Source organism: Pseudarthrobacter sp. MOO14, assembly GCF_058267675.1.
This window is the reverse complement of sequence record NZ_CM177849.1, coordinates 2040738-2096347: the sequence shown is the minus strand read 5'-3', so window position 1 is coordinate 2096347 and position 55610 is coordinate 2040738. Positions and strand designations below refer to the sequence as shown.

52 protein-coding genes, 1 tRNA gene and 2 riboswitches (2 of these 55 cut by a window edge) are annotated in these 55610 nt (G+C 67.4%); of the genes, 27 read left to right on the top strand and 26 right to left on the bottom strand.

Annotation, left to right across the window (positions count from 1 at the left end):
* Window positions 1-3293 carry the 3' portion of a bifunctional proline dehydrogenase/L-glutamate gamma-semialdehyde dehydrogenase gene (locus tag AC4EEV_RS09880; RefSeq protein WP_491330793.1) on the top strand. 226 nt of this gene lie to the left of the window's left edge, so the window shows 3293 of its 3519 coding nt (coding positions 227-3519); its start codon lies off the left edge, out of view; its stop codon occupies window positions 3291-3293.
* 122 nt (window positions 3294-3415) lie between these two features.
* On the opposite strand, the gene AC4EEV_RS09875 is transcribed toward AC4EEV_RS09880, so the two are convergent.
* Entirely contained in the window at window positions 3416-3730 is a 315-nt protein-coding gene (locus AC4EEV_RS09875; protein WP_018760710.1) for a hypothetical protein, read from the bottom strand.
* Between the two features lie 165 nt (window positions 3731-3895).
* Window positions 3896-4750, bottom strand: a complete 855-nt coding sequence (locus AC4EEV_RS09870; RefSeq protein ID WP_018760711.1) for a LysR substrate-binding domain-containing protein — start codon at window positions 4748-4750, stop codon at window positions 3896-3898.
* A 141-nt stretch (window positions 4751-4891) separates the two neighbouring features.
* Between AC4EEV_RS09870 and AC4EEV_RS09865 the strand changes: the two genes are divergently transcribed.
* Window positions 4892-6271, top strand: a complete 1380-nt coding sequence (locus AC4EEV_RS09865) for an MFS transporter (RefSeq protein WP_491330792.1) — start codon at window positions 4892-4894, stop codon at window positions 6269-6271.
* Window positions 6272-6372: 101 nt separating this feature from the next.
* On the opposite strand, the gene AC4EEV_RS09860 is transcribed toward AC4EEV_RS09865, so the two are convergent.
* From AC4EEV_RS09860 to AC4EEV_RS09850, 3 genes are all read right to left on the bottom strand, one after another.
* On the bottom strand, window positions 6373-7542 hold the full coding sequence (locus tag AC4EEV_RS09860; RefSeq protein ID WP_109045500.1) for a N(5)-(carboxyethyl)ornithine synthase: 1170 nt from the start codon (window positions 7540-7542) through the stop codon (window positions 6373-6375).
* Entirely contained in the window at window positions 7539-7679 is a 141-nt protein-coding gene (locus AC4EEV_RS09855) for a hypothetical protein (RefSeq protein ID WP_018760714.1), read from the bottom strand. Before AC4EEV_RS09855 ends, AC4EEV_RS09860 begins: the two co-directional genes overlap by 4 nt.
* A 105-nt stretch (window positions 7680-7784) precedes the next feature.
* A tRNA-Gly gene (locus AC4EEV_RS09850) sits at window positions 7785-7855 on the bottom strand.
* Between the two features lie 242 nt (window positions 7856-8097).
* On the opposite strand from AC4EEV_RS09850, the gene AC4EEV_RS09845 reads away from it, so the two are divergent.
* Window positions 8098-8559, top strand: a complete 462-nt coding sequence (locus AC4EEV_RS09845) for an SRPBCC family protein (protein WP_109045501.1) — start codon at window positions 8098-8100, stop codon at window positions 8557-8559.
* 33 nt (window positions 8560-8592) lie between these two features.
* Here the strand turns inward: AC4EEV_RS09845 and AC4EEV_RS09840 are convergent, their stop codons facing one another.
* Window positions 8593-10305 (bottom strand): CAP domain-containing protein, encoded by a 1713-nt coding sequence (locus tag AC4EEV_RS09840; RefSeq protein WP_491330791.1) that lies wholly within the window; start codon window positions 10303-10305, stop codon window positions 8593-8595.
* Window positions 10306-10449: 144 nt separating this feature from the next.
* Between AC4EEV_RS09840 and dcd the strand changes: the two genes are divergently transcribed.
* Window positions 10450-11025, top strand: a complete 576-nt coding sequence (dcd, locus tag AC4EEV_RS09835; RefSeq protein WP_018760717.1) for a dCTP deaminase — start codon at window positions 10450-10452, stop codon at window positions 11023-11025.
* A gap of 34 nt (window positions 11026-11059) precedes the next feature.
* On the opposite strand, the gene AC4EEV_RS09830 is transcribed toward dcd, so the two are convergent.
* The 3 genes from AC4EEV_RS09830 to AC4EEV_RS09820 all read right to left on the bottom strand — a co-directional run bounded on the left by AC4EEV_RS09830 (window position 11060) and on the right by AC4EEV_RS09820 (window position 14196).
* Entirely contained in the window at window positions 11060-12241 is a 1182-nt protein-coding gene (locus AC4EEV_RS09830; RefSeq protein WP_018760718.1) for a cation:proton antiporter, read from the bottom strand.
* A 5-nt stretch (window positions 12242-12246) separates the two neighbouring features.
* Window positions 12247-12729, bottom strand: coding sequence for a cation:proton antiporter regulatory subunit (locus tag AC4EEV_RS09825; RefSeq protein ID WP_018760719.1), 483 nt, complete (start codon window positions 12727-12729; stop codon window positions 12247-12249).
* Window positions 12730-12792: 63 nt separating this feature from the next.
* A complete protein-coding gene (locus AC4EEV_RS09820) occupies window positions 12793-14196 on the bottom strand; it encodes an MFS transporter (RefSeq protein WP_491330790.1) in 1404 nt (467 codons plus the stop codon).
* Between the two features lie 196 nt (window positions 14197-14392).
* Between AC4EEV_RS09820 and AC4EEV_RS09815 the strand changes: the two genes are divergently transcribed.
* The 6 genes from AC4EEV_RS09815 to mnhG are packed head-to-tail and all read left to right on the top strand — an operon-like array spanning window position 14393 to window position 20758.
* Window positions 14393-17422, top strand: a complete 3030-nt coding sequence (locus AC4EEV_RS09815) for a Na+/H+ antiporter subunit A (protein ID WP_491330789.1) — start codon at window positions 14393-14395, stop codon at window positions 17420-17422.
* Window positions 17419-17940: a Na(+)/H(+) antiporter subunit C gene (locus AC4EEV_RS09810; RefSeq protein ID WP_133831922.1), complete on the top strand. Its 522-nt coding sequence runs from the start codon at window positions 17419-17421 to the stop codon at window positions 17938-17940. The genes AC4EEV_RS09815 and AC4EEV_RS09810 overlap by 4 nt, the downstream gene beginning before the upstream one ends.
* Window positions 17937-19538 (top strand): Na+/H+ antiporter subunit D, encoded by a 1602-nt coding sequence (locus AC4EEV_RS09805; protein ID WP_018760723.1) that lies wholly within the window; start codon window positions 17937-17939, stop codon window positions 19536-19538. The genes AC4EEV_RS09810 and AC4EEV_RS09805 overlap by 4 nt, the downstream gene beginning before the upstream one ends.
* A complete protein-coding gene (locus AC4EEV_RS09800) occupies window positions 19535-20080 on the top strand; it encodes a Na+/H+ antiporter subunit E (protein WP_018760724.1) in 546 nt (181 codons plus the stop codon). The genes AC4EEV_RS09805 and AC4EEV_RS09800 overlap by 4 nt, the downstream gene beginning before the upstream one ends.
* Complete coding sequence (locus AC4EEV_RS09795) at window positions 20077-20355, top strand: MrpF/PhaF family protein (protein ID WP_018760725.1); 279 nt, start codon at window positions 20077-20079, stop codon at window positions 20353-20355. Before AC4EEV_RS09800 ends, AC4EEV_RS09795 begins: the two co-directional genes overlap by 4 nt.
* On the top strand, window positions 20345-20758 hold the full coding sequence (gene mnhG, locus AC4EEV_RS09790; RefSeq protein WP_018760726.1) for a monovalent cation/H(+) antiporter subunit G: 414 nt from the start codon (window positions 20345-20347) through the stop codon (window positions 20756-20758). Before AC4EEV_RS09795 ends, mnhG begins: the two co-directional genes overlap by 11 nt.
* Here the strand turns inward: mnhG and AC4EEV_RS09785 are convergent, their stop codons facing one another.
* On the bottom strand, window positions 20759-21022 hold the full coding sequence (locus tag AC4EEV_RS09785) for a DUF4235 domain-containing protein (protein ID WP_018760727.1): 264 nt from the start codon (window positions 21020-21022) through the stop codon (window positions 20759-20761).
* Between the two features lie 219 nt (window positions 21023-21241).
* A riboswitch (TPP riboswitch) is annotated at window positions 21242-21382 on the top strand.
* Between the two features lie 67 nt (window positions 21383-21449).
* On the opposite strand from AC4EEV_RS09785, the gene AC4EEV_RS09780 reads away from it, so the two are divergent.
* The 5 genes from AC4EEV_RS09780 to AC4EEV_RS09760 all read left to right on the top strand — a co-directional run bounded on the left by AC4EEV_RS09780 (window position 21450) and on the right by AC4EEV_RS09760 (window position 27341).
* On the top strand, window positions 21450-22073 hold the full coding sequence (locus tag AC4EEV_RS09780) for an ECF transporter S component (protein WP_018760728.1): 624 nt from the start codon (window positions 21450-21452) through the stop codon (window positions 22071-22073).
* On the top strand, window positions 22073-23620 hold the full coding sequence (locus AC4EEV_RS09775; RefSeq protein WP_491330788.1) for an ABC transporter ATP-binding protein: 1548 nt from the start codon (window positions 22073-22075) through the stop codon (window positions 23618-23620). The genes AC4EEV_RS09780 and AC4EEV_RS09775 overlap by 1 nt, the downstream gene beginning before the upstream one ends.
* Window positions 23617-24417 (top strand): energy-coupling factor transporter transmembrane component T family protein, encoded by an 801-nt coding sequence (locus AC4EEV_RS09770; protein ID WP_491330787.1) that lies wholly within the window; start codon window positions 23617-23619, stop codon window positions 24415-24417. The genes AC4EEV_RS09775 and AC4EEV_RS09770 overlap by 4 nt, the downstream gene beginning before the upstream one ends.
* A gap of 106 nt (window positions 24418-24523) precedes the next feature.
* Entirely contained in the window at window positions 24524-26047 is a 1524-nt protein-coding gene (locus AC4EEV_RS09765) for a UDP-N-acetylglucosamine 1-carboxyvinyltransferase (RefSeq protein WP_018760731.1), read from the top strand.
* 67 nt (window positions 26048-26114) lie between these two features.
* The gene (locus AC4EEV_RS09760) at window positions 26115-27341 is read left to right on the top strand and encodes a glutamate--cysteine ligase 2 (RefSeq protein WP_109045745.1); all 1227 of its coding nucleotides are present in this window, start codon (window positions 26115-26117) and stop codon (window positions 27339-27341) included.
* 4 nt (window positions 27342-27345) lie between these two features.
* Here the strand turns inward: AC4EEV_RS09760 and AC4EEV_RS09755 are convergent, their stop codons facing one another.
* The 3 genes from AC4EEV_RS09755 to AC4EEV_RS09745 are packed head-to-tail and all read right to left on the bottom strand — an operon-like array spanning window position 27346 to window position 29225.
* Window positions 27346-28554 carry an O-succinylhomoserine sulfhydrylase gene (locus tag AC4EEV_RS09755; RefSeq protein WP_018760733.1) on the bottom strand — a complete coding sequence of 403 codons (1209 nt, stop codon included), beginning with the start codon at window positions 28552-28554 and terminating at the stop codon, window positions 27346-27348.
* Entirely contained in the window at window positions 28555-28965 is a 411-nt protein-coding gene (locus tag AC4EEV_RS09750) for a rhodanese-like domain-containing protein (RefSeq protein WP_018760734.1), read from the bottom strand. It lies immediately after the preceding gene.
* Complete coding sequence (locus AC4EEV_RS09745) at window positions 28962-29225, bottom strand: DUF1737 domain-containing protein (RefSeq protein ID WP_018760735.1); 264 nt, start codon at window positions 29223-29225, stop codon at window positions 28962-28964. Before AC4EEV_RS09745 ends, AC4EEV_RS09750 begins: the two co-directional genes overlap by 4 nt.
* Window positions 29226-29238: 13 nt before the next feature.
* Window positions 29239-29353: riboswitch (SAM riboswitch) on the bottom strand.
* Window positions 29354-29529: 176 nt separating this feature from the next.
* Here AC4EEV_RS09745 and opgC point away from each other — a divergent pair.
* On the top strand, window positions 29530-31998 hold the full coding sequence (gene opgC, locus AC4EEV_RS09740; protein ID WP_491330786.1) for an OpgC domain-containing protein: 2469 nt from the start codon (window positions 29530-29532) through the stop codon (window positions 31996-31998).
* A gap of 120 nt (window positions 31999-32118) precedes the next feature.
* Here the strand turns inward: opgC and AC4EEV_RS09735 are convergent, their stop codons facing one another.
* Window positions 32119-32373 (bottom strand): hypothetical protein, encoded by a 255-nt coding sequence (locus AC4EEV_RS09735; protein ID WP_018760737.1) that lies wholly within the window; start codon window positions 32371-32373, stop codon window positions 32119-32121.
* A 225-nt stretch (window positions 32374-32598) separates the two neighbouring features.
* Here AC4EEV_RS09735 and AC4EEV_RS09730 point away from each other — a divergent pair, with 225 nt between their 5' ends.
* Complete coding sequence (locus tag AC4EEV_RS09730) at window positions 32599-33303, top strand: TetR/AcrR family transcriptional regulator C-terminal domain-containing protein (protein WP_109045510.1); 705 nt, start codon at window positions 32599-32601, stop codon at window positions 33301-33303.
* 22 nt (window positions 33304-33325) lie between these two features.
* On the opposite strand, the gene AC4EEV_RS09725 is transcribed toward AC4EEV_RS09730, so the two are convergent.
* Window positions 33326-33790 (bottom strand): pyridoxamine 5'-phosphate oxidase family protein, encoded by a 465-nt coding sequence (locus AC4EEV_RS09725; protein WP_491330785.1) that lies wholly within the window; start codon window positions 33788-33790, stop codon window positions 33326-33328.
* A 60-nt stretch (window positions 33791-33850) separates the two neighbouring features.
* Window positions 33851-34780 (bottom strand): aminodeoxychorismate lyase, encoded by a 930-nt coding sequence (locus AC4EEV_RS09720; protein WP_491330784.1) that lies wholly within the window; start codon window positions 34778-34780, stop codon window positions 33851-33853.
* A 92-nt stretch (window positions 34781-34872) separates the two neighbouring features.
* Here AC4EEV_RS09720 and cls point away from each other — a divergent pair, with 92 nt between their 5' ends.
* Window positions 34873-36348 carry a cardiolipin synthase gene (gene cls / locus AC4EEV_RS09715; RefSeq protein ID WP_491330783.1) on the top strand — a complete coding sequence of 492 codons (1476 nt, stop codon included), beginning with the start codon at window positions 34873-34875 and terminating at the stop codon, window positions 36346-36348.
* Between the two features lie 26 nt (window positions 36349-36374).
* Here cls and pabB read toward each other — a convergent pair whose 3' ends face one another.
* The 5 genes from pabB to AC4EEV_RS09690 form a co-directional block, all read right to left on the bottom strand.
* Window positions 36375-38465: an aminodeoxychorismate synthase component I gene (gene pabB / locus AC4EEV_RS09710; protein ID WP_491330782.1), complete on the bottom strand. Its 2091-nt coding sequence runs from the start codon at window positions 38463-38465 to the stop codon at window positions 36375-36377.
* Between the two features lie 19 nt (window positions 38466-38484).
* Entirely contained in the window at window positions 38485-39024 is a 540-nt protein-coding gene (locus AC4EEV_RS09705) for a low molecular weight protein-tyrosine-phosphatase (RefSeq protein ID WP_081624108.1), read from the bottom strand.
* Between the two features lie 132 nt (window positions 39025-39156).
* Complete coding sequence (locus tag AC4EEV_RS09700; protein WP_491330781.1) at window positions 39157-39780, bottom strand: LysE family transporter; 624 nt, start codon at window positions 39778-39780, stop codon at window positions 39157-39159.
* A 37-nt stretch (window positions 39781-39817) separates the two neighbouring features.
* Window positions 39818-40636: a methyltransferase domain-containing protein gene (locus AC4EEV_RS09695; protein ID WP_133831914.1), complete on the bottom strand. Its 819-nt coding sequence runs from the start codon at window positions 40634-40636 to the stop codon at window positions 39818-39820.
* Between the two features lie 69 nt (window positions 40637-40705).
* Window positions 40706-41242 (bottom strand): MarR family winged helix-turn-helix transcriptional regulator, encoded by a 537-nt coding sequence (locus AC4EEV_RS09690; protein WP_491330780.1) that lies wholly within the window; start codon window positions 41240-41242, stop codon window positions 40706-40708.
* A 230-nt stretch (window positions 41243-41472) separates the two neighbouring features.
* Between AC4EEV_RS09690 and AC4EEV_RS09685 the strand changes: the two genes are divergently transcribed.
* Window positions 41473-43674, top strand: a complete 2202-nt coding sequence (locus AC4EEV_RS09685) for an MMPL family transporter (RefSeq protein ID WP_133831913.1) — start codon at window positions 41473-41475, stop codon at window positions 43672-43674.
* Window positions 43675-43677: 3 nt separating this feature from the next.
* On the opposite strand, the gene AC4EEV_RS09680 is transcribed toward AC4EEV_RS09685, so the two are convergent.
* Window positions 43678-44604: an NAD-dependent epimerase/dehydratase family protein gene (locus AC4EEV_RS09680; protein ID WP_491330779.1), complete on the bottom strand. Its 927-nt coding sequence runs from the start codon at window positions 44602-44604 to the stop codon at window positions 43678-43680.
* 129 nt (window positions 44605-44733) lie between these two features.
* On the opposite strand from AC4EEV_RS09680, the gene AC4EEV_RS09675 reads away from it, so the two are divergent.
* Together AC4EEV_RS09675 and AC4EEV_RS09670 are read left to right on the top strand one after the other, a co-directional pair.
* Window positions 44734-45501: a TetR/AcrR family transcriptional regulator gene (locus tag AC4EEV_RS09675; RefSeq protein ID WP_491330778.1), complete on the top strand. Its 768-nt coding sequence runs from the start codon at window positions 44734-44736 to the stop codon at window positions 45499-45501.
* Window positions 45502-45585: 84 nt separating this feature from the next.
* Window positions 45586-45879: a hypothetical protein gene (locus tag AC4EEV_RS09670; RefSeq protein WP_491330777.1), complete on the top strand. Its 294-nt coding sequence runs from the start codon at window positions 45586-45588 to the stop codon at window positions 45877-45879.
* Window positions 45880-45939: 60 nt separating this feature from the next.
* On the opposite strand, the gene AC4EEV_RS09665 is transcribed toward AC4EEV_RS09670, so the two are convergent.
* The gene (locus AC4EEV_RS09665; RefSeq protein ID WP_491330776.1) at window positions 45940-47244 is read right to left on the bottom strand and encodes an MFS transporter; all 1305 of its coding nucleotides are present in this window, start codon (window positions 47242-47244) and stop codon (window positions 45940-45942) included.
* 96 nt (window positions 47245-47340) lie between these two features.
* Between AC4EEV_RS09665 and AC4EEV_RS09660 the strand changes: the two genes are divergently transcribed.
* The 6 genes from AC4EEV_RS09660 (at window position 47341) to AC4EEV_RS09635 (ending at window position 52565) form a co-directional block, all read left to right on the top strand.
* Complete coding sequence (locus AC4EEV_RS09660) at window positions 47341-47664, top strand: ArsR/SmtB family transcription factor (RefSeq protein WP_491330775.1); 324 nt, start codon at window positions 47341-47343, stop codon at window positions 47662-47664.
* Window positions 47665-47841: 177 nt separating this feature from the next.
* Window positions 47842-49713: a molecular chaperone DnaK gene (dnaK, locus tag AC4EEV_RS09655; protein WP_018760754.1), complete on the top strand. Its 1872-nt coding sequence runs from the start codon at window positions 47842-47844 to the stop codon at window positions 49711-49713.
* A 2-nt stretch (window positions 49714-49715) separates the two neighbouring features.
* Window positions 49716-50408 carry a nucleotide exchange factor GrpE gene (locus AC4EEV_RS09650; protein ID WP_491330774.1) on the top strand — a complete coding sequence of 231 codons (693 nt, stop codon included), beginning with the start codon at window positions 49716-49718 and terminating at the stop codon, window positions 50406-50408.
* A gap of 176 nt (window positions 50409-50584) precedes the next feature.
* Window positions 50585-51556 carry a DnaJ C-terminal domain-containing protein gene (locus AC4EEV_RS09645; protein WP_026264353.1) on the top strand — a complete coding sequence of 324 codons (972 nt, stop codon included), beginning with the start codon at window positions 50585-50587 and terminating at the stop codon, window positions 51554-51556.
* Window positions 51557-51571: 15 nt separating this feature from the next.
* On the top strand, window positions 51572-51997 hold the full coding sequence (locus AC4EEV_RS09640) for a heat shock protein transcriptional repressor HspR (RefSeq protein WP_018760757.1): 426 nt from the start codon (window positions 51572-51574) through the stop codon (window positions 51995-51997).
* Between the two features lie 181 nt (window positions 51998-52178).
* A complete protein-coding gene (locus AC4EEV_RS09635) occupies window positions 52179-52565 on the top strand; it encodes a hypothetical protein (RefSeq protein ID WP_018760758.1) in 387 nt (128 codons plus the stop codon).
* Window positions 52566-52625: 60 nt separating this feature from the next.
* Here AC4EEV_RS09635 and AC4EEV_RS09630 read toward each other — a convergent pair whose 3' ends face one another.
* The 3 genes from AC4EEV_RS09630 to hpaH form a co-directional block, all read right to left on the bottom strand.
* Window positions 52626-54035: an aldehyde dehydrogenase family protein gene (locus AC4EEV_RS09630; protein WP_491330868.1), complete on the bottom strand. Its 1410-nt coding sequence runs from the start codon at window positions 54033-54035 to the stop codon at window positions 52626-52628.
* 327 nt (window positions 54036-54362) lie between these two features.
* A complete protein-coding gene (locus tag AC4EEV_RS09625) occupies window positions 54363-55184 on the bottom strand; it encodes an HpcH/HpaI aldolase family protein (RefSeq protein ID WP_491330773.1) in 822 nt (273 codons plus the stop codon).
* A protein-coding gene (hpaH, locus tag AC4EEV_RS09620; protein WP_109045524.1) for a 2-oxo-hept-4-ene-1,7-dioate hydratase crosses the window boundary here: on the bottom strand, window positions 55169-55610 show its 3' portion. Its footprint extends 344 nt past the window's final position; 442 of the gene's 786 nt are visible here — the last part of the coding sequence; the start codon falls outside the window, past its right edge; its stop codon occupies window positions 55169-55171. Before hpaH ends, AC4EEV_RS09625 begins: the two co-directional genes overlap by 16 nt.

The window sequence follows — 55610 nt, the reverse complement described above, 5'->3', positions numbered from 1 at the left end:
TGGTCCGCCCCGAGGACCTGAACGTCGCAGCCCGCAACCTGGCCGCACTGGCCCCCAAGGTTCCGGCCTTCCTGCCCTGGTACATGCGCCGCGCCGTGGCGCTCGGCGGCACCATGGCCCCCGTCCTGCCCCAGGTGGTCATCCCCGTGGCCCGCAAGGTCCTGCGCGAAATGGTGGGCCACCTGATCGTTGACGCCACCGATGCCAAGCTGGGACCGGCCATCGCAAAGATCAAGAAGGACGGCATCAAGCTCAACGTCAACCTGCTCGGCGAGGCGGTCCTCGGCGAGCACGAGGCCTCCCGCCGGCTGGAAGGTACGCACACCCTGCTGGCCCGCCCCGACGTCGACTACGTTTCCATCAAGGTCTCCTCCACCGTGGCCCCGCACTCGGCCTGGGCCTTCGAGGAAGCCGTGGAGCACGTCGTCGACAAGCTCACCCCGCTGTTCCGGCGCGCTGCCTCCTTCGCGGGCCCCGGCAGGAAGGCCAAGTTCATCAACCTGGACATGGAGGAGTACAAGGACCTGGATATGACCATCGCGGTCTTCACCAGGATCCTGGACAATCCGGAGTTCAAGGACCTCGAAGCCGGCATCGTGCTCCAGGCCTACCTCCCGGACGCACTGTCCGCCATGATCCGGCTGCAGGACTGGGCCGCCGCGCGCCGCGCCAACGGCGGGGCCGGCATCAAGGTCCGCGTGGTCAAGGGCGCCAACCTCCCCATGGAGCAGGTGGAATCCTCGCTGCACGACTGGCCGCTGGCCACCTGGGGCTCCAAGCAGGACTCCGACACCAGCTACAAGCGGGTCATCAACTATGCGCTGCACCCGGACCGGATCAAGAACATCCGGATCGGCGTGGCCGGCCACAACCTCTTCGATATCGCCTTCGCCTGGCTGCTGGCCAAGCAGCGCGGCATCGCGGATACCGCAGAACAGGGTATCGAATTCGAGATGCTGCTGGGCATGGCCCAGGGCCAGGCCGAAGCCGTCAAGAAGGATGTCGGCTCCCTGCTGCTCTACACCCCGGTGGTGCACCCGGCCGAGTTCGACGTCGCCATCGCCTACCTGATCCGCCGCCTCGAAGAGGGCGCCAGCCAGGAAAACTTCATGTCGGCAGTGTTCGAGCTCAGCGAGAACGAGGGACTGTTCGAGCGGGAAAAGCAGCGGTTCCTGTCCTCGCTGGACGCCCTGGACAACACCGTTCCGCTGCCCAACCGCAGGCAGGACCGGAACCAGGCCCCGGAGGCCCTGCCGCACACCGGATTCCGGAACACCCCCGATACCGACCCCGCGCTGCCGGCCAATCGCACCTGGGGCCGGGCCATCCTGGAACGCGTCCCGTCCTCCACCCTGGGCAACGCCGCTGTTGAGGCCGCCTTCATCAACGGCGAAGCCGCGCTCAACACCGCCATCGAAACCGCCGTGGAAAAGGGCAAAGCCTGGGGCAAGCTTTCCGGCAACGAGCGCGCCGAGATCCTGCACCGCGCCGGCGACATCCTCGAGGCCCGCCGCGCCGATCTCCTCGAGGTGATGGCCAGCGAGACCGGCAAGACGATCGACCAGGGCGATCCCGAGGTCAGCGAGGCCATCGACTTCGCGCACTACTACGCCGAGTCCGCACGCAAGCTGGACACGGTCGACGGCGCCACGTTCGTCCCAGCCAAGCTCACCGTCGTCACGCCGCCGTGGAACTTCCCGGTCGCCATCCCCGCAGGCTCCACGCTTGCGGCGCTCGCCGCCGGGTCCGCCGTCGTGATCAAGCCCGCCAAGCAGGCCGCCCGCAGCGGTGCCGTGATGGTCGAAGCCCTGTGGGAAGCCGGCGTCCCCAAGGACGTCCTGACCATGGTGCAGCTGGGGGAGCGGGAGCTCGGCCGGCAGCTGATCAGCCACCCGGCCGTGGACCGCGTGATCCTCACCGGCGGCTACGAGACCGCCGAACTGTTCCGCTCCTTCCGCAAGGACCTGCCGCTGCTGGCCGAAACCAGCGGCAAGAACGCCATCATCGTCACCCCCAGCGCCGACCTGGACCTGGCAGCCAAGGACGTGGCCTACTCCGCATTCGGCCACGCCGGCCAGAAGTGCTCCGCGGCCTCGCTGGTGATCCTGGTGGGCTCCGTGGCCACGTCCAAGCGGTTCCACAACCAGCTGATCGACGCCGTCACCTCACTCAAGGTGGGCTACCCTCAGGATCCCACCAGCCAGATGGGCCCCATCATCGAGCCCGCCAACGGCAAGCTCCTCAACGCGCTCACCACGCTTGGCGAGGGCGAAAGCTGGGCCGTGGAACCGAAGAAGCTGGATGGCACCGGGCGGCTGTGGAGCCCCGGCGTGCGGTACGGCGTCAAGCGCGGCTCCTACTTCCACCTGACCGAGTTCTTCGGCCCGGTCCTGGGTGTGATGACCGCTGCGACGCTGGAAGAAGCCATCGCCATCCAGAACCAGATCGAGTACGGACTCACGGCGGGCCTGCACTCGCTCAACACGGAGGAACTCGGCATCTGGCTGGACACCATCCAGGCCGGCAACCTCTATGTGAACCGCGGCATCACCGGCGCCATCGTGCAGCGCCAGCCCTTCGGCGGTTGGAAGAAGTCAGCCGTCGGAGCCGGCACCAAGGCGGGCGGCCCGAATTACCTGGCAGGCCTGGGCGACTGGGTTCCTGCCACCAGCACCGCCACTGCCCCGGTGACTCACGGGGGTGTCCGCCGGGTCCTGGACGCAGCCGCACCGGTTCTTGGCGCCGCAGCGCTGGAATCGGTCCAGCGGGCACTGGCGTCCGACGCCGAGGCCTGGGCCGGGGAGTTCGGCACCGCCAAGGACGTTTCGGGCTTGAGCGCGGAACGCAACGTCTTCCGCTACCGGAACCTCCCCGTCACGATCCGCCTGTCCGAAGGTGCTCCGCTGTCGCACCTCGTACGGACCGTGGCGGCCGGCGTGCTGGCGGGCTCCGCGCTCACCGTTTCCACCGCCGTCGAACTTCCGGCCCAGCTGCGTGCCGTGCTCACCGCACAGGATATTGAAGTGACGGTGGAGTCCGACGCCGGCTGGCTGGCTTCGGCAGGACGCCTCGCCTCCGCGGGCAAGCTGTCCGGCGGCCGCATCCGCCTGATCGGCGGCGATGCATCCGCCCTTGCCGAGGCGACCGGCGGACGGCCCGACCTTGCGGTGTACGCCCATTCGGTCACGGAGGCCGGGCAGGTGGAGCTGCTGCCGTTCCTGCACGAGCAGGCCGTCAGCATCACCGCCCACCGGTTCGGAACCCCGAACCACCTCTCCGACGCACTGATCTGAGCCATTGAGGCTCTGATCCCTGGAAACCCGCGCGCCGCAGCCAGGCGCAAGGAAAGGCCGGGCAGCCACTGAACGGTGGCTGCCCGGCCTTGTCTCTAATGCAGTGTGTCTGGCCGGTTTCTTTAGCCCAAGTACCAGCCGGGCGGCGTCCAGGTCACTGGGACGTTGTGGGCCGAGAATTCCTCGCAGTGGGTGCAGGTGTAGGCCACTTCGCCCAGTGCGGCCACGCTGCCGTCGCGACGGTACGTGGGGGGAATATAGGACTCAAGGTAGACGAATTCGTCGGTCCGGCACTTGTCGCAGGTGGGTTTGCCGACGTATCCGGTATCAACCGAAGCCCGTCCGCTGCCGAGGGTGCTCTGGCGGGTGGAAGGCCGTGCCTCGGCGTACGGGCGTGCGTGCGCGGAGTTGAGATGGGTGTTCCTGGCTGTCGTCATTGGCTGCCTGTCCCAAACGCGGCCGGCATGCGGACGCGCGTCTGTGTTAGTGAACGCGGCCTGCTGCTTGACCTTGGTAATAGAGCATAGGGGATGGCACCTCCCCTATCAATGGACACGGTCCCCCTAATCCCGCCAAATGCTGGAATTCGGGCTGCCACGGGGTTAAGTTTGGCGGTTAATGGTCCGGCCAACGATCGATTGGGTGAGGGCGTCAATTACCTCTGAGTTTGCCAGCGGATTGCGGATCAAGGTGAAGTCCACATCTCCCACCGCGGGCAGGTCGAAGCGCCGGGTGATGATCTTCAGGTCATCCGGGACCAGTGACGTGGGCATGACGGCAACGCCGATGCCCGCCCGGACGGCCGCGAGCACCCCGCTGATCTGGCGGGTGGTGCAGGTGATCCGCCAAGTCCGGCCGTGGGCTTCCAAGGCATCGATGGCAAGTTTCCGGCTGAGGCTGGGGGACGGGTAGGCGATCAACGGCACGGGCGTTCCGGGTTCCAGTGACGTTTGTTCAAGGCCCACCCACGAGAACGAATCATGCTGGACCACCGTGCCGTCCTTCGCCCCGGCCACCCACTTTACGAAAACCAGGTCCAGTTGGCCGGCGTTGAGTTTTCGGTAGAGCTGGTCACTTTGGCCCACCGTGAGTTCCAGGTTGATCTGCGGATAGATCTGCCGGAATTCGCGCAGGATCCGCGGCAGCCCGGTGATGGCGAGATCATCCGCCGTGCCGAACCGCAGCCGCCCGCGCATTGCGGACCCGGAAAAGTAGCGTGCGGCTGCATCGTGGGCCGCGAGGATATTCCGGGCAAATCCGGCCATGGCGTCGCCGTTGTCGGTGAGCCGCACGTCCCTGGTGTCCCTGGCGATCAAGCTGCGCTTGGCGGCCGTTTCAAGCTTGCGGATGTGCTGGCTGATGGTGGGCTGCGCCAGCCCCAGGCGTTCGGCGGCCTTGGTGAAGCTCAGGGTATCGGCCACCGCAAGGAAGGATCGCAGTTGGGCTGGTTCAAACATCTCGGGACTCCCGCGGCATTCACAGTCGGCGTGTATTGCGTTTTGCAATACGAGTTATAGGGACCATACCGCTCCATAATTGGCTCCACCAGCCTAGCGTTAAAGACATCCCAGACCGCCCGCAATTTTGAGGACACACCTGTGGCACCCCCACCGCCTTCGTCGGCCTCCGTCACCCAGCCAGTTATCGACGCGGCGGGCTCAGCGCCGCCGGATAACCAGACCCAGCCGCTCGCCGTCGTCCCTGAAAAGCTGCCTTGGCGGCACACCTTCATCTCGCTGAAAGTGCCCAACTTCCGGATCTTCGCCATGGGCCACTTCATCGCCGTCATCGCCATCTGGATGCAGCGCATCGCCCAGGACTGGCTGGTGCTGCAGCTCTCGGGATCCGTGACGGCCGTGGGGTTCACGGTGGCCCTGCAGTTCATGCCGTCCCTGGTGCTTGGCCCCTGGGGCGGGATGATCGCGGACAGGTTCGCCAAACGGAAGATCCTGATCCTGTGCCAGAGCGTGGCCGCCGTCCTTGCGGCGGCGCTGGCCGTCCTGGCCCTGACCGGCGTGATCATGGTGTGGCACGTCTACGTCATCGCGTTTGTCCTGGGCCTGGTGACCGTCCTTGACCAGCCCGCCCGCCAGGTGTTCGTCAACGAGCTCGTGGGCCCCAAGTACTTGCGGAACGCCATCAGCGTGAACTCCACCACCTTCCAGCTGGGCGGCCTGATCGGGCCGGCCATCGCGGGGCTGCTCCTGACGGCGGTGGGGGCCGGCTGGGCGTTCGCGGCGAACGCGCTGGCCTGCTGCTCCACGGTGACCATGCTCCTGCTCCTGCGCAAGGACCAGCTTTTCGTCAGCGCCCCGACGCCCAAAAGCAAGGGCATGCTCCGGGAGGGGCTGCGCTACGCCCTGAGCAAGCCCACCATTTACTGGCCATGGCTCATGGCCGGGTTCATCGCGGTGTTCGCCATGAGCCTGCCGGTGCTGCTTGCCGCGTTCGCGGACCACGTCTACCAGGTGGGGGCCGGCGGGTATGGCCTCCTCAACGCCCTGGTGGCACTCGGGGCACTGTTCGGCGCCGTGGCGTCCACCCGGCGTCGGCAGCTGCGCCTGCGGTCCGTGGTGTTCTGCGCCGGGATGTACGGACTGATGCTCTGCCTGGCTGCCCTTGCCCCGTCCATGGTGTGGTTCGGGGCGGTCATGGTCCTGTCCGGGTTCTGGTGCCTGATGTTCCTCACCGGGTCCAACCAACTGGTGCAGGTCAGTTCCAACATGGCCATCCGCGGCCGGGTCATGAGCCTGTACATCATGGTGCTGATCGGCGGCCAGGCGCTGGGCGGGCCCATGCTGGGCTGGATCGCCGAGCATGTGAACCCGCACGCCGCGCTGCTGGTGTCCGGTGGCGTACCCGCGCTGGCCGCGTTGTCGGTGGGGGCCGTGCTGGCCCGCAAGGGCGGCCTGCAGCTCCGGATGGACCTGAAGGGGCGCCACCCGTTGCGGATCGTCAGCCGGCACGCCGGCGCCTAAAACCCCGGCGCCCCAAAAACCCGGCGCCTAATAGGGGCCGCAGGCGCTACTGGGGCAACCGGGGTCGGCGCCGTGCCCGGTTGCCCTTCGGGGGGAGCTGCCTAGAGGGCTGCCAGCTGCAACGCCGGGTGCGGGTACTCCGCGGCGCGTTCCTGGAATTGCAGCACAGCCTCGTTTCGAATGACGCCGTCGCGGATCTCGATGGCCCGCGCTATGGTGTCGTTCGCGTCCCACGCTGCCGGTCCGCCCATGACTGTTTCGAGGAACGGTTGAAGCGCCTGGCTGATCTCCCAGCTTGAGGAGTTCCAGAGGTAGGACGGGCTGTGGTCCACCGCGTAGTAGTTGATGTGGTCGCCGACCGTGATCATCGGAGCCGCAAACGTGGTGGACTTGGCCCAGCTGAAGCCCATGCCATCATCGCAGGAAACATCAACGATAAGGCTGCCGGGGCTGAATGCTGCCAGGTCCTCGGTCCGCAGGTACGTGAGCGGGTTGTTCGGGTCCTGCAGCGTGCAGTTGACCACGATGTCGCTCTCGGCGAGGAACGGTGCCAGCGGAACCCTGCCCCGTTCGGTGATGACCTGGCTCAGGAAGGGAGCCTCGTCGTCGTGGTCGAACTGCACGATGTTCACTGAATGGATGGGGGCGCCCACCGCTGCTACGCCGCGGTTGGTCAGCACCTGGACATCGTGGATGCCGTGCGCGTTCAGCGCCGTCACCGCCCCGCGCGCCGTGGCGCCGAAGCCAATCACGACGGCGCTTAGCCGGCGCCCGTAGTCCCCGGTGGAACCCGTCAGCGCAAGGGCGTGCAGGACCGAGCAGTAGCCGGCCAGCTCATTGTTCTTGTGGAACACGTGCAGGCCGAACCCGCCGTCGCTGGCCCAGTGGTTCATCGCCTCAAACGCGATGAGGGTCAGTTTCTTGTCAATCGCCAGCTGGGTGATGGCGCGGTCCTGGACGCAGTGCGGCCACCCCCAGAGGACCTGTCCGTCCCGCATCTCCGCCAGGTCTTCCGGCTGCGGTTTGGGCAGGAGGACGACGTCGGCCGCGGCCAGCAGTTCTTCCCGGGCCGCCATGCGTCCCACCAGCGTGGAGAGGTGGCTGTCCGGGACGCCGAAGCGCTCGCCGTAGCCCTGCTCCAGGATGATGCGCTGCCGCAGTGCGGGGGCGATCCGTTCGACGTGCAGGGGGTGGATGGGTACGCGGCGCTCGTCCGGTTTTCGCGTGGAGGCCAGGACGCCCAGGCTCAGCCGGGGTTCGTGGCCGCTCACTTCTTTTTTGCGGCCTTGGTGGACGTGATGTCCAGGGAGCTGGCCGGCGCTGCGGCGGCCTTCTTGTCTGCGCGCTTTTCCTTGATGGACTTGCCGGACTTTTTTGATGCCGATTGACGCGGGGACTTGTCAGCCATGATTGCTCCTGTAGCGGAACCGAAAGGGTTCCTGACTACCGACCCTACACCCCTGCACCTAATGGGCACCGGGGTGGCTGCAACATGCGGGGAGGGAGGTTTCAGAGCGGCTGACGGGAATCGAACCCGCGTATCAAGCTTGGGAAGCTAGCGCTCTACCATTGAGCTACAGCCGCATTGCCCCCATTCGCGCGGGGCAGAACTTAGCTTAGCGCAGATCGAGGGGCTCCCCGCCAACCCGGCAAGCAGGGCGTTGCGTGTCCTCCAAACCCGCGGCGTCATCCAGTAACTCTTCAATAACGTCGGCCCTGCCGGCTAGGTCCGGCGGACGGGCGCTGGCTAACCTGATCCGGGTAGCGGCCACGTTGGGGGGAGGCGGCTACTGCGGCAGCCGACGTCAACCACAGGAAATATCTTCATGGCAAGCGCAGAAAACGAGGTCCTCATTGAGCGTGACGCCATGGCCGTCTACCAGTACCTCCTTGACGCCACCAACCTCCCCTCCTGGCGGCACGACGTCCGCAGTGTCAAGCTCGTGCAGGGTCCGGCCGACAGCAAGGGCGCCGTTTACCGCAAGATGGTGGCCGGCCGTTCCGGGCTAAGCATTCCGGCGGAGCTGGAAATCACCAATATCCGGCCCGGGGCTGAAATCGAGTTCCACATCGTTTCCGGGCCCGCCACCCGTTGGGGCGGGTACTACCTCAGCACCGAAGGCTCCGGCACCCGCGTCAGGTTCGCCGTGGAGGCCAAACGCGAAGGCCGGTTCAGCATCTTCAACCGGTTGGGGCTCCTGGACGGGATGCTGCAGCGCCGCGTCAGCTCCGACGTCGGCCAGCTCGATCGGCTGAAGGACGTCCTGGAACTCCAGCCCGCCCTCTGACCCCTGCGGGGCCGGCGGCCCCACCTCCCGGGACTACTGCGCCAGCCGCTGGCCGGTCCAGGGCCCGGCAATGTTCGACGGCGACGCGAGGCTTCCGGAGCCCAGGTCCCAGTACTGCACGGTGTCGTTTGCCCGGCGCAGTGCCACCCCCCGGGAGTTCAGCGCGGTGACGTTGCGCAGCGCGCGGATCCCGGTGACGTCCGTCCATCCCGTGGCTACGGTGGGCCGTGCCTCAGCGCGAAGCGTGGTGGTACCCCACCCGCGGTACAGCGTGGCAGTGCCGTCGGCCTTGAGCGCCAGGATGTCCTGGAAGCCGTCACCGTCGTAGTCCACCATGGCCAGCCGGGAGGCGGTGATGCCGGTGGCAATGGTGACGCGGTCGGCAATGTCGCCGGTGCCCTTGTTCGGGTAGAGGAACAGGTTTCCGGAGCCGTCGAGGGCAAGGATCTGGGGCATCCTGTTGTTGGCGCACCAGCCTCCCACCGCCAGGGCCAAGGTGTTCCAGCCGCCGGTGCCGAGCGTGATGGGCGCCTGGAATCCGCCGGTGGCGATACCCCGGTAGAGGGCCAGGTTGCCCGTGGTCCACTGGACCAGGACGTCGTAGGTGCCGTCGCGGTCCCAGTCCGTCACGAAGACTTCCTTGGCGCCGGCGAACCCTGAGCCGATCACTTTCGCTGCGGCGTAGGTACGGGGGCCGGTGGCTGCCCTGTTCAACAGTTGCCCCGCGGAGTCGACCGACACGAGGTCAGCCGGGCCGGTGATGGCGGCGGCGGAAAGGTTCAGGGTGGGCGGCATGTGCCGTACCGGGGCATCGCAGAGGCTTGGCGGGGGTGCCGGGAAGGGCCCGCCGGAGCCAGCGCCGCCCGGGGAATCGAGGGTGCCGGCGGGCAGCGTGGTGTACCCGAAGAAGTTCACCACTCCCCAGATCTGGTAGGTGGAGTTGGTGTAGGAGATGCCGGCTCCCATGACGTTGAACCTGGGATCCAGGAGCATGGCGTTGTGCCCGGGGGAGCCCTTCCACCATTCCACGAGCTGGGCGGCGTCGCGGTCCGTGCGGATGGCGATGATCTCACCGGCCCCGTTGTTGGGGCTCATCGCGCGGGGGTCTGTCCAGAAGGAGGCCCGGTGTTCCACCACCTCCCGGGTGGCGATGTTGTCCGACCATTCCTGGGACAGGCCGGCCACGGTGGGGTGGTATTTCACCTTGTTCAGGCCGTTGGCCACCCGGTACTCATTGATCTTGGTGAAGACCGTGAGGATGGCGGCGGCGTTGCTGTCCGGGACCAGCGCCTCGGTGGAGGGCAGCGCGGTGGCCGATTCGGGTGCGGCCAGCTGGGCCGGGGCGGCGAGTTCGTGGTCGGGCGCCCAGAGCGGAGGGATGGACGGCACGTCGGATGTCGTCGCTGCGGAGGTGGCGGTGGGGAGCGCTCCGGTGGACGGCGTGGTTGACGGCGTGGACGGGGAGGATGCCGCCGCCGTTGATGACGTGGCGGGCGCGGACGCAGCCGCGGGCGGGGTGGAGGCGGGCAGCGGTGAAGCGGCCCGGATGTCCGGGTCCACGGCCGGCGTGAGGTTTCCGACGCCTGTGTTCGCCGCAGCGGACCGGCCGGCGTCGCGCACCAAGGGAGCAGCGAGGGTGATGCTCGCCGTGCCCGAAGCCTGGCCAAACGGCGGCGCAGGAGGAGCAGTGGCGGACGATGAGACCAGCGCCAACGCGCAGAGCACGCCAATAAAAGACGGTGCCACCAATTTATTCACAACATCCCCAGCTCTGTCATGCCTACCCGGGAGACCATTCCGGCGGCTTTCATTCGCAACATTAGCCCCACGGGGCCACAGCAACAACGGGAAAGTGCGGGTGTGGATAACCGATACGGTAATTTGGGAGCCGTGCTGATCTCTGACCGCGACATTCGTGCCGAAATTGATTCCCAGCGGATCGTGCTGGAACCTTACGACCCCGCGATGGTCCAGCCATCGTCCGTGGATGTGCGGATCGACAAATTCTTCAGGTTGTTCGACAACCACAAGTACGCGCACATCGACCCAGCGCTGGAGCAGCCCGAACTGACGCGGCTGGTGGAAGTGGAGCAGGACGAAGCGTTCATCCTCCACCCTGGGGAGTTCGTCCTGGGGTCCACGTACGAAACCGTCACCCTGCCCGATGACATCGCCGCCCGCCTGGAAGGCAAGTCATCCTTGGGCCGGCTTGGCCTCCTGACACACTCCACTGCAGGCTTCATCGATCCTGGTTTCTCCGGGCACGTCACGCTGGAGCTGTCCAACATGGCCACCCTGCCGATTAAGCTCTGGCCCGGCATGAAGATCGGCCAGCTCTGCTTTTTCCGGCTCAGCTCCGCCGCGGAGTTCCCCTACGGCCAGGGGGAGTACGGCAACCGGTACCAGGGCCAGCGCGGTCCCACGGCCAGCCGCAGCCACCTGAACTTCCACCGCACCAGCATCTAGCTCCGGCAGCGCTGGATCCGGCGGCGCGGCAGCCCTAAACCCGCGGCGCGATCACGGGCCGCCGGATGGCAGCCTTTGCCAGGGGTTCCACGTAGCGCGCCGCCAACGGGCCCAGCACCGCCATGAGCAGCACATAGGCCGTGGCCAGCGCCGCCAGCTGGTGCGGAACCGCCCCGGACGCGACCGCCAGCCCCGCGATCACGATGGAGAATTCGCCGCGTGCGATGAGCGCGGCGCCGGCGCGGAAGCGGCCCGGGCGGGCGATTCCGGCGCGTTTCGCCGCCCAGATACCGGTCAGCATTTTGGTGCCCGCAGTGACTGCCGCCAACACCAGGGCCCAGCCCAAAACCGGGGGGATGGACGTGGGATCCGTGTTCAGCCCGAAGGCCACGAAGAAGATAGCGGCGAAGAGGTCGCGCAGCGGCTCGAGGATGCGGGTGGCGCTGTGTGCCGTGGCGCCGGAGATGGCGATGCCCAGCATGAAGGCGCCCACCGCAGCGGACACCTGCATGGCCGACGCCGCGCCGGCTACCAGCAACGCGGCACCCAGGACGTTGAGCAGGAAGACCTCGGAATTCTCGCTGTGGACGGCTTTGGAGACGTGGTGCCCGTGCCGCAGCGCCACCATCAGGACCAGGCTCACCACCGCCAGGGCGATTCCCACCGTGGTGAGGCCGCCCAGGAAACTCACACCTGCGAGCGTGGCAGTGAGGATGGGCAGGTACACGGCCATCGCGAGGTCCTCGAAGACCAGGATGGACAGCACTACCGGTGTTTCACGGTTTCCCAGCCGGCCCAGGTCCGTAATGACCTTGGCAGCAATGCCGGACGACGAAATATACGTGACCCCGCCCATGACCATGGCACCGACGCCGCCCCAGCCCAGGACCAGCGCCAGGCCTGCGCCGGGAATGAAGTTCAGGACCAGGTCCAGGACGCCGGCCTGCCACGAACGGCGCAGCCCGGTGAAAAGCTCGGCAGCCGTATATTCCAATCCGAGCATAAGCAGGAGGAGGATGACGCCAATTTCGCCGGAAAGGTGCGCAAACTCGTGCATTCCCTCCAGCTTGACGATGCCGCCTGCCCCGAACGCGAGTCCGCCCAGCAGGTAGAACGGGATGGGGGACATTCCAATCCGGCCGGCCAGCCTGGCCAGCAGGCCGAGGCAGAACACAACGGCCCCCAGCTCAATGAGGGTCTGGGCCAACGGGTCCATTCGGCTTAGCCGTGGCGCAGGATATTGGCCGCGGAGTCCAGGCCTTCCTGGGTGCCCACCGCCACCAGCAGGTCGCCAGGGTGGAGGACGACGTCGGGCCCGGGCGAGGGCAGCACCTCTCCTTCGCGCATGATGGCCACAATGGAGACGCCGCACCTGGTACGGATGCAGGCCTTGCCCATGGGCTGGTTCTGGAACGGGGAGTCAGCGGCGATGGAGAACTGGCGGGTAACGATGCCCGGGACGTCCTTGTGTTCCTCGGCGAGCTTCATGGCCAGGTGGGTGCCGCCCAGGAGGTTGCCCAACGTGGCGGCTTCGTCGCTGGTGAGCGGAATCGACGCCTGGCAGGTATCAGGATCGTCCCAGGTGGAGACGATGAGTTCGGTCTGGCCTTCCCGCAGCTCCACGACGCCAATGCGGCGCCCCGAGGCGGTCATGAAATCCCTCCGGCGGCCCAGGCCGGGCAGGTTGGTTTCGTCCACGTTCATGGTTCCAGCCTAGTCTGCCTGGCAACACCGGGCCCGGGCCCTGGCCGGGTGCCTGAGGGAGGGTCAGGCAGTGGGGACCACGGCGATGGGGGCCTTGTCCGGTGACTTCACCGGCAGCAGGACCAGAAGCCCGGCCAGGAGCACCACCATGATGCCCAGGATGCCCCAGCGCTGGGCCTGCCCGGCTGGCACCAGCGGGGTGGCCACGGTGATGCAGAGGGTGAAGAGTGCGGGGGCCAGGAAGCTGACGGCGCGTCCGGTGGTGGCGTACAGCCCGAAGAGCTCTCCCGATTCCCCATGCGGCGCCAGGCGGGCCAGGTAGGCGCGGGATGAGGACTGGGCCGGGCCGACGAACAGGCAGAGGAACAGTCCGAACACCCAGAACGTGGTGCTCCCCGCCCAATTCATGCCGAAGAAGGAATAGTTTCCGTTGCCCAGCACCAGGATGGCGGTCCCGGCGGCCAGGAGCCCCACCAAGGAACCCGCAATGACGGCCTTGGGGCCCACTTTGTCATCCAGGAAGCCGCCGATCACGGCACCGATGGCCGCCACCACGTTCCCGAAGATCGCGAAGAAGATGACCTGCGACAGAGCGAAGCCGAAGGTCCCGGCCGCGATGATGCCGCCAAAGGTGAAGACGGCGGCCAGCCCATCCCGGAAGACGGCACTGGCCAGCAGGAAGTAAATGGTGTGCGGACTGGTGGCGTAGATGGCCTTGATGCGCCGGAACAGCAGCCCGTAGCTGGCCAGGAAGCCCAGGCGGGCGGTATTGGTGCCGCGGGGCAGTTCGGGAACGGCGAACAACACCGGAAGGGCGAAGACGAAAAACCAGAGCGCGGAGAAGACAGCTACCAACCGGATGTTCAGGCTGTCCGTGGTGGACGCCCCGACCCAGTCGAAAGCCGGTTGGACGAACAGTTGCAGGACGATCAGGAGGGCCACGATTCCGCCGACGTAGCCCGCGCCCCAGCCGAACCCGCTGACCCTCCCGATGTTCTGCGGCGTGGAAACCTGGGCCAGCATGGCGTTGTAGTTCACGCCGGCGAACTCGAAGAACACATTGCCCAGCGCAATCAGGCAGGCGCCGGGAAGCAGGAATTCCGGGTGCGGAAACACGAAGAAGCACAGGGCGGTAAGGATGGCGACGGCGGCCGAGTTCACTCCCAGCCACAGCTTGCGGCGGCCGCCCGCGTCCGAGCGCTGGCCGGTGACCGGAGCCAGGAGCGCGATGGCCAATCCGGCAACAGCCAGGGCGGAGCCCAGGACCGCGGAAGCACTGTCCTCCCCGCCGAAGGCGTTGGACGTCAGGTAGACGGTGAACACGAACGTGGTCATGACCGCGTTGAAGGCCGCCGAACCCCAGTCCCAGGAGGCCCACGCCAGGATGCGGCGCTTGGTGGAAGTCCGGGTTCCGGACTCAAGTTCCGAGGCAGGCCGCATTGCCCCCTGAGCGCTGGCGCTGTTCATACGTTGAATCGTATCCGCCCGTGGCGAACACCCGGCGGAGCACAGCCCTGTGACGTGGGGGAATTCGCCGCCCGGCCCACCCCGCACAAGAAAAGGTGGTGCCGGGGCCTTGGTAAACTGGAGCCTCCCGGATCTAACTTTCTTGCCGCCTGCTCCAACTTTTGACAATCGAATCCCTGACGTTGCGGAGATACCAGTGATAACAGTCCTTGCCGTGCACTTTTCGGTGGCTGTCCTGGCGCCTTTCCTCTTCAGGGCCTGGGGCCGGAATGCGTTCTACGCGTTGGCGGCCGTCCCGGCTGTTTCCTTCGCCTGGTTGGCCTTCCAGCACGACGCCGTCTATTCCGGGTCCGGCGCAGTATCCGAAGTCTTTGAATGGATTCCCGGCCTCCACCTTGAGTTTGCGTTCCGGATGGACGCGCTGGCTTGGGTGATGTCACTGCTGGTGCTGGGTGTCGGTGCGCTGGTGCTGCTTTATTGCGCCCGGTATTTCAAACGGAAAGACCAGGACCTCGGTGCGTTCGGCGCGCAGTTGCTTGCCTTCGCCGGCGCCATGTTCGGCCTGGTGCTGGCCGATGACCTGCTGTTGTTGTTCATCTTCTGGGAACTCACCACCATCCTGTCCTACCTCCTGATCGGGTTCGCCAGGACCCGGCTCGCGGCCCGCCGGTCCGCCCTGCAGGCGCTCATGGTCACCACGGCCGGTGGCCTGGCCATGCTGGTGGGCCTGATCATGCTGGGCTACACCGCAGGGACCTACCGCATCTCCAGCATCCTGGAGCAAGCGGCCGCGCTGGTCTCCGGACCGTCAGGCGCCACGGTGGGCGCCGCCGTCGTGCTCATCCTGGTGGGTGCCATCACCAAGTCCGCGCTGGTCCCGTTCCATTTCTGGCTCCCCGGTGCCATGGCTGCGCCGACCCCCGTCAGTGCCTACCTGCACGCGGCGGCGATGGTCAAGGCGGGAATCTACCTGGTGGCCCGCCTTGCCCCGGGCTTTGCGGAGACGGCGTACTGGCAGCCCGTGGTCCTGGGCCTGGGCCTGGCCACGATGCTGGTGGGAGGCTACCGGGCGCTCCGGCAGACCGACATCAAGCTGATCCTTGCCTACGGCACCGTCAGCCAGCTGGGCTTCCTCACCATGGTGGTGGGCCTGGGGACACCGGACGCCGCCCTGGCCGGGCTTGCAATGCTGCTGGCCCACGGCCTGTTCAAGGCCACGCTGTTCCTGGTGGTGGGCATCATCGACCACCAGTCCGGGACCCGTGATGTGCGGAAACTCTCCGGCGTCTTCCGGTCCTCGCGGGCCCTGGGCATCGTGGCGGGCATCGGTGCGGCCTCCATGGCCGGGGTGCCGCTGCTGGCCGGGTTTGTGGCCAAGGAATCGGTACTCGAAGCGTTCGTGCACCACGCCACCGGCCCGCATGCCGGTCCGTGGGGCATGGTGGTGCTGGCCGGCCTGGTGGTGGGATCCATCCTGACCTTCGCCTACAGCGCCAGGTTCATGTGGGGTGCCTTCGCGGCGAAGCCCGGCGTGGAGCCCACCCCGTTCAAAGCCATCCGGCCCTCCTTCCTTGCCGCGCCCGCGGTCCTGAGCCTCCTGACCATCGCCTACGGGCTCTGGCCGGTACCGGTTGACGCCTGGATCCAGCCTTACGCGGCGCTGTTCGCCTCCACGGCGCCCGACGCCGGAACGCCGGCTGAGCAGGCCGGCCACCTGGCGCTGTGGCACGGTTTCACCCCGGCACTGGGGCTGACGGCCGTCACGTTCGTGCTGGGCCTGGCGATGTACGTCGGCCGCAACGCCGTGGCCAGGGTGCAGGCACGGGTTCCGGGCTGGGTGGACGGCGACCGGGGCTACCAGCTCACCATCGGCGCCCTGGACGACGCCGCCGTCTGGATCACGGGCCGGACCCAGCGCGGTTCCCTCTACTTCTACCTCGCCGTAATCCTCAGCGTGGCGTTCGTCCTGCCGCTCACCGCCATCCTGCTCAGCGGCAATGCCCTGCCGCAGGACATCTACCTCGTGGACCCGCACTCGCCGCTGCAGCTCGTGGCCGGCGCGGGCATCGTGATTGGCGCCCTTGCCGCCGTCAAGGCCAACAAGCGCTTCCTGGCGGTGCTGATGGTCTCCGTCACCGGGTACGGCATCGCCCTCATGTTCGCCCTGCAGGGCGCCCCCGACCTTGCCCTGACCCAGATGCTGGTGGAAACCATCATCCTGGTGGCGTTCGTCCTGGCCATGCGCAGCCTTCCTCCTGAGCTTCGTGACCGCACCGGCGGAAAGTACCGGGTGCTGCGCGTCATCATCGGGTTGGGCTTCGGCGTGACCATGGTGTTCGCCGCTATCTTCGCCATGGGAGCCAGGACCGCCATCCCGGTGTCCCTGCAGTTCCCGCAGCTCGCCTACGAGGGCGGCGGCGGCCTGAACGTGGTGAACGTGACGCTCGTGGACATCCGGGCGTGGGACACATTCGGTGAGATCAGCGTCCTGGCCCTGGCCGCCACCGGCGTGGCCAGCCTGATCTTCGTCCGCGGCCGCGGAGACCGCCTGCAACGGTCCGCCTCCGTTGCCGAGGGCACCGTGGGGCGGTACCACGGCGTGGACCCCGGGTCCCGCGACGGTGCGGCGCTGGCCATCAGCCGGAAGTTCGCCGCCTCGGCACGGGACGCCTGGATCGTGGCGGGCAGGACCCTCGCCCCGGAACGCCGCTCCATCATCTTCGAGGTGGTCACCCGCCTGATGTTCCACTCGATGATCATCTTCTCGCTCTACCTGCTGCTGGCCGGCCACAACCTGCCCGGCGGCGGTTTCGCCGGCGGCCTGACCGCCGGCCTGGCCCTGACCATCCGCTACCTGGCCGGCGGGCGGTTCGAACTGAGGGAAGCCGCACCGCTGAGCGCCGGTGCGTTGCTGGGCACCGGCCTGGCCCTGGCCGCTGCCTCCGGCGTGACGCCCCTGCTGTTGGGCGGCCAGGTGTTCCAGTCCGCCATCATCGAGGTGTGGCTGCCCGTCTTCGGCGACATCAAGTTCGTCACCTCCACCATCTTCGATATCGGCGTGTACGTGGTGGTGGTGGGCCTGGTGCTCGACGTGCTGCGCAGCCTGGGTGCCGAGATCGATGAACACATGGAAGAACGGTCCGCTGCGGCCGGGCCTGAACCGGCACAGCAGGACCAGGAACCGGACCGTATTCCTGCCGAGACCACCGCAAAGGGCAACGCATGAGCGTCAACCTGACCCTGCTGATCGTCATGGGCGCCCTCTATGCCTGCGGCATCTACCTGATCCTCGAACGCAGCCTCACCCGCGTCCTGCTGGGGCTGATGCTGCTGGCCAACGCCACCAACCTGCTGATCCTCTCCACCGGGGGATACGCCGGCCTGGCTCCGTTCTTCACCAAGGACACCCCCGCCGGTGACTACAACGACCCCCTGCCGCAAGCCTTGATCCTGACCTCGATCGTGATCTCCTTCGCCGTCACGGCGTTCATGCTGGGCATCATCTACCGCACGTGGGTCCTGGCCCGCCAGGACGATATCCAGGACGACGTGGAGGACCTCCGGGTGGCGGAAACACCGAGCTTCGACGCGGAGGACGACGCCGAAATCCCGGCCGAAACATCCGAGTTTCCGCTCGCCACCGTCACGGCGGGAGGCCGGGAAATGCCGGCCGAACAGGCAGCCGCGGAAGAACAGCCCGGCTCGCTCACCATCGAATCCGGCCCGGAAGGCGGCAAAAAGTGAACATCGCCAGCCTGGCCCCGCTCGCCGTCGTCCTTCCCATCCTGGGCGCCGCACTGACCTTCCTCCTGATCCGGCACTCCCGGGCCCAGCGGGCGGTCAGCATCGGACTGTTGTCACTCACCCTGGCCCTCGAATGCCTCCTGTTGGCGTCCGCGTGGAACAGCGGGACCGCCGCGGTGACCATCGGCGGCTGGCTGCCGCCCTGGGGCATCGTGATGGTGGTGGACCAGTTCTCCTCGCTGATGCTGGTGGTCTCCTCGGCAGTGAGCCTCGCCGTGCTGGTGTACGCCACCGGGCAAGGCATGGCCGACGGCGACGAAGACGCACCGGTCTCGATCTTCCACCCCACCTACCTGATCCTGGTGGCGGGGGTGTCCAACGCGTTCCTCTCCGGCGACCTCTTCAACCTCTACGTCGGCTTCGAGATCCTGCTGACCGCAAGCTACGTGCTGATGACCCTGGGCGGCACCGGGCCCCGGATCCGCGCCGGCGTCACCTACGTGGTGGTGTCGGTGGTGTCCTCCGTGCTGTTCCTGATCGCCATCGCCATGGTGTACGGCGCAACCGGCACCGTCAACATGGCTGACCTCGCCCTCAAACTGGGCGACCTGGACCAAGGCACCAGGACCCTGCTGCACGTCATGCTGCTGGTGGCGTTCGGCATCAAGGCCGCCGTCTTCCCGCTGTCCTTCTGGCTCCCCGACTCCTACCCCACGGCGCCGGCACCCGTCACCGCCGTGTTCGCCGGCCTGTTGACCAAGGTGGGCGTATACGCCATGGTCAGGACCGAGACGCTGTTGTTCCCCGGCGACACCCTGAACACGCCACTGATGGTGGTGGCGCTGCTGACCATGGTGGTGGGCATCCTTGGTGCGCTGGCGCAAAGCGACATCAAACGTCTGCTCTCGTTCACCCTGGTCAGCCACATCGGGTACATGGTGTTCGGGCTGGCCATGTCCTCCGTGGCCGGGCTGGCGGCTGCGGTCTTCTACGTGGCCCACCACATCACCATCCAGACCAGCCTGTTCCTGGTGACCGGCCTGATCGAACGCCGCGGCGGCAGCTCCTCCGTTGACCGGCTGGGCGGCCTGGCCAAGCTCTCGCCCCTGCTGGCAATGCTGTTCTTCATCCCCGGCATGAACCTGGCCGGCATCCCCCCGTTCTCCGGGTTCCTCGGCAAGGTGGGGCTGCTGCAGGCCGGCATTGAGCTGGGGACCCCGCTGGCCTACGCACTGGTGATCGGCGGGGTGCTGACCAGCCTGCTGACGCTGCTGGCCATTGCCCGCGTATGGAACCGGGCGTTCTGGCGGAAGCCGGAGGACGCCGAACATCCGGACCCCGTGCTGCTGGCCGGCCCCTCGGGGCGCGCCGCCGGTCCGGGCGCCAAACTCAACACGGTCACGCTCCTGCCGCGCACCATGGTGGGATCAACCCTTGGCCTGGTGGTGCTCGGCGTCGCGCTCACCGTGTTCGCCGGGCCGCTGTTCGGGCTCTCCGACCAGGCTGCGCGGGACATGCTGGACCGGGCCCCCTACATCCAGTCGGTCCTCGGCAGCAATACCGCCGTTCCGGCCACCGTGACGGGAGGAGGACGATGAGCCGCAAACGGATTTCGCTGCGGCAGGAGCTTCCCCTCCTGGTGTGGCTGGTGATCGTGTGGGGCGCCCTGTGGCAGGACTTCAGCCCCGGGAACCTGCTCTTCGGTGCCCTGCTGGCGGTAGGCGTTGCCAGGCTGTTCTACCTTCCGCCGGTGGAACTCAGCGGCCGGTTCAACATCCTGTACGCCGTGCCCTTCGCCTTTGCCTTCCTGGCGAAAGTGGTGGTCGCCAGCGGCCAGGTCCTGTACCTGGCCACCGTCCGCGGACCCAAGGTGACCAACGCCGTCGTCGCGGTGAAGCTCCGGAGCCACCAGGACCTGATCGTCACCGCCACCGGGCACGTGATCTCCCTGATTCCCGGCTCCCTGGTGGTGGAGGTGGACCGCCCGGCCTCCACCCTGTACCTGCACGCACTCAACATCACCTCCAAGCAGGACATCGAGGGCCTGCGGAACGAGGTCCGGTCCATCGAAGCGGGCCTGATCCGCATCATGGGTTCCGCCGAAGAACTTGAAGCCGTCCGAATGGAGGCGTCTGCATGATGCCTGTTGTCCTGGCGGTCACGGCCGTCATCTTCTCCCTCGCCGCGGGCGGGGCCATCATCAGGATTGCCCGCGGCCCTTCGCTGCTGGACCGGGTCCTTGCGGCCGATGTCCTGCTCGCCATCCTGGGCGGGGCCCTGTGCGTGGACATGGCCGTGAACCGGCACCTGAACAACCTGATGCTGGTGGTGGCCATCTCCATCATTGGGTTCATCGGGTCGGTCACGGTGGCCCGGTTCGTCGCCGACCGGAGGGTGAACCCCCATGAATCCTGACTTTTCCGGCGCGGACGCGTGGATCGACCTTGCCTCCGCGGTGTTCATGGTGGCGGGTGCGCTCCTGTCCCTGGGCGCCGCCATCGGGCTGCTCCGCTTCCCGGACCTGATGAGCCGCATGCACGCCGCCACCAAGCCGCAGGTCCTGGGCCTGTTCCTGCTGCTGGCAGCCATTGGGCTGCAGATGCGCAGCTGGTGGGTTTGGCCGGTCCTGGTGGTGGCCTGGATCTTCCAGCTGCTCACGGTGCCGGTGTCCGCGCACATGGTGGGCCGGGCCGGCTACCGCACCAAGCACCTGCACCGGGAGCTGCTCGCCGCCGATGAGCTTGAGGCCGTAGTGCAAAAAGCCGCCGCCGAGGCTGCCCTGACGGACAACCGCGACGACGGCGAAAACCGCCAGTAGCTAGACGATGTCCTGCGTCTTGGCGAAGCGGGTGATGGCGCGCTGGGTGCCCCGGTTGGCCAGGACCTGGATGATGGCGCTGACGGAGGCGGAGATCAGTGCGAAGGTCAAGGCCGACCGCAGGCTGGTGGGCACGTCCTCGCCCTTGCCGCTGGGCGGCTTCTGCCCGGTGGTCTTTTCCCAGATGGTGTTGACGAGCTTGGTGCCGACCAGGCCTGCGCCCAGGCTCACCGCGGTACCGAGCAGCTTGATGAAGAGGTTCATTCCTAGTACTCCTTGCGGGCGGAAAACGGACTGTCTCCAGCCTAGCCGTACACCCGGACCGGTCCGGGCAAGGGCATGGCCGGCATCCTCTCGGGCCCGCTGACGGCGGTCCGCGGTCACATCCGGTTCAACAGCCGGCATGGCCGCCGCCCAGCCCCCGCCAGGTGTAAACTTGACCACGCCCAAACCGGGCAGTATTTACACGCGAACATCAACATTCAAAAACGACAGGGGAGCGCCGCCGTCGGACAACCTGGCCATGCCGGGAACCGCAGGTGGGCGCTGAGAGTGCGGGACAGCCGCAGACCCTCGAACCTGATCCGGTTAGTACCGGCGCAAGGGAGTCGAGTTCTCAAAGTGTCCGGCCGGACCGGCAACAGTCCGCCAGCCGGAGCCACTTTCCCCTCCTGTTACCCAGGAGGATCACATGAGTACTGCTGCAATCAAGAAGACCACCAGTAAGTCCTGGCGCGTCGTCGACATCGTGGTGGCGGCCCTGGTGGCCATCGCCGGCGGAGTCATTTTCTGGGCCTGGGACCAGGGCGCCGCCGCCCTGTCGGCCCCCATGAACGCCGCCTACCCGCCCCTGACCGGGATCCTGGCCGGCGGCTGGATGATTCCCGGCGTGCTGGGAATGCTCATCATCCGCAAACCCGGAGCCGCCCTGTTCTGCGAAACCGTGGCCGCAACGGGCGAGCTCCTAATGGGTTCCCAGTATGGCGCCTCCGTCCTTTTCTCCGGTTTCATCCAGGGGTTGGGCGCGGAAATCATCTTCGCGGTCTTCGTCTACCGCAAGTTCAACCTGCCCGTCTCCCTCGTGGCGGGGGCGGCCGCGGGCTTCTTCTGCGGCCTGAATGACTCATTCGCACCGTGGGGCTGGAACATTGCCTACTCCGGGGCGGACAAGCTCGCCTATATCGTCCTGACCACGGTGTCCGGCGCGGTGCTGGCGGGCGCGTTGTCCTGGCTCGCCACCCGCGGCCTGGCCCGCACCGGGGTGCTGAGTTCCTTCGCGTCCCGCAAGGCTGCAACGGAGCCAGTTTTCTCCTGATGGCACCTTCCCAGGACGCCGCAGGAGGCGTGCGCCCTGCCGCCGTCACGGCCCGCGGCTGGGGCTGGCGGCATGCCGGCAGGGCCAAACCTGCCGTCCACGCCCTCGACCTGGATATCCGCCCCGGCGAGCGGGTACTCCTGCTCGGTCCCTCGGGTGCCGGGAAGTCGACGCTCCTGCATGCCCTCGCCGGGGTCCTGGGCGACATCAACGACGACGGCGAGGCCGGCGATGCGGACGAGTCCGGTTCGTTGCTGGTTGACGGCGCCCCGCCCCTCGAGCGTCGCGGCCGCTCCGGCCTGATGCAGCAGGACCCGGAGACGCAGGTGGTCCTCTCCCGGGTAGGGGACGACGTCGCCTTCGGCGCCGAGAACCTTGCCGTGCCCCGCGACGCCATCTGGGCGCGCGTGCACGAGGCGCTTGCCGACGTCGGACTGTCCCACCTCCCGCTGGACCACCCGACGTCGGCCCTCTCCGGCGGTCAGAAACAGCGCCTGGCGCTGGCGGGCATCCTGGCGATGCGTCCCGGGCTGATCCTGCTGGACGAGCCCACCGCCAACCTTGACCCGGACGGCGTCCTGGAGGTCCGGGACGCCGTGGCACGCTGCCTCGACAAGACCGGGGCCACTTTGGTGGTGGTGGAGCACCGGGTTTCCGTCTGGAAGGACCTGGTGGACCGGATCGTGGTCCTGCAGCCGGGCTCCGCCTCGGATCCCGCCGTGCTCCTGGACGGACCTCCGGACCGGGTGCTCAGCGAGGCCCGGGCCATGCTGACGGCGGCCGGAGTCTGGGTGCCGGGGTATGTGCCGGCCACCCGCCGCCGGTCCGGCATCCCGGCCGCCGTAACCGGCAACCTCCTGCTTGCAGCCGAAGACCTGGCGGTCTCCCGCGAGCGTCCCCGCCGCAAAGGCTTCCGGAAGATTCCGCCGGTTCCTGTCCAGGAGGGTGTTGCCGCGCAGGTCCGGGCCGGCCAGGCGCTGGCCGTCACCGGCCCGAACGGCGCCGGAAAATCAACGTTCGCACTGACCCTTGCCGGGCTCCTTGAACCGGTGTCCGGAAAGGTGTCGGCCGCCGTGGACCTTAGCCGCGGTGCCGGGATCGACCCCTACGCGTGGAAGGCAGAGCAGTTGATCTCACGGGTGGGCACCGTGTTCCAGGAACCGGAGCACCAGTTCGTGACGGGCAAGGTGTTGGACGAGCTGCTGTTCGGGCCGCGGCACCTGGGCCACGGCGAGGACCGGGTGGAGGAACTGCTGGAGCGGCTGCGGCTCACCCAGCTGGTGGACGCCAATCCCTACACATTGTCCGGCGGTGAGAAGCGTCGGCTGTCCGTGGCCACGGTCCTGGCCGCCAGCCCGCAGGTGCTGGTCCTGGACGAGCCGACGTTCGGGCAGGACGCCAACACCTGGGCGGAGCTGGCCTCGTTCCTCTCCGAACTCCTGGACGCCGGCACGGCCGTGGTGTCCGTGACCCACGACGCCGAATTCACCCGGGCTTTGGGCGGGGCCGAGCTGCGGATGGCCGCCACGGAACCGGTGGCGCCATGAGGCAGCAGCTGACCCTGGACGGCAACCGCGCCCTCCTTGCCCGGGCCAACCCGCTGAGCAAATTTGCCGCCGTCGTGATGATCACCGCGGTCCTGGCGCTGTCCATCGACTGGGTGTCCGCGTCCGTGGCGCTGGTCTTCGAACTGATCCTGTTTCCCCTGGCCGGCCTCACCGTGTCCCTGCTCTGGCAGCGGGGCTGGCCGCTGATCCTCGCCGCCGCCATCGGCGGCTGGAGCACGTCCATCCTGGCGCCGGACAGCGGGAGGATCCTGCTCGACGCCGGCATCTGGACCATGAGCGAAGGCTCCCTCCAGCTGGGCATCGGCTTCCTGCTGCGGGGCTTCGCGATCGCCCTTCCGGCGGTGCTCCTGATGAGCTGCACCGATCCGACGGACCTTGCCGATGCGCTGGCACAGAAGGCGCGCCTGCCGCACCGGTTCGTCCTGGGAACCCTGGCGGCGATGCGCCTGGTGGGGCTCATGGCCGAGGAATGGCAGACCATCGGGATGGCCCGGCGTGCCCGCGGCGTGGGGTCGCGCGGCAACGTGGTCCAGCGGGTGAAGGCGACCCTGGGCCAAAGTTTCGGGCTCCTGGTGCAGGCGATCCGCCGCGCGTCGAGGCTTGCCGTGACCATGGAAGCGCGGGGTTTCGGCGGCGGGCAGCGAACCTGGGCCCGCGAATCGACGTTCAGTGTGCTGGACCTGTGGGTGGTAGGCGGTGGCGTCCTGATCGCCGGGTGCGCCCTCGGTGCGGCGCTTGCCGCGGGCCGTTGGAACATGGTGTGGCTGGGCAGCTAGCAGGGTTACCTGCCGGTACTATCGCATGTAGCGGGTAGGTCACCCCGGATACTCCCTCGGATGGCCATACCGCGACCTTCTATCTCATTTATGATATATTCGCGTCATGACTCAGGAGACCGCCGGCCACGTCGCCGCCATGTTGAGGAACGCCCGGACTGAGAAGGGCTGGACCCAAGGCCAGTTGGCTTCCGAACTCGGAACCAGCCAAAGCGCCGTCGCCCGGATGGAACAAGGCAAGCAGAACCTCAGCCTCAAGATGATCCAGCGGCTGGAGACCATCTTCGACCGGAGCATCGTCAACGTGGGCAAGCCCAGGATGACGCACCTGCGGGTGGAGGGCGGCCGCACCCTCTCCGGCGCGGTGGATGTCAACAGCAGCAAGAACGCCGGCGTGGCGCTGCTGTGCGCCAGCCTGATCAACCGGGGCACCACCGTGCTCCGCCGCCTCGCCCGGATCGAAGAAGTTAACCGCATCGTTGAAGTGCTGACCAGCATCGGCGTGGAATGCACCTGGCTCAACGACACTGATCTGCGCCTGCGCCGCCCGGCCGTCTTGGACCTGGAAGGGATGGACGTTGACGCGGCCCGGCGAACCCGCAGCGTCATCATGCTGCTGGGCCCCCTCCTGGACGAGTCACGGGAGTACCGGCTGCCCTACGCCGGCGGCTGCGACCTCGGCACCCGCACGGTGGAACCCCACATGCAGGCACTGCGCGAATTCGGGCTCTCGGTGGAAGCCACCGCCGGTTTCTACACGGTCCAGGCGCCTCCCGCGGACACCAGGGACCGTTCCTTCGTCCTCACCGAACGGGGGGACACCGTTACCGAGAATGCGATCATGGCGGCGGCCCACCGGCCGGGAACAACCGTGATCCGCAACGCCAGCCCCAACTACATGGTGCAGGACCTCTGCTTCTACCTGCAGATGCTCGGGGTGGCTATCGAGGGCGTGGGAACCACCACGCTCCGGATCACCGGCCGGCCCGTGATCGACGCCGAGATCGAGTATTTCCCGTCCGAGGACCCGATTGAGGCCATGAGCCTGATTACGGCCGGCATCGTCACCAATTCCGAGGTCACGGTCCGCCGGGTACCCATCGAGTTCATGGAAATCGAGTTGGCCACCCTGGGCCAGATGGGGCAGAAGCTCGAAATCTCCGGCGAATACATGGCCCGCAACGGGCGCACCCGGCTGGTGGACGTGACTACCAAGCCGTCGGAGCTGCGCGCGCCCGAGGACAAGATCCACCCCATGCCGTTCCCCGGGCTGAACATCGACAACCTGCCTTTCTTTGCCGTGATCGCCGCGAACGCCCACGGGCAGACCATGATCCACGACTGGGTGTACGAAAACCGTGCCATCTACCTGACAGAGCTGAACCGGCTCGGTGCGCAGGTGCAGCTGCTGGACCCGCACCGGATCTACGTCAACGGACCCACCAAGTGGCGTGCCGCGGAGGTGGGCTGCCCGCCGGCGCTCCGCCCCGCTGCCTGCCTGCTGCTGGCCATGCTCGCCGCACGGGGCGTCTCCGAGCTGCGCAACATCTACGTGATCGAACGCGGCTACGAGGACCTGGCGGAACGCCTCAACACCATCGGCGCCAAGGTGGAGTACTTCCAGGACTAGGCGTTCATGCTTCGTCATGATCAGCAGCTGCGCCCGGAATTTCCTGGCCCTGACGCAGAATGTTCGTATGCGTACTTTCGGCGTCGAGGAAGAACTCCTGATTGTTGATCCGGAGTCCGGGGAGCCGCTTGCCCTGGCGGACGCCCTCCTCGCCGGACACCGTGTCGCTGCGGACGATCTCCCGGTGGACCCGGACCTCCACCACTCCGGGAAGCAGGCGGATCACGACGACGAGATGGGCCTCAGTGCCGAGCTGAAGCTTGAGCAGATCGAGACGCAGACAAAGCCCTGCCTGGAGTCCGGGGCCCTGCTCGAGCAGATCAGGGCCGGCCGCGCCATGGCCAATCAGGCGGCCGCCAAGAACGGAGCCAGGGTGGCTGCGCTGGCCACGTCTCCGCTGGCATCCGCCAGCCACACCACGCCGGACCCTCGCTACGCCAGGATGCTGGAGCGCTTTGGCCTCACGGCGCAGGAACAGCTGACCTGCGGTTTCCACGTGCACACCTACATCGAATCGCCGGAAGAGGGCGTGGCGGTCCTGGACCGGATCCGCGACAAGCTGGCGGTGCTGACGGCGTTGAGCGCCAACTCGCCGTACTGGAACGGCGTCCCCACCGGGTTCGAAAGCTACCGTACCCAGGCCTGGAACCGGTGGCCGACGTCCGGCCCGGCCGCGATCTACGGGACGTACCCCGCCTACCGGAGGGTGGTCACCCGGCTGCTGGACACCGGCGTGATGCTCGATGAAGGGATGCTGTATTTCGACGCGCGGCTCTCCCGCAACCACCCCACCGTGGAGGTGCGGGTGGCGGACGTCTGCCTCCGCGCCGAGGATGCAGCCTTGATCGCCGTGCTGGTCCGCGCCCTGGTGGAATCGGCCGGCAGGGAATGGCGCGAGGGCGTGGACCCGGCGCCGGTGCCCACTGTCCTGCTGCGGATGGCCTCCTGGCAGGCCAGCAGTTCGGGACTCGGCGGCGAGCTCCTGGACTTTGGGAACTTCCGCCCGGCCCCGGCCGCGGACGTAGCCCGTTCCCTGGTGGATTACCTGGCGCCTGTCCTTCAGGAACAGGGCGAACTGGCCATGGCCCGGCAGGGCGTGGAGCACATCATCGCCCGCGGGACAGGGGCCGCCGAGCAGCGCCGGGCCCGCGACAGGGCGCTGGCCGGACCGCCTCCCGAGGATATGGGCTTCGGTGCAGTGGTCCGGCACGCCGTAGACGCCACCATGCGCGGCGCCCTGGATCTTTCCGGCGTGGAAGACACCCCGGAACTGCTGCGGGTCCGCCAGGCCTGACGCCTTAGATCTGCTTCAGGGCCTGTTCCAGGTCGCGGATGAGGTCGTCCGCGTCCTCGAGCCCCACGGAGAGCCGGACCACGCCGTCGCTCAAGCCAATGGCGGCCCGCCCCTCCGGCCCCATGGCGCGGTGGGTGGTGGTGGCGGGGTGGGTGATCAGGGATTTCGAATCGCCCAGGTTGTTGGAGATGTCGATGATCCGCAGCCCGTCCAACAGGGCGAAGGCCGCCTCCTTGCCGGAGCGGCCGCCCGAGGGCGCCAGCTCAAGGGTGAGGACCGTGCCGCCGGCGCTCATCTGCTTCGCCGCCAGCTCATACTGCGGGTGCGATGTCAGCAGCGGGTACTTCACCCAGCTCACGGCAGGCTGCTCCTCGAGCCATTCAGCGAGCCGCAGGGCGGTGGCCGAGGAGTGCCGGACGCGCAGGCTCATGGTTTCCAGGCCCTTGGTCAGGACCCAGGCGTTGAACGCCGAAAGCGCCGGACCTGTGTGGCGCATCAGCTGCTTCACCGGGCCGTCGATGAACTCCTTGGTGCCCAGGATGGCACCGCCCAGGACCCGGCCCTGCCCGTCGATGTGCTTGGTGCCGGAGTACACGATGACGTCCGCGCCCAGGTCCCCGCAGCGCTGCAGCAGGGGAGTGGCGAAGACATTGTCCGCAACTACCGTGGCGCCGGCGGCATGGGCCAGTTCGCTCACCGCGGCGATGTCCACGATTTCCTGCATCGGGTTGGACGGGGATTCGAAGAAGACGGCGGTGGTGGGCTTGGACAGGGCCTCGCGCCACTGGTCCAGGTCCGGGCCATCGACGAAGACCGTTTCCACTCCCCACCGCGGCAGGATCTCGTTCAGGATCACGAAGCATGACCCGAACAGTGAGCGGGCGGCCACCACGCGGTCACCGGCTGCAAGCAGCGCGCCCAGGGCCGTGAACACCGCGGACATGCCCGACGCCGTCGCGAAGCAGGCCTCGGTGCCTTCCAGCAGCCTGAGCCGTTCCTGGAAGGTGGCCACGGACGGGTTGCCGTAGCGCGAGTACACAAAGCGCTCGTCCTCGCCGGTGAAGGCGCGTTCGGCCGCGGCCGCGGATTCGTAGACGAACCCGGAATTCAGGAAGACGGCCTCTGAGGTTTCCTGGAAGTTGGTGCGGTCCAGCCCGCCGCGGACAGCCTGGGTGTCGGGGCTCCAGCCGGGGGCATCTTGATTGAAAGTCACTTAGTTCTTTCCGAGGTTGGTGGGCAGGCCGCGGTTCTTCCAGCCGTTGACGGTCCGTTCGCCGTAGCGGTCAGGTTCCCCCTCGAAGCCCTCCAGGACGTTGTAGGAAGTGAAGCCGGCCTGGGTGGCCGCCACGGCCGCGGCGATGGATCGCTGGCCCGAACGGCAAAGGAACACGAGCTCAGCGCCCGGGTCCTCAGGCGCCTGCTCCTTGAGGTCCTTCACGAAATCGGGGTTGGGGATGCCGCCGGGGAAGGTCCACTGGATGAAGAGCGGATCGTTGTCCGTTGCCTTGGTATCCGGAATGCCAATGTGGGCCCATTCGCCCTCGGTGCGGACGTCCACCAGGATGGCGCCCTGCTCCAGCTTGGCCCACGCTTCCTGCGGCGTCAGGTCTCCCGCGTAGCTCATGCGTGGCCCTCGCCGTCGAACTCGCCTTCCAGGTCGTCAACAGCCGTGGCCACCGCGGCGTCAGCCGACGCGATGGCGGCCGGGAGGACAACGGCCTGGGCCACGATGACGCTGCTGCCGTTGAAAGTGGCCGCCGGGCTGCCGTGCAGGACGTAACCGTCCGCAAGCGCAGCCGAGATCCGCTCACAGAAGGAGCGGTCGTCCGGGCCCGTAATCAGGCGGTAGGACAATTTTTCGTCAGGGGCGGGTGCGTCAGACACGACGGATCTCCTTCTTTCACGCTTGCAGCTCGAATCGGTCGATATGCCAAGTATTCACCTGAGGCACCCCGCCGCGAGAGGAGGGTTGCCGACCGGCCAGTCAGGGCTTAACACCGGTACTCATTACTCCCCAAAAACGTAACACCTGCGCCGCCAAGCCGCACGGCCGCCGTCGTCATGTTCCGTAATTGAGAGCCCGCGACCACCGCGTCACGGGAACGCGGCAGGGCGGCCGGGCCGATAAAGTTTCTACCGGGGGCGCCGCCCTGCCGTCACAGTGGGAGTACCGGGGGGTCTTGCCAGCATGCGAGCAGCAACATCGCACCACCAGGCCGGCCGTCGTCGTGCCCGTCACCGTTCCCCCGGGGCGTTCCTGGCCGCCGCCGTCGTCGTGCTCCTGGCGCTGCTGGCGCCCGCCGGTGCTGCGCAGGCGGCCTCCGCGGAACCGGACCAAGGCAAGCCGTGGCTGGGTGCCGTCCTTGAATGGGGCGAGGATACCGCCGCTGGATTCTCCGACCGGCTGGGTGCGAGCCCGGCCGTGTTTGGCCACGACATCGGCCTGCCGTTCCGCGACTCGGACCAGAACAACATCGAGGGGTTCCTGCAGCAGGCCTCGGCCAAGGGCGCCCACGCCATGCTCACCGTGAAGCCCACGGTGCCGCTGGACCAGATCGGCGCCTCCGAAGCGGAAGCCTTCGCCGGCAAGGTCCGCGACCTGGCCTCCGGGTTCAAGGGCCGGCTGTTGATCCGGTTTGCGCCGGACATGAACTCGAGCTGGGTGGCCTGGGGGCAGCAGCCGGCCGCCTACCGGGAGGCCTTCAAGGCGGTCGCGGCAGCGGTCAAAAAGGACGACGGCGGCCGGGCCGCCATGGTCTGGGCGCCGTACCTGGGCAAGGACTACCCCTTTGACCGGAGCAGGAATGCCCCGCAGCCTGGAAGTGACGGCTTCGCCCTCCTGGACACCAACGGCGACGGCGCCTGGAACGGCTCCGACGCCGCCTACGCCCCCTACTATCCGGGGGACGACGCCGTGGACTGGGTGGGCCTGACTGCCTACCATGACGACACTGCCGGCGCCGCTGCCGTTAACACCGTGCCGCGTGCCGGTGAACTCCAGGAGATGCTGACCGGCGCGGGCAGCGAGAACTTCTACAGTGCCTACGCGGAGGTCCGCAGGAAGCCGCTACTGCTCCAGACGTCGGCGTTCTACAGCCCTGCCGCGGGCGGACCGCCGGAGGCGGATATCAAGACGGCCTGGTGGGACCAGGTGGTGGGTACCGCCACCTCGCCGGCTTTCGCCAGGACGGCGGCGGTGGTGTGGGACGAGCGCACCAGCACCCGGGATACCGGCGTGGCCAGCATCGACTGGCTGCTCACCGGAAATCCCGCCATCGCCAAAGCTGCGCTGGACCGGCTGAAGTCCTCTGCTGTGGTCACCGGGCCGGTCACCGATGTGGCCGCGGACGGATCGTATGTCCGGGCCAACACCCTGTCCGGGGCTGCGGTCTGGACCGTGGCCGTGGCGATGGCCATCCTCCTGGCGGCGCTGTGGCAGATTCCCCGCCGGGTCAACGCCGCCACCGCATGGAGCTACCAGGAGCCGGGAAACAGGGACTCGCGCGTGGATCTGCTGCGCGGGATGGCCATTGTCTTCGTGGTGGTCAACCACCTGGGCCTGGTCTCGCTGTTCCAGCTGCTCACCCAGGAGGCCGTGGGCTTCGTATCGGGTGCCGAACTCTTCGTGCTGTTCTCCGGCCTGGTGGTGGGCATGGTCTACGGGCCGAAGGCCAAGGAAGACTTCGGCAAGGTTGTGGACCTCACCTCCCGCCGGGCGGGGAAGCTCTATGTGACCGCGCTGTCGGTGCTGATCGGCGTCTTCCTCGTCGCGCAGCTTCCGTTCTTCCACACCGAGGCCTTGACCACGTTCGTGGACCAGGGGACCGGCGGGGCCGGGCATAACGGTGCCGGCCGGACGTACGACCTCTACGCCGGGATGTCGTCGCTGTTCCAGTTCCCGGTGCCGCCCCAGGTCCTGCCGGCCATCCTGCTGTTGCAGTTCGGGCCCTGGCAGTTCAACGTGATGGGCCTGTATGTGGTGCTGCTCCTGGCCAGCCCCTTGATCCTGGCCCTCTTGAACCGCGGAAAGGCCGTATGGGTCCTGGTGGTATCGCTGGCGGTGTACGCCGTGGGGGCCGGAACCAGGTTCAGGATTTTGCCGTCGCAGTTCGAGGACTCTTTTCCGCTGCTGGTGTGGCAGGTGCTGTTCGTGCTGGGGCTCGTGGTGGGATACCACCGGCGCAGCATTATCGCGTGGTTGTCGGCGCATGCCTGGGTGGTGGCCGCCTGTACGGTGGCTGCAGTCGCCCTGGCCTTCCTATCCTGGGGCAACCCCTACTTGGCCAACAACTACGACGTCCGGCTGGCGCTGATGCCGGACGCCACCTACCGGGCCATGTATGACGCCCTCTTTGGCCGGACCTACCTGGCTCCGGGCCGCCTGCTCAACGTCGTCTTGCTGGTGGTGGCGGCGTATGCGTTCCTCAGCGCCTACTGGAAACCGGTTGAGCGGGCGCTGGGCTGGTTCCTGATCCCGCTGGGCCGCGCAACGCTCTATGTCTTCATCATGCACGTGGTGCTGATCGCCGTCGTGGCCAACATCCCCGCCCTCCAGCAGGAGAGTGTCTTCCTCAACACCGTGGCGTACGCCGTGGTGCTGGGCCTGCTGTGGGTGATGGTCCGCACCAGGTTCCTGTTCCGGATCATTCCCACCTAGGCCCCATCTTCCACCGGGGAACCATGGCCCGGGCATGAAAAATGCTGCGGCACGGTGGGTGCCACAGCATTTCGATCACTTGCCAGGTAAGGACTGGGAATCCCTTGGAGGGTATGTGTCCTAGACCAGCTCGGGATACGAGGACACGATGTAGTCGGCGGCAGCCGGACCTTTCATGCGCAGGCCCTTGCGGCTGCCCGGCAACCGCGTCTTCATCGCTGACCAGAAGGTCGTCTCCGTACCCGGCAGGTGCTGGTTGATGAAGCACCAGCTCATGTACAGGCCGTAGAAGCGGTCGCGTTCCAGGGTGGACTCGGAGGTCTGGTCGAAGTAGGTGGCGTCTTGGAGAAAGAGATCAAACTGGGAATGTGCCATGAGGGCGTCCCTTCGCTAAGTGCGTGGCGCCGCCGTTCGGCTACAGCAGCGAACCTCGATGCCCTGCACTGGTGGCAATCGGGTCCATAGATTAATCCTGTGAAAGAAACCGGGATCATGAGCGCCGTCAACGCCTGTCTACACTGTAGACTTTACCCGTAGACTACATATGAGGCAACCCTCTCGAATGATCTCGGGTCAGTTGTCCGCAGCGAGGACAAATTCATGACTTCCCCTAAACCATCCGGCACCGGCAAGGCCAAGGCCAGGCTCAGCCGGGACATCGTGCTGGCCAAAGCGCTGGAAATGGTGGATGCGGAAGGCCTCGAAGCATTGACCATGCGCCGCCTGGGCCAGGAGCTCGGCAGGGACCCGATGAGCCTTTACCGCTATGCGGAGAATCGGGCTGCCTTGCTCGACGGGGTTTCGGAACTGGTGCTGGACCAGCTCACCATCCAGCAGGATGACCCTGACTGGAAGGCGCAGTTGCGGGCGATCGCCCACAACCTGCGGACCCTGGCGCTCCAGCATCCCAACGTGGTGCCCCTGTTGGTGACCAGGCCACTCTCCACGCCCCTCGGCTTGCGCCCGCTGGGCACGCTGCGGCCGCTGGAGAAGATCCTTTCCCTGCTGGTGTCGGCCGGATTCGATCCCTCAGACGCGCTGCACGTCTACCGCGTGTACTACGGCTTCCTCTACGGCCACATCCTCAACGAACTGCAGGAGTTCGTGGTGGACCCCGAAGAGAACGAGGTGCTGCTGCGGCTGGGGCTCCACCGCCTGCCCGCCAAGGAATTTCCCAACCTGCGGGCGTTGGCCCCGGCCTTGGCAGATTACGACGGCGCCAGCGAGCTTGACCAGGGGCTCACCATCCTCTTGTCCGGACTGGAAGCACAGCTGTCCCGGCAGGCGGCAGCAGCGCTCGGCTAGAACGGAAGCGGGCGGCGGGGCATTATTCGAACGAGGCCCTGCGCCGGTCCTGCACGCGGGTGTTCCAGACATCCGGCCGGTTGACCTGGAACCTGCGGCCGGTCAGGGCCTTCGCGTTCAGCCGGACGTAGTTGGCCTTTTCGCCGGGCTGCCGCGGTTCCAGACCGAGGCCGTCCACTTGGTCCTTTACCGCCTGGTCCTCGATGATCCCGGTATCGCCGCGCACCACCACGCTCCATGCCATTTCGGTGGCGGGGTCGTAGCCGTCGATCTCCAGCGCCGCCGGCCGCTCCATTTTGGCGCCCCAGAGCTTGGAACCGGGCGCTGTCCGGAAGACGATGCTGCGCAGGTGGACGATGTAGTTCACGGGAAAGATTTCGGGATGCTCGTCCACCACGATGGCCAGCCTGCCCACGGTGTCATTGGCGAGGAGTTCCCAGCAGTCGTCAAAGGAGAGGTTTTCGATCGGCAGCTTGTGCGAGTCCATGGTCCACACCTTACGGGTGAAGCCGGGAGGGCAAAAGGGGCCGGTGGCCCTGTTGCGCGGCTACTGGATCCCGGCGAAAAGTCCGCTCAACTCCGCTGTCAGTTCCTTCTGCACGGCCGGCGTGCCGATTTCCTTGCCGTCGATACGGTTCACGGGGGCCAGCAGCCGGACGCTGGAGATCAGCCAGACGGCATCCGCATCCAGCAGGTCGCGGGGCTCCAGCGGGCCGTACCCCAGCTCCCAGCCCGCCGCCTTGGCCGCCGCGAAAAGCGCGCCCTGGGACGTTCCGGGCAGGATGCCGCTGTCCAGCTGCGGCGTGATGAGGCGCTTGACCGCAGTGCCGTCGTCGGACTTTTCCACGTGGGCCAGCAGCACGGTGGAGGTGGGCCCTTCCAGGACGCGGCCGTCGGATGAGGTGAAGATGACGTCGTCCGCGCCCTGCTTGTGGGCGTGCCGGAGGGCCGCCATGTTCACCGCGTAGGACAGCGTCTTGGCACCCAGGAGCAGCCACGGGGCCCGTTCGGCCACGTCACTGTCATAGCCGCGGTCCAGCAGGATTACGTCGATGCCGGTTTCCCGCTGGCGGCGGCCCGCCGCTCCGGCAGGTGAGACCTGCACCCAGGCGGTGGGGGCCGGGGCGCCCTCGACGCCGCGGGTCACCACCAGCTTGACCACCAGTTCGTCGGCGGCAGCGTCCGACGGCGGGTTCCCGGCGCGGTGCCGGGCAACGGCGGCCGCGATGGCGCGCTGCCACACGTCCTGCCCGGGAATCTCGAGGTCCAGCGCGCGGGCGGAGCCTGCGAGCCGGTCCAGGTGGGCCTGCATCTTCCGGACCGCTCCGCCGACAGCCAGCATGGTTTCGAAGATGCCGTCCCCCCGCGTGACGCCCAGGTCCGTGACCAGGAGCTGCGGTTTGGCGGCGTCGGCCACCCTGCCGTCAGGGTAGGCAGGGTCAAGGAAGACGAGAACCACGGGGGCTGGAGAGCTCATGGCACCAGCTTAGTGCGGCGGCGCCGCTAAGCTGGGCGGAGTGCGCCGGCCGGAACCGTCCCCGGAGCCCGACCTCCCCGGGAGTTATTGACGTGTTGTGGCCTTTTTCGCTTGCCGGCACCGCGCCGACGTGGGTTGTGGTGCTCCTGGGCTTTGCCGACCTGGTGATCAGGGTCCTGGCGTTGGGCATCATCCCCGGCAACAGGCGTCCCACCACAGCCATGGCCTGGCTGCTGGGGATCTTCTTCATTCCGTTCCTTGGCCTGGTCCTGTTCCTGCTCTTCGGCAACTTCCAGCTGTCCAGCCGTCGCCGGGCGCAGCAGGAGCTGGTGAACGACCGCGTGCGGGCCGGTATCACGGCTTTGTCGGACGTCGAAAGCGACTACCCGGGCCCGGAGTGGGTGAAGTCCGCCGCGGAACTGAACCGCACGCTGGGATCACTGCCCATGGTGGACAACAACTCCGTGGACCTCATCCCCGGGTACCCGGACTCCATCCTGGCCATGACCAACGCGGTGCGGAAGGCAAAGACCTTCGTCAACGCCGAGTTCTACATCATGAGCTCGGACCACGTCACCAACGACCTGCTCACGGCCATGGAAGAGGCCGCCGAACGGGGTGTGGAAGTCAGGCTGCTGTTCGACCACATCGGCACGTTGCGTATCAAGGGCTACCGGAAGCTGCTCAAGCGCCTGCGGGCCGGCAAGATCCAGTGGAAGCGGATGCTTCCCCTGCTGCCCATCCATGGCCAATGGCGCCGGCCGGACCTGCGCAACCACCGCAAGATCATGGTGGTGGACGGCGAAATCGCCTTCACTGGGTCGCAGAACCTGATCGAGCCCTCCTACAACAACCCGCGGCACCGCAAGGCCGGCCGCGAATGGGTGGAACTGATGGCCTGCCTGCGGGGGCCGATCGTGACCACCCTGAACGTCGTCTTCGCCACCGACTGGCTGAGCGAGACCGACGAATCCCTGGAACACCAGCTGCAACTGCCGGCGAATCCCGAGCCCGGAGATGTCACGGCCCAGGTGGTGCCCAGCGGCCCCGGGTTCATCACGGAAAACAACCTCCGGCTCTTCAACACGCTCATCTACTCCGCGCAGCACCGGATTTCCATCTGCAGCCCCTATTTCGTCCCGGACGACTCCCTGCTGTATGCCATCACCACCGCGGCGCAGCGCGGCGTCGATGTGGAACTGTTCGTCTCCGAAAAGGGCGACCAGTTCCTGGTCCACCACGCGCAGCGGTCCTACTACGAAGCACTCCTCGAGGCAGGCGTACGCATCTACCTGTACAAGGCGCCGTTCGTGCTGCACGCCAAGCACTTCACCATCGACGACGAAGTGGCCGTCCTGGGATCGAGCAACATGGACATGCGTTCCTTCTCGCTGAACCTTGAGGTTTCCGTGATGCTCCTGGGCGAGGACATCGTCAACAAGATGCGCGCGGTGGAGGACACCTACCGGGACATCTCCCACGAGTTGAAGCTGGCGGACTGGCTGAACCGGCCGCTGGCCGCCCGGTATGTGGACAACGTGGCCCGGCTGACGGCCACGGTGCAGTAGGACCGCCGTGTTCCGCTAAGCCAGGGTCAGTCCTGCGGGAAGTCCGAGCCGAGGGCGGAGAGCACGCCAAAAGCCTTGGTGCGGATCTCGTCGTACTCGTCGTCCGGGTCGGAGTCCGACGTGATGGCACCGCCGACGCCGAGCGTCAGGTCCGCGGCTCCGTCACCGGAGGCGTCGATCACCAGGGTCCGGATGGCGACGGCGAGGTCGGTCGCCGAGTTGAGCGAGAAGTACCCGATGGCCCCCGAGTAGAATCCGCGGGGCCCGGCCTCCAGCCGGTCCAGGATGGCCATGGTGCTGATCTTGGGCGCGCCGGTCATGGACCCTGCCGGGAAGCAGGCCGCCACTGCCTCGGCCCGGGCCGCCCCGGGGAGGAGCCGGGCGTCGATGGTGCTGACCATCTGGTGGACGGTGGCGTAACTTTCGATCGCGCACAGCCGGCTGACCGTCACGGAGCCGGGCACCGCAAAGTGGCTGAGATCGTTGCGCAGCAGGTCAACGATCATGATGTTCTCGGCGCGGTCCTTCACGGACGTGGCCAGGTCGGCGCGCAGTTGCGAGTCTTCCTGCGGATCGGCAGCCCGGCGGCGGGTGCCCTTGATCGGTTCGGCGCGCATGCCGCCGTCGGCTGCTATCTTCAGGAACCGCTCGGGCGAGGTGCTGGCGACGGAAAGGCCGCCCAGCCGCAGGTAACTGGCGAACGGGGCCGGGCTGCGGCGGCGCAGCGCGAGGTAGGTGGCCCAGGGATCCAGGGTCTCCGCCGGGATCCGGGCTTCCAGGGTGGTGGTCAGGCAGACTTCGTAGGTGTTTCCCTGCGCAATCTCGTGCTGGGCTGCCGCAATTTTCGCCCGGTAGCGGGCGCCCGTGTCCCGGCTGCGGAAAACGGGCGGGCCGGGACGTCCGACGCCGGTGCTGCCGCCGGCATCCCCGGCGCCCACCGCTCCTGTGCCCACCGCTCCGGCGGGGCCCGCGGGGGTCGTGGAGGCTGAAGCGGCGGCCTGCACGGCTGCCCGTGCGCGGTCCAGCCATTCATCGGCGTCAGGTGCCGCAAGCGCCAGGAGCCAGGCGGTGCCTTCGGCATGGTCCAACACCACGGCCCGGCCGGCGAAGATCAGGGCGGCGTCCGGTGTGGGGGCGGAAAGGTCGCTGCCGCCGGTTTCGCGCTTGAGTTCGTAACCCAGGCAGCCAAGCCACCCCAGGGTGAATTCGCCCGGATAGCCCTCGGGAGTGCGGACCGCCCGCCGGCCCCAGACGGTGTTCAGCCAGCGGAAGAACGGGCCCGGAACCTTCGCCACGGACGAACCCGCGCTGATGAAGCCCACCCCCGCGCGGTGCGTGACATACTGCCCGAACGTGCCGGCGTCGTCAGCCATGATGCTGAACCGGCTGCGTTCGGCGGCCGGTGCGTCCCGGTGGTTGGAGGAGTCCAGCCAAACGGCGTTGGGGGAGCGGCCGTACAGGGATTCGAACAGGGCCGGTGCGTCCGGTGCCAGGTCCAGGCGCTCGGCGTGCAGGCGGAGGCCGCGGCGGGCGGACAATTCCGGGGCGAGTACCGGTGCCAGCGCAGGCAGGTAGGGGAGAAGCCGCAACAGGTCTGCGGGCGCGGAGCCGTCAGCGCGGTTGTTGACGCGCAGGTCCGCCCGGCCGGGGACATCGTCGCGGCCCAGCCATTCTTCCTCCTGGGCCGCCCACTGGTCCCAGAACGGCCTGTAGGTGTCGCCGTCGCGGTCCAGGGCCCGGGTCCGTCGGACGTCGTCCGGTGCCTCCGCCCAGATCACGGCGTTCAGGAACGGGCGGGCAGGCTCGGACGCTGCGCCCACGCCCTCCACGATGACGATCTCCGCCGGCAGCGTTACCCGGGCATCGCCGTCGTAATGGTTGGCCCAGTCCCAGCTGGTCCAGGTGGCGGCCTCGCCCCGGCTCAGCGGCGTGAGGACCGTGGACACATAGCGTTCGACGCCGGCCGCGAGCCCGTCCCAGCCCGGGTAGATGTCCTCGAGGTGGAACAGGGACACCTTGTGGTGGGCGCGGAGCAGCGCCGCGAGTTCGACTGCCAAGGTGGTCTTGCCTGCGCCGGAGCGCCCGTCGATGGCGATGATGACGGGGGCTGGGCTCATGGACTAGAGCGTACCGTTTTCAGCGTGCCTGCCGCTGCAGTCCCGTGTCCCGCAGGGCCTCCGACTTAATGTGGTCCACGATCCCGGGAAGGGCGGAGTGGATCTGGTGCCAGACGGCGTCGAAATCGGCGTGGCCGCCGTACCAGGGATCCTCGATGCCCTGGTCCAGCCGGTCGCGGCCGGCCATGGCCGGGTCGAAGCTGCGGAGCATCCGGATCTTGTTCAAGGCATCCCGGCCCGGTGCTGCCTCGGTGAGCCAGGCGTAATGGTCGATGTCCAGGGCCAGGATCAGGTCGCGCTCGCTGAACCACCGCGGGTCCCACTCCCGGGCGACATGGTTTTCGGAGGCCAACTGTGCTGCCGCGAGCCGGCGGGCGGCCCGGGGATCGATGGGCCTGCCGGCCTCGTAGCCGGTGGTGCCGGCGGAGTCCACCTCCACCAGCCCGTCCAGCCCTTCGCGTTCCAGCGCTGCCGCGAGCATGAACTCGGCCATGGGGGACCTGCAGATGTTGCCGGTGCAGACGGTGATGACACGGTATGGGCTCGACGTTGAGTTCATGAAGCTAAGCATGCGCGCTGGTTGCCCGTCTTGGCTAGCGGGCTGTTCACAATGTTTTACGGGTTTGTAAAGATGAATTACTGGCTGTCATATGGGGATGGCTTCCCTGTGGTTGTGCCCTTCGCCCGGCCGCTAATGGATCAGGGCCAGCAGGATGCCAACGCCCACGAACAGGGTGCCGAAGACCCTGCTGAGGACGATTTGGCCCGGCTCGGTGCTGGTGAAGCGCTGGAAGGACCTGGCGGCCGCGGCGAAGAAGAACCACATCACCAGGATGTCGATGACCACGATGGTGGCGGTAAGCACCGCGTATTGCGTGAACAGGGGTTGCTCAGGCCGGATGAACTGCGGTGTGAACGCCAGGAAGAACACGATCGCCTTCGGATTCAGCAGGTTGACCCAGAAGCCGCGCCGGAAGATGGACCACGCCGGTTCATCGCGCAGGGCGGCGGCCTCCTCCCGGGCGGCCGTGGGCTTGCTCATGAACTGGCGGATACCCAGGTACACCAGGTACGCGGCGCCGGCGTATCGGATCACGTTGAAGGCCACGGGCGAGCTAGCCACCAGCACCCCTACGCCCAGGGCCACAATCAGTACATGCACCACCAGGGCCGCCTGCTGGCCCAGGATCCCCCAAATGGACCGTCGGAACCCCGCATTCAGCGAGTTGCTCATGGTGTTGATGGCCCCGGCACCCGGGGTGAAGCTGATAAGGGCGCCGGCACCTGCAAGGGCCAGCCAAAGGGAAAATTCCACTCATCAATCCTAGGGGCGGCACGCCTCGGGTTCAGCGCTAGGCCCTGGCGATCACTTCGCCATTGGGGATCAGGAACCAGCCGTCGTCGGTGGAACCCCACCGGTGCCACCCCGCGGAAATCCTGGCCAGGTCCGCCGGGTTGGCGAACCCGTACTCCAGGGCCTGCTCCGCGAAGGCTGAATGCAGCACCCGCTCGCCCCACACCCGCGCTTGCCAGCGGCGCTGCTGGGCCGTCGCGTACAACCAGTTGCTGCTGCTGGGGGCGACGTCGCTGAACCCCGCGGACTGGGCCCAGCTGACCAGCCGGCGCCCGGCGTCGGGCTCTGCTCCGTTGCGGCGGGCAATCCGCTGGTACAGGTCCATCCACTCGTCCAGTTCCGGGATCGCCGGATACCAGCTCATCCCGTGGAAGTCCGCGTCCCGGACCGCCACGATGCCGCCGGGTTTGGCCACCCGGCGCATCTCCCGCAAGGCCTCCACCGGGTCCGTCAGGTGCTGGAGCACCTGGTGCGCGTGGACGAGGTCGAACGTTTCGTCCGCGAAGTCAAGGTCGTAGATATTGCCGGCAACAAATTCAACATTGGGAACGCCGCGTTCGGCGGCGAGGGCCTGCGCCTGGGCGATGACGTCCGGCGAGCGGTCCAGGCCGGTGACGTGCCCGGGGTTGACCAGCGCGGCAAAGTCGCAGGTGATGCTGCCGGGCCCGCAGCCGACGTCCAGCAGGGCTGTTCCCGGCGTAAGGTGCGGGAGGACGAACGCCGCGGAATTTTCGGCGGTCCGGGCGGCATGGGCGCGGACCACCGATTCGTGGTGGCCGTGCGTGTAGACGTCTTCCCCTGGCTGCTGCGCACTCATAACCAAACGCTACTCCCAACCGGGCTGCGGTTGGCGCTTCTTCGCGGCCAACACCACAAGCCCCGTGGCTTATCCGGGGTGGCCGCCCTTGGGTTTTTCGTCGTCGGATTCTTCCCGGGCCGCGGCGGTTGCCTCGACCATGGCGGTCATGAAACGGGTCACTGTTTCCAGTTCCGCCGCAGAGAACCCTGCCATGGCGCTGTCCATGTGCTGCGCCAGCGGGGCGAAGATGGCGCCGCCGTCCCTGAAAGCCTTGGGCGTCATCTTCAGTTGGACCTGGCGCCGGTCCGTGGCGTGCCGTTCACGGACCACATGCCCGGAATTGTCCAGCCTGTCGATCAGTGCCGTGGTGGCGGGGGAGCTCAGGTTGAGCTCCTTCCGCAGGACGCCGGGGGTTACCACCTCGCCCCTTGCCGTATGGCGCATGATCACCGCCAGGGCATTCATGTCTGTCCGGTGCATGTCCTTGCGGTCACCGGCCGCGTCCACGTACCGGTTCGCCTCGATGGTGAACTCCTGCAAAAGCCGAAGCAGGGGGTTCGGCGGGCCGAATTCCGGTCCGGCCTGGGGAAAGGGCGGTGGACCTGATGCTGTCTGTCCTGCCATGCCCGCCTCCCTTCAGCCATTCGTGTTCGCGTTCAAGCCGGACCGTTCCTGCCGGGCCTTTTCCGCCCGACCGTACTGACGGATATTACTGCAGCAGCCTGAGGCCCGGCCCTGTCCGCGCTATCCGTACCGGCGGGACCGGAAAAAAGCTCGACTGGCACTTATCTCGATGATGGAGATAATCTATGCTGGAATCAATCCTACTCGCGGCACCCTGGATGGAAGGCATCATGAAACGAACAAAAGTTGCCAAAGAGCGCGTCCCGTTCTGGCTGCGCTGGCTCATCCCCGTCGTCCTGGTCGTGACCTGGCTGGGACTGGCCGGGGTGGGCGGCCCCACGTTCGGCCGCCTCGAAGAAGTCTCCAGCAATGACCAGGCGTCCTTCCTGCCCGCCAGCGCCGAAGCGACCGAGGCGCAGGACTGGCAGGCAAAGTTCCGGGACTCGGACGAGGTGCCCGGCATTATCGTCATCGAAAACACCGCCGCCTTCACCCCCGCGCAGCTGGGCGAGCTGGCCACGCTCAAGACCAGCCTCGAAGGCCTCAAGCTGGGCAGCGCCGTGATCGGCCCGATCCCCTCCAAAGACGCCAAAGCCGTCCAGTTCGTTGTCCCCATCGGGTCCTCCACCGAACTGAAGGACGCCGTCAAGGAGCTCCGTGACACGGTGTCCGCGGCGGCGCCGCAGGGAACCCAAACCTTCGTGACCGGACCGGCAGGGCTGGCCGCCGACCTTGCCGCCGCGTTCGGCGGCATTGACGGCATCCTGCTGCTCGTGGCCCTGTCCGCCGTCTTCGTGATCCTGCTGATCGTCTACCGTTCCCTGCTGCTGCCCATCATGGTGCTGCTGACCTCCGTCTTTGCCCTCTGCGCGGCCATCCTGCTGGTGTTCGGGATGGCCAAGGCAGGCTGGATCCAGCTCAACGGCCAAAGCCAGGGCATCCTGTCCATCCTGGTGATCGGCGCGGCCACGGACTACGCCCTTCTCTTCGTGGCCCGCTTCCGCGAAGCCCTCACCCACACCACCAACCGCACCGCCGCAGTCCTCACCGCCTGGAAGGCCTCGTTCGAGCCGATCCTGGCCTCCGGCGCCACGGTGATCATTGCCCTGCTGTGCCTGCTGTTCTCGGACCTCAACTCCAACAAGGCCCTCGGCCCGGTCGCCGCCGCCGGCATCCTGTGCGCCCTGTTCGCCGCGCTGACCCTGCTGCCTGCACTGATGGCGCTCCTGGGCCGGGCCGCGTTCTGGCCGTTCCGCCCCAAGCTGGTCCCCGCCGACCAGCGCGAACCCGAGCTGGTGACCGGGCTGGAAGGACAGAAAGGCCTGTGGCGCGCCACGGGTTCCCTGGTGTCCCGGCGCCCCAGGACCGTGTGGGTCGCGTCGGTCCTGCTGCTCCTGGTGGCGGCCGGCGGCCTGCTGCAGCTCAAAGCCAACGGCGTACCGCAAACGGACGTCATCCTCACGGCCTCCAACGCCGTTGATGGCCAGGACGCGCTGGCGCGCCACTTCGACGCCGGCAGCGGAAGCCCCGCCGTCGTGGTTGCGGACCAGGCCAAGGCCGCCGAAGTGCTGGACCGGGTCAAAGCGGACGACGGCGTGGGCGAGGCCTACCTCCTGGGGCCGGGCAGCGTGCCCATCACCGGAGCGCCGGGAGCTCCCAACACCCCGGACGTGAGGGACGGGAAGGTCCTGATCAACGCCACGCTGAACGACGCCGCCGACTCCCTGCAGGCTGAAGAAACCATCAAGGCCCTCCGCAGCGAGGTCAAGGCCGTGGATCCCGGCGCGCTGGTGGGCGGCGTGACCGCCACAGCCCTGGACACCAACACCACCGCCCAGCATGACCTCGTGGTCATCATCCCGGTGGTGCTCGTGGTGATCCTCTTCATCCTGATGCTGCTGCTGCGCTCCATCGTTGCCCCGGTCCTGCTGGTGCTGTCCGTGGTGCTGTCCTACGCGGCGGCGCTCGGCGTGTCCGCGTTCGTCTTCAACAACATCTTCGGGTTCCCCGGAGCGGATGCCACTGTCCCGCTGTTCGGCTTCGTGTTCCTGGTGGCCCTGGGCGTGGACTACAACATCTTCCTGATGAGCCGGGTCCGGGAGGAGTCGCTCAAGCACGGCACCCGGCCCGGGATCCTGCGCGGCCTCAGCGTGACCGGCGGGGTGATCACCTCGGCGGGCGTGGTGCTGGCCGCAACGTTTGCCGCCCTTGGCGTCATCCCCATCATGTTCCTGGTGCAGTTGGCCTTCATCGTGGCGTTCGGCGTGCTGCTGGACACCGTGCTGGTGCGCTCGCTGCTGGTACCGGCGCTCGCCTACGACATCGGCCCAAAGATCTGGTGGCCCGGAAAACTGGCCCGCGCCCAGGCCGGATCCGGCACCCGATCCCGGGAGTCCGGCCTCGAGCCCCGCACGGAGGTACCCACCCGCTGACGCTCAGTCCTGCCGCCACCATTCCACGGTGGCGGCGGCAGCCGCGTCCAGCGGGGTGGGCCGTATGCCAAGGATGGCCTCCGAACGGGCCGAATCCATCACGAACGGGTGCTCAAACTGGTAGCTGAGCTCCGCCAGTTCCCGCATGTCGGCGGAAAAGAACGCCGCCGCCCGCAGGGCCCAGCCCGGCAGGACGCGCACCTTGGGTGCCGGCACGCCCGCGGCCCGTGCAAAGGCACGAACCAGCTCCCGCTGCGTCAGGGCCGGGCCGGTGGGGGCGTGCCAGACCGAGTTCCAGGCGGCGGGGTTGGCGGCTGCGGCGACCATCGCTGCGGCCAGGTCCGGAACGTAGGTAAAGGAGTGCGGCTGGTTCGCGCTCCCCACCACGCTGACATTCCGGCCGGCGAGGATGGGGACCACGATGCGCTCGCCGCCGTGCGCCATCCGGACCCGCGGACCAAAGAAGTCCCCGGCCACCACGCTGACAGTTGCCGCAGCTGCGTCCTCCCTCGCCTGCAGCAGGCGGGTGCGCACGCCGCGCTTGCCGCCGGCCGCCCGGCGCGGGCTGTCCTCGGTCATCACGCGGTCCGGCTCGCTGTATGAATACAGGCTTTCCGGAAAGACGACGACGGCGCCTGCCTCGTGTGCCGCGTTCAACACCGCCTGCTCGGCTGCGGGCAGTTCCGCCTCCCAGGCTGCGGCGGTGTAGGACGAGCCGTGGATGCAGTGGAAGACGGCATCGACACCGGCGAAGACCTGCCGCAGGGTTTCGGGATCCTTGGCGTCTCCCGTGATCCGCTCAACCAAGGGGTGGTCGGGTCCGCTGCCGGACCGGGTGACTACGCGGACGCGGTGTCCATCGGCCGCGAGCTGCTCGGCGACCGTCCAGCCCACCGGCCCCGCACCGGTGACGACGAAATTCTTGACCATGAGTCCTCCTGGGAAAGTTTGTAGCGAGAGCGGTGCTCTCGCTTTCAGCATGGACCGCTTGTCGCAACCTTGTCAAGAGCACTGCTCTCCTTTGTTGGCACCGCTCTCGGTTGTGGCATGCTGGAGCCTGTGACGGACACAGAAAAAACGGACGCGACGGCGGCACCGGCCCGGGCCCTGACGCCCAGGCAGCGGGCACGGACGCAGACCGTGGCCGACATCATCCGGCTGGGACGGCGCCACCTGGCCCTGCACGGGGCAGCGGCACTGTCCCTCAGGGCGGTGGCCAGGGACTTGGGAGTGGTCTCCTCAGCCGTGTACCGCTACGTGGAAAGCCGGGATGAGCTGCTGACGCTGTTGCTGATAGATGCCTTCAATGAGCTGGGGGACGAGGTGGACGCCGCCATCGGGGCGGTTCCAGTCGATGACCACGCCGGCCGCTTCACGGCCTTGGGCCGCGCGGTACGGACCTGGGCGCTTCGGGAGCCGGCAAGCTATGCGCTCCTGTTCGGCAGCCCGGTCCCCGGCTACAACGCGCCCGCCGAGCGGACCACGGTCCCCGGTACCCGGGTGATCGTCGCCCTGATTGGCATCCTGGAGTCTGCCTTCCGGGCCGGGCGGCTGGCCGTGGCGGATGCCGCGCGGGCAAAGATCCCCACCGCGCTCCAAGCTGACCTGGACACCATCCGGGCACAGTTCGGCCTTACCGTCCCCGAGGAACTCGTGGCCCGGGGAGTCCTGGTGTGGAGCGCATTGTTTGGCGCCGTCAGCTTCGAGGCCTTCAACCAGTACGGGCCGGATACCTTCAGCGTTCCGGCGGAACTTTTCGACCACCATCTTGCCGTCCTTGCCGGCGTGGCGGGGCTGCAGCTGCGCGCGTCCCGTGATGACGGGTAGGCCTGGCCCTGTTGGCGGCCAGGGGGCCTCGGTAGACTGCCAGTGCGCCCGCACGGACGCGGAGCCTCGAAGGAGAGATGCACCATGACTGAGAACCCTGAAGTTGCAGCCAAGGAACCACGCAAGGGCAGCAGCGCCCCGGGCCTGGAAGGGGAAGGTGGTCAGTACGTGGACGGGGACTACGGCGCTGCGGGCACCATCAACGAGCCGGAACGCGAAGCCGACGGCGAATACGAGGAAGGCAACTACGGCGACGCCGGAACCACGGGAGGCGCGCGCACGGAGGAAGCGATCCGCGACGGCCTGACCGACGGCCAGGTCCAGTCGACCGCGGAGGACCGGGGACCGTTGCACGGCCGCCCGGACTCCGACCGGTAAGGACCCCTCCCGGGCCGCTTCCTGTGCGGCCCGCTTCGCCCATTTATCGCAACGGCGCGGCTAGCGGCCCGCGGATTCCGGAACCGCTCCTGCGGCGACGTCTTCCGTGCTGCCCGAGTGGTTCCCGGCGTCCGGTGCCGCCACTGTGGCGTCCCCGGCCGGTTCGACGTCGCTGCTGCGGGCGCGGCTGATCGCAGCCACCGCGGCCAGGACCGTCACCAGCCCGCCATACGCGTAGGTGGTGACCGGGAGGGACAGCACGGGGGCCAGCAGGCCGGCCAGCACTGCCGGAACGCCGAAAGCCGTATATGCCACCACGAAGAGCGAGGCGAAGGTGCCGGCGCGTTCGTGGTCCTCGACCAGGGGGCTGATGGACCGGATCACGCCCATGAACGCCGTGCCAAAACCTGCTCCGGCCACCACTACGGCAGCCAGGAACAGGCCAAACGAGCCCAGGCCGATGGCCAGCAGGGACAGCGCAGTTCCCAAGGCCAAAGCCGAGGTGCCGAAAATGGTGATGGTACGGGCTCCGAAGCGGTGCAGGACTGCAGCGGTGGCTGCTCCGGTGCCTGCCAGGATGGTGATCACCATGCCTTGCCACAGGTGCTCCCGGATGCCGAATGTGGCGTGGACGATCGCGGCGCCGAGCGAGAGGTACAGCCCGCCCGTGGCCCAGCCGGCAAAGACGGCCGGGGCGCCGGTGACGAATCCGCGGCGTGCGGCGGGTGGCAGGGTCAGGTGCGGCTTGAGCGAGGCCGCTGCCCCGGGCGTCCGGGGCGAGGTTTCGGGGGCGGCCCACACCAGTGCGGCGAACACCATGTACAGGACGGTCAGCGAAACGAACACCAGCGTGCGCGGCTCAGCCAGCAGGTCCAGCAGCAGACCGGATGCCAGGGCGCCCAGTGCCAGGCCGCCCAGCGGCGCCACGGTGTTCCAGGCCGCACTGGAGCCCGGGTCATCCTCTGCTTCCAGGTCCGCGATCGCGGCAGAGAGCGTGGTCAGCAGGATGCCGCTGGCGATGCCCTGCAGTACGCGGGCCACCAGGAGCATGGCCAGCGAATCGGCAACCAGGAAGGCCGTGACGCTGGAGGCGAGCAGGATGAAGGCTGTGCTGATCACCGGCCTGCGGCCCAAGTGGTCCGAAATCGAGCCGAAGACCAGCAGGGCTGCCAGCAGCGCCACGGCGTACACGGCAAAGATCCCGGTGGTTGCCACTGGCAGCAGGTGCAGCTGCTCCTGCAGTGTGGGGTAGAAAGGCGACGGCGCGCTGGCTCCGGCCATCATCGCTGCCGTGGCAGCCGCGATCAGGGCAAAGCCCAGCCGCCGGCGTGCCTCCTGGGGCCGGGCTGCGGGGGAGTGCGTCAAAACGTGCCGCCTTCTGCGTAGGGTGAATTTGGTTCGAAAATAGTCGAAACCTCAGCCTACTGGCAGTGACGCTAATGGTTCAACTAAAGTCGAACTGTGGCTACACCGGCGAACCTTCCCCATCCCGAACGCGCGGACCTCCAGTTGCCCAGTGTGCTTTTTGCCCTGAGTGACCCGGACCGGCTGGAGATCGCGCGCCAGCTTCGCGCCGGCCCCCTTGACATGGCCGAGTGTGCCCTGAGCAACCCGGACATGCCCAAGTCCACCAAGTCCCACCTGATGAAGGTGCTGCGCGAGGCCGGCGTGATCCGCAACGAGGCCAACGGCCGCGGCCGCCGTTTGACCCTGCGCACGGAGGATCTTGAGGCGAGGTTCCCCGGACTGCTTGCGGCGGTGCTGGATGCGCCCGCCCACGGCTGAAGCCCCCGCGCCGGTGGCGACGGGCCGCCGTCGTCCGCCCTTCTTGTACGCCGTGAGCAAAGTTGAGCGTAGTTCGCTCAAGTTGTGTTGACATCTGGTGGCGCCTGAGTAAAGTTGAGTCCAGAACGCTCAATCATTGGGCGCCACCCAGTTTCCAAGGAAAGAAGGAAGCAACACATGTCACGTGCAGTAGGTATCGACCTCGGAACCACCAACTCCGTCGTCTCCGTTCTCGAAGGTGGCGAGCCCACCGTTATTGCCAACGCCGAGGGTGGCCGCACCACGCCGTCGGTCGTTGCATTCTCCAAGTCCGGCGAAGTCCTGGTCGGCGAAATCGCCAAGCGCCAGGCCGTCAACAACATCGACCGCACCATCGCATCCGTCAAGCGCCACATGGGCACCGACTGGACCGTCGCGATCGATGACAAGAAGTACACCCCGCAGGAAATCTCCGCGCGTATCCTCATGAAGCTGAAGAACGACGCCGAGTCCTACCTGGGTGAAAAGGTCACCGACGCCGTCATCACCGTCCCGGCTTACTTCAACGACGCCGAGCGCCAGGCCACCAAGGAAGCCGGCGAGATCGCAGGCCTGAACGTCCTGCGCATCGTCAACGAGCCCACCGCCGCAGCCCTCGCCTACGGCCTGGACAAGGGCAAGGAAGACGAACTCATCCTCGTCTTCGACCTCGGCGGCGGGACCTTCGACGTCTCCCTGCTGGAAGTCGGCAAGGACGAAGACAACTTCTCCACCATCCAGGTCCGCGCCACCGCCGGTGACAACCGCCTGGGCGGCGACGACTGGGACCAGCGCGTCGTCGACTACCTGCTGAACCAGCTCAAGGTCAAGGGCATCGACCTGTCCAAGGACAAGATCGCCCTCCAGCGCCTCCGTGAGGCAGCCGAGCAGGCCAAGAAGGAACTCTCCTCCTCCTCCAGCACCAACGTCTCCCTCCAGTACCTCTCCGTCACCCCCGACGGCCCGGTCCACCTGGACGAGCAGCTGACCCGCGCCAAGTTCCAGGACCTCACCAAGGACCTGCTGGAGCGCACCAAGAAGCCGTTCCACGACGTCATCAAGGAAGCCGGCATCAAGCTTTCGGACATCAACCACATCGTGCTGGTCGGTGGCTCCACCCGTATGCCCGCCGTCTCCGAACTGGTCAAGGAACTGGCCGGCGGCAAGGAGCCCAACAAGGGCGTCAACCCGGATGAGGTCGTCGCCGTCGGTGCAGCCCTGCAGGCCGGTGTGCTGAAGGGTGAGCGCAAGGACGTCCTCCTGATCGACGTCACCCCGTTGTCCCTCGGCATCGAAACCAAGGGCGGCGTCATGACGCACCTGATCGAGCGGAACACCGCCATCCCCACCAAGCGGTCCGAGACCTTCACCACGGCGGACGACAACCAGCCGTCCGTGGCCATCCAGGTCTTTCAGGGCGAACGCGAGTTCACCCGCGACAACAAGCCGCTGGGCACCTTCGAACTGACCGGCATCGCGCCGGCTCCGCGCGGCGTCCCCCAGGTCGAGGTCACCTTCGACATCGACGCCAACGGCATCGTCCACGTCTCCGCGAAGGACAAGGGCACCGGCAAGGAACAGTCCATGACCATCACCGGTGGTTCCAGCCTCTCCAAGGAAGACATTGACCGCATGGTCAAGGACGCCGAGGAGCACGCAGCCGAGGACAAGGCCCGCCGCGAGGCAACCGACACCCGCAACACGGCCGAGCAGCTCGCCTACTCCGTCGACAAGCTGATCGCCGACAACGCGGACAAGCTGCCCGAAGAGGTCAAGACCGAGGTCCAGGGCGACGTCGACAGCCTCAAGAAGGCCCTCGAAGGCACGGACGACGCCGCCGTGAAGGCCGCGTTCGAGAAGCTGCAGGCCTCGCAGACCAAGCTGGGCGAAGCCATCTACTCGCAGGCCGGTTCGCCGGACGGTGCCGGCGCTGCCGGTGCCGAGGGTGCCGCCGGTGCCTCTGCGGGCAGCAAGGCCGATGAGGACATCGTCGACGCAGAGATCATCGACGAAGACGAAGCGAAGAAGTAGCCATGCCGCACCACGGTAACGAGGAAGAGCACAACTCATCCGCGAACCATGACGCCAGGCAGGGCAACGGCGAACCGGTCATCCGGGACAACCGTAAGGTTGACCCGGTGACCGGCCAGGCCCGGCACCCCGAAGGCGGCCACGCTCCAAGCGCCGGCCACCAGCAGGGCGCTGCCGATTCCGATGGCGACGCACTGGCCCAGGCAGAGGAAATCCTCAACGGGGTGGACGTGCCCGCAGAGGAATCCGTGGCCCAGGGGGCTCCGGCCGCCGCCGGCAACGCAGAGGCCGCCGAACTGCGCAACGACCTGCTCCGCCTCCAGGCCGAGTACGTCAACTACCGCAAGCGGGTTGAACGGGACCGCGCCGTGGCCGGGGAGATGGCCGTCATCGGCGTCCTGAACTCCCTGCTCCCGGTCCTGGACGACGTCGACGCCGCACGGCAGCACGGCGACCTCACCGACGGGCCCTTCGCCGCGATCGCCACCAAGCTGGAGAACGCGCTGAAGACCTACGGCCTGGTCCGGATCAACGAGACCGGCGTGGAGTTCGATCCCACGATCCACGAAGCCCTGATCCAGCAGCCCGGCGAGGACATCGAGGTTGACACCGTCAGCCAGGTCCTCCGCTCCGGCTACAAATCAGGAGACCGCGTGCTCCGCGCCGCCCAGGTCATCGTCGCCGTCCCTGCGTAGCATTACCCCAACGCCTCCGCGGATGAGGGGGCCCCGCCCCTACGCTGGGTGGCTAACGATCTACGATCGTTAGCCACCCAGCTCCGGCAGGCCCGATGCCACTCCCGGGCCCCCTCATCCGCTCCGGCTTAGCGGTAATCTCGCCATACGCTTTTGTACTTTGAAAGGAAACGCCATTGGCTAGCCAGGATTGGGTGGACAAGGATTTTTACAAGATCCTTGGTGTTGCCAAGGACGCTTCCGAAGCCGACATCAAGAAGGCCTACCGGAAGCTTGCGCGGCAGCACCACCCTGATACCAACGCCGGGAACGCTGCTTCCGAGAAGAAGTTCAAGGACATCTCCGAGGCCTACTCGGTGCTCTCGGACCCGGACGAGCGCCAGCAGTATGACGCTATTCGCGCCATGGGCAGCGGAGCCCGCTTTGCCCCCGGCGGCGCCGGCGCCCCCAACGGCGGGTTCGAGGACATGTTCGGTGGCCTCTTCACGGGCAACACCGGGCGCCACTCGGGCGGGTTCAACCCGTCCGCAGGCGGCATCCCGCCCGAGTTCGCAGACCTGTTCGGCGGCTTCGGTGGTTCCCCCGGCTTCCAGCGCACGCCTCAGAAGGGCGCCGACCGCACCGCGTCCACCAGCATCTCGTTTGCCGGTTCCATCCGCGGAACCACTATCGGCCTGCGCGAGCCCAGCGGCGAGGTGATCGACGTCCGTGTCCCCGCCGGCATCAAGGACGGCCAGAAGGTCCGCGTCCGCGGCAAGGGCCAGCCGGGTGCGGCCGGCAACGGTGACCTGGTGGTGTCCGTCGCGGTCCAGCCGCATGCGTTCTACACGCGCGACGGCGACAACCTCCGCATCCACGTCCCTGTCACCTTCCCCGAGGCTGCCTTGGGCGCGGACATCGAAGTTCCCACCATTGACGGCGACAAGGTCAAGGTCCGTGTTCCGGCAGGAACGCCGTCGGGCCGCACGCTGCGGGTCAAGGGCAAAGGCGTAAAGACGTCCAAGGCGACCGGTGACCTGCTGGTGACCATCGACGTCGCCGTTCCCAAGAATCTCAACAAGGACGCCGAAGCTGCGGTCAGGGCGTTCGCCGAGGCGACGTCGTCGGCGGACGTCCGTGAGGGCCTGGCAGCCAAGGCCCGGCTCTAGGAGCGGAGGTGAGCCGTGGACATCAGTGCTGACCAGCCGATCTTCGTGATCTCCGTGGCGGCCGAGCTTGCAGACATGCACCCGCAGACGCTGCGGCAATACGACCGGCTCGGCATCGTCAAGCCGAGCCGTGCCCCCGGGAAGTCCCGGCGCTACTCGCAGCGCGACGTCAACATGCTGCGGGAGGTGCAGCGGCTGTCCCAGGAGGGGGTCTCGCTGGAGGGCATCAAGCGCATCCTGGAACTTGAAAACCAGGTGGCTGCCCTCCAGAGCCGGATCGCGGAACTCACCGAGGAACTGGGGCGCCGGCCGCGGGCCGTGGACTCGCGCATCTTCGCGGCTGGTGCCGCCGGCGACGTCGTGAGCCTTTCCCGCGGGCAGCGGCCCCGGCCACGGTCGCAGGCCGTCATGCTGTGGCGGCCGCGCGCCATCGGCAAGTAAGTACAGCGGTTGGGCCCCTGCGAAAACTAGAGTACCCACTACTCGTGACCCCAAAGCCTCCCGAACCTTGAATGGAACCATCGCCGGATCAGCGGCGGTGGTTCCGCAAGTTCTGGGGGTTTTCCGTGTTTGGTGCAGTCAGCAACGGTGTCAACCGCAAGGCCCGGCCATGAGCCCGGGCATGGAGTCCGTCGCGGCATTCAGCGGCTCAATGCAGGGCCAGATGCTCCTGGCCCTGGGGCAGACCATTGTGGTGGTCTGCGTCTGCTTCGACATGGTCCGCGAACTGTCCGTCCCGAGGTCGCACCGCCGCTATGTGGCCAGTACCGTGTTCCGGACGCTGGCCATCCCGTCCATCGTCGCCAACGCACTGACGGTCTTCGTGGCCCTGGTGATGGCCTCCTGGGTGGATGTGGTGATGGGCATGTTCGTGCTGGTGGCCATCGTCTTCCGGTTCCACCACAACCAGGACGAGGACAACTGGTGGAAAGGCAAGGGCAGGAAGCTCGCCCGCTGGGCCCGCCGGCAGTTCGCCGGCCGGACCGCTGCCGCCCCGGCCTTGGGATAGCCACGCAAAGCCCCGGGAGCCCGGCATCGGCAACCTGCGTGCCGGGCTCCCGCTTCAACCTCAGCCGTTGATGACCTGCGGTACCCCGAGTGCTTTGAGCCCTTCCACGCCGAATTCGACGCCGTAGCCGGACTGCTTGGCCCCGCCGAAGGGGATGCGGGGATCCACGGCACCGTGCCGGTTGATCCACACGGTCCCGGCCTGGATGCGGGCGGCCACCTCGCGCGCGGCGGCCAGGTCCCGGGACCAGACCGAGGCGCCCAGTCCAACGTCGAGGGCGTTGGCCTTCTCCACTGCTTCGTCGATGGTGCTGTAGCGGATGAGTGGCAGGGCGGGGCCGAACTGTTCTTCGGCGACGAGCGGGTTGTCGTTGTCGATGTCCGCCACCAGGGTGGTGGGGTAGAAGTACCCGGGCCGGCCGGTGTCCGGGTTCCCGCCCAGCAGGATGCGTGCGCCGGAAGCCTTTGCCGCCTCCACGAGGTTCGCGACGACGTCGTACTGGGCCTTGTTCTGCAGCGGGCCCAGCACGTTGTTTTCGTCCAGGCCGTTGCCCATCGGCATGGCCTTGGCGACGGCGGTGAGTTCCTCGCAGACGGCGTCGTAGATGTCGCTGTGGACGTAAAGGCGCTTGAGGGCGGCGCAGGTCTGGCCGGTGTTGATGAAGGCGCCCCAAAAGATGTCCTGGGCGATGGCCTTGGGGTCGGCGTCGGGCAGGACGATGCCGGCGTCGTTTCCACCCAGTTCCAGGGTGAGCCGCTTGACGGTGTCCGCGGAGGACTTGATGATGGCCCGGCCGGTGGCGGTGGAGCCGGTGAACATGACCTTGCCGATCGCCGGGTGTTCGGCCAGCCGGGCGCCGACGTCGCGGCCGCCGGAGACCACGGTCAGGAGGCCTTCCGGGAGTTCCTCATTAATGACCTTGGCCAGCGCCAGGACGGAAAGCGGTGTGTACTCGGAGGGCTTCACCACGATGGCGTTGCCCATGCGCAGTGCGGGCGCGAGTTGCCAGACGGTGATCATCATGGGCCAGTTCCAAGGCCCGATCGCGCCCACCACGCCGATGGGCCGGTAATGCAGCTCAGCCCGGGTTTCGCCGTCGTCCACGATGGTTTCCGGCTCCAGCGGCAGGCCGGCCGTGGCACGCAGCCACGCCACGCAGGCGCCCACCTCGAACCGGGCGTTGGGGCCGTTCAGTGGTTTGCCCTGCTCACGGGAGAGCAACCGGGCCAGTTCCTCGGCGGAACGCTCGACGGCGTCTGCTGCCTTCAGGAGCGCAGCGGACCGGGCCTCATGGCCCAGCGCAGCCCAGGCCGGCTGCGCGGCGACGGCCGCGGCCACGGCGCTTTCAAGGTCGTCGAGGCCGTGGACGGGAGCTTCGCCGACCGGCTGGCCCGTGGCCGGATCGAGGATGGTCCGGCCGGAGCCGGCAGCGGGGGCAATGGACGCGAGGAGCGCATCGTAGGTTTCCAAGGGGTACTCCACTTCGAGTAGTCAAGGGCGCCAGCCGGGCGGCATAGCGGGTTGCTCCCAGTCTGGTTGAGAGCCCCGTCCCGCTCTTGTCTGTGTGCGCAGAGCCCTTGGACGGCAGCGAACGCAATGTCACGCCAAGCACGTTTTTGCGCAACAGACAGTGGCGCGACCCCGTGTTTCCTGGGTCCCGCCACCGAAGTTGGCCCTAAAGCCTGCCGTGCGTGACGCCGCCGACCCCTTCGGTATTCGGTGTTGTTGGCGGGCTCGCAACCTACCGGGGAAAGCGCAGAAGCCACTGTCATGAAAGAAGTCCTTGGGGAACAGACGTCAGTAGCTGGCAGGGGTGTCGCCGTCGACGGGTTTGATGTAGTTGGCGGCGAGGGCTTCGGAGCCGCGGGCCAGGAGGGCGACGTCGGCGCCGACCAGGATGAAGTCCGCGCCGCACGCCAGGTAGTGCTGGGCGGTGTCGGGGTTGAAGGCGTTGACGCCCCCGGTTTTCCCGGCCGCCTTGGCAGCGGACAGGCAGTGTTCGACGGCGGCGCGCACCTCGGGGTGTTCCTGCTGTCCCAGCAGGCCCATGGAGGCGGCGAGGTCGGAGGGGCCGACGAAGATGGCGTCCACGCCGTCGACTTTGAGGATGTCCTCCACAGCCTCGACGGCCGCCGTCGATTCAATCTGGACGGTGACGCTGATGGTCTCGCTGGCCCGGGCGAGGTAGTCCGGGACCCGGTTCCAACGGGCGGCACGGGCCAGGGCCGAGCCCACCCCACGGACGCCCTGGGGCGGGTACCGGGTGGCCGCCACCGCCGCCTCCGCTTCCGCCACCGAATTCACCATGGGGATCAGCAGGTTCTGCACGCCGAGGTCCAGGTACTGCTTGATCACCACGGTGTCGTTCACGGGCGGCCGGACCATGGTGTGCACCGGGTAGCCGTGGATGGCTTGCAGCTGCCCCAGGATGGACTCGAGCCCGTTGGGGCTGTGCTCGGCGTCCACCAGGAGCCAGTCCAGGCCCGCACCCGCGCAGAGCTCGGCCACCAGCGGGCTGCCGGAACACACCCACATCCCGGCCAGTGGCCGGCCTGCCTTTCCCTTTTGCCTTTGCGCGGCCAGCGCGGAGCGGAAGGTGTCTTCTATTCGAAGCGGCATGTCACAGCTCCCAGGGGTCCGTAGTCGGCGTGTACCGTATCGCCCTTGTAGACCCAGAGCGGACGGGTGAAGGACCCGGCCAGGATGATGTCGCCTGCCTTGAGCGAGTCCCCGTGCGCGGCGATCTTGTTGGCCAGCCAGTGGACCCCGTTGGCGGGGTGGTCCAGGACGCCGGCGGCCACACCGGTTTCCTCCACGGTCTGGTTCTTGTAGAGGATCGCGGAAACCCAGCGGAGGTCCACGGCGTCCGGCTTCACGGGCCGGCCGCCGATTACCATGGCGCCCATGGCGGCGTTGTCGGAGATGGTGTCCACGATGGTCCGGCCCTCCATCTCAATCCTGGAGTCCAGGATCTCCAGGGCCGGCACCACGTAGTCGGTGGCCTTCAGGACATCGAAGATGGTCACGCCCGGGCCTTTGAGTCCG

What these genes read in the sequence shown, in the direction of transcription:
- AC4EEV_RS09845 (WP_109045501.1), top strand. Translation starts at nt 8,098, where the DNA reads ATGGCAAGCGCAGAAAACGAGGTCCTCATTGAGCGTGACGCCATGGCC.
- AC4EEV_RS09670 (WP_491330777.1), top strand. Translation starts at nt 45,586, where the DNA reads ATGACTGAGAACCCTGAAGTTGCAGCCAAGGAACCACGCAAGGGCAGC.
- mnhG (WP_018760726.1), top strand. Translation starts at nt 20,345, where the DNA reads ATGAATCCTGACTTTTCCGGCGCGGACGCGTGGATCGACCTTGCCTCC.
- opgC (WP_491330786.1), top strand. Translation starts at nt 29,530, where the DNA reads ATGCGAGCAGCAACATCGCACCACCAGGCCGGCCGTCGTCGTGCCCGT.
- AC4EEV_RS09695 (WP_133831914.1), bottom strand. Translation starts at nt 40,636, where the DNA reads ATGAGTGCGCAGCAGCCAGGGGAAGACGTCTACACGCACGGCCACCAC.
- AC4EEV_RS09760 (WP_109045745.1), top strand. Translation starts at nt 26,115, where the DNA reads ATGCGTACTTTCGGCGTCGAGGAAGAACTCCTGATTGTTGATCCGGAG.
- AC4EEV_RS09750 (WP_018760734.1), bottom strand. Translation starts at nt 28,965, where the DNA reads ATGAGCTACGCGGGAGACCTGACGCCGCAGGAAGCGTGGGCCAAGCTG.
- AC4EEV_RS09795 (WP_018760725.1), top strand. Translation starts at nt 20,077, where the DNA reads ATGATGCCTGTTGTCCTGGCGGTCACGGCCGTCATCTTCTCCCTCGCC.
- AC4EEV_RS09875 (WP_018760710.1), bottom strand. Translation starts at nt 3,730, where the DNA reads ATGACGACAGCCAGGAACACCCATCTCAACTCCGCGCACGCACGCCCG.
- AC4EEV_RS09870 (WP_018760711.1), bottom strand. Translation starts at nt 4,750, where the DNA reads ATGTTTGAACCAGCCCAACTGCGATCCTTCCTTGCGGTGGCCGATACC.
- AC4EEV_RS09720 (WP_491330784.1), bottom strand. Translation starts at nt 34,780, where the DNA reads ATGAGCTCTCCAGCCCCCGTGGTTCTCGTCTTCCTTGACCCTGCCTAC.
- dnaK (WP_018760754.1), top strand. Translation starts at nt 47,842, where the DNA reads ATGTCACGTGCAGTAGGTATCGACCTCGGAACCACCAACTCCGTCGTC.
- AC4EEV_RS09650 (WP_491330774.1), top strand. Translation starts at nt 49,716, where the DNA reads ATGCCGCACCACGGTAACGAGGAAGAGCACAACTCATCCGCGAACCAT.
- AC4EEV_RS09770 (WP_491330787.1), top strand. Translation starts at nt 23,617, where the DNA reads ATGAGGCAGCAGCTGACCCTGGACGGCAACCGCGCCCTCCTTGCCCGG.
- AC4EEV_RS09825 (WP_018760719.1), bottom strand. Translation starts at nt 12,729, where the DNA reads ATGAACGTGGACGAAACCAACCTGCCCGGCCTGGGCCGCCGGAGGGAT.
- AC4EEV_RS09810 (WP_133831922.1), top strand. Translation starts at nt 17,419, where the DNA reads ATGAGCGTCAACCTGACCCTGCTGATCGTCATGGGCGCCCTCTATGCC.
- AC4EEV_RS09800 (WP_018760724.1), top strand. Translation starts at nt 19,535, where the DNA reads ATGAGCCGCAAACGGATTTCGCTGCGGCAGGAGCTTCCCCTCCTGGTG.
- AC4EEV_RS09780 (WP_018760728.1), top strand. Translation starts at nt 21,450, where the DNA reads ATGAGTACTGCTGCAATCAAGAAGACCACCAGTAAGTCCTGGCGCGTC.
- AC4EEV_RS09625 (WP_491330773.1), bottom strand. Translation starts at nt 55,184, where the DNA reads ATGCCGCTTCGAATAGAAGACACCTTCCGCTCCGCGCTGGCCGCGCAA.
- AC4EEV_RS09830 (WP_018760718.1), bottom strand. Translation starts at nt 12,241, where the DNA reads ATGGACCCGTTGGCCCAGACCCTCATTGAGCTGGGGGCCGTTGTGTTC.
- AC4EEV_RS09685 (WP_133831913.1), top strand. Translation starts at nt 41,473, where the DNA reads ATGAAACGAACAAAAGTTGCCAAAGAGCGCGTCCCGTTCTGGCTGCGC.
- pabB (WP_491330782.1), bottom strand. Translation starts at nt 38,465, where the DNA reads ATGAGCCCAGCCCCCGTCATCATCGCCATCGACGGGCGCTCCGGCGCA.
- AC4EEV_RS09820 (WP_491330790.1), bottom strand. Translation starts at nt 14,196, where the DNA reads ATGAACAGCGCCAGCGCTCAGGGGGCAATGCGGCCTGCCTCGGAACTT.
- AC4EEV_RS09730 (WP_109045510.1), top strand. Translation starts at nt 32,599, where the DNA reads ATGACTTCCCCTAAACCATCCGGCACCGGCAAGGCCAAGGCCAGGCTC.
- AC4EEV_RS09735 (WP_018760737.1), bottom strand. Translation starts at nt 32,373, where the DNA reads ATGGCACATTCCCAGTTTGATCTCTTTCTCCAAGACGCCACCTACTTC.
- AC4EEV_RS09690 (WP_491330780.1), bottom strand. Translation starts at nt 41,242, where the DNA reads ATGGCAGGACAGACAGCATCAGGTCCACCGCCCTTTCCCCAGGCCGGA.
- AC4EEV_RS09855 (WP_018760714.1), bottom strand. Translation starts at nt 7,679, where the DNA reads ATGGCTGACAAGTCCCCGCGTCAATCGGCATCAAAAAAGTCCGGCAAG.
- AC4EEV_RS09680 (WP_491330779.1), bottom strand. Translation starts at nt 44,604, where the DNA reads ATGGTCAAGAATTTCGTCGTCACCGGTGCGGGGCCGGTGGGCTGGACG.
- AC4EEV_RS09725 (WP_491330785.1), bottom strand. Translation starts at nt 33,790, where the DNA reads ATGGACTCGCACAAGCTGCCGATCGAAAACCTCTCCTTTGACGACTGC.
- AC4EEV_RS09705 (WP_081624108.1), bottom strand. Translation starts at nt 39,024, where the DNA reads ATGAACTCAACGTCGAGCCCATACCGTGTCATCACCGTCTGCACCGGC.
- AC4EEV_RS09635 (WP_018760758.1), top strand. Translation starts at nt 52,179, where the DNA reads ATGGAGTCCGTCGCGGCATTCAGCGGCTCAATGCAGGGCCAGATGCTC.
- AC4EEV_RS09765 (WP_018760731.1), top strand. Translation starts at nt 24,524, where the DNA reads ATGACTCAGGAGACCGCCGGCCACGTCGCCGCCATGTTGAGGAACGCC.
- AC4EEV_RS09785 (WP_018760727.1), bottom strand. Translation starts at nt 21,022, where the DNA reads ATGAACCTCTTCATCAAGCTGCTCGGTACCGCGGTGAGCCTGGGCGCA.
- AC4EEV_RS09775 (WP_491330788.1), top strand. Translation starts at nt 22,073, where the DNA reads ATGGCACCTTCCCAGGACGCCGCAGGAGGCGTGCGCCCTGCCGCCGTC.